This is a genomic window from Bifidobacterium simiarum (assembly GCF_002802905.1).
GTDB classification, from domain to species: Bacteria; Actinomycetota; Actinomycetes; order Actinomycetales; family Bifidobacteriaceae; genus Galliscardovia; species Galliscardovia simiarum.
Genome location: NZ_PEBK01000013.1, coordinates 1 through 57,671, shown reverse-complemented (window position 1 = coordinate 57,671; position 57,671 = coordinate 1). Strand labels below are relative to the sequence as shown.

The following is a 57,671-nucleotide window of genomic DNA, read 5'->3' as shown; positions in this document are numbered from 1 at the left end:
CGGCTCCACGCTCGAAGTGTTCCCGGCGGCATCCCTCGCGCCGTTCGCGGTGCAGCACCACATTCCGCTCACCATCATGAATATGGGAAGCACGCAGTATGACGGCATCGCCACGAGGCTGATCCGCGAACCGATTCAGGACGCCCTGCCGAAGCTGGTCGCCGAAACCATCGCCGCAGCCAAGGAAGACTGACCGTCAGACCTCACTCAGACATCACTGCGCTAGGATCACATCGATCAGATGGGTCCACTCCGCCACCAGATCGATGTGCTCGACGTCATGCAGCCACCGCAGCTGGAGACCGTCCATGGCGGCCAGCGCGTCCATCGCCACGCGCCGCGGATCGGCGACGCCGTCATGCTCGGCGGCGCTGACGTATTCGCGCAGCACCCACTGTTCGCGGTCACGGAAATAGTCGTAGGCGGGGTGCGCACCACTCAGCGCCTCGGCCTGCAGCACGGTGTAGAGTCGCACCATCTCCGGCTGATCCGCGTTGCGCTCGGCCGTGGCGATGGTCAGCTCGCGCAATCCCACGGGCATGGTCTCGGCGATCTCACCGGATTCGGGCAGCTCGATGCCAAGCCGGGAGTACAGAGCCCTGCGGTCCTCGCGATCGCGGTAGTCCAGCAGGGCGATCAGCAGCCCCTCCTTGGATTTGAAGTGGTAGAGCAGACCGGCTTCGGTCATGTGCTGTTCGATGGCGATCTCCCGCAGCCGAAGTCCCCAGAACCCGTGCTGGGCAATAAACCGGGCGGTGGTGTCGAGCATGCTTCTGCGCCGATCCAGAGCGGCCTGCGCCTTCTTCGTCATTCTCACCGTCGTCTCCGCCACCAGCCCCGTCCTCGCTTATCTCATCCGAGATTGTCTTATCCGTACGTACCCCGTCCACGATCGGTCCGGATCACGATCGGTCCGGATTGTCGCGGACCGTACGAACACCGACGATGGAGAAAGCCCTGTACGGGCGATTACGCGACGATACCGTAAAAAGCCATACAGGGCGGTGAGATCAGGGAGAACCGGCCCTCCACCTCAAGCACGCGAGCGCCCGGACGCACGAAATGCGAATAGTGGCGCAGCACGTAGTATTCGGGGTTGCGCGTGAAGGTCTTCGCCTCGGTGTCCACGGAGAACAGCGAGTTCTGGTGCCATCCCCAGGTGCTTTCGGTGCCGGCGAGCACCATGTTCCGGTAGGTGTAGCCCAGCGCGCCGTGGGTCAGGTAGTGGTTGACGAGGTGGAAGATGTATTCCGCGTACTCCCAGGAGTTGTCGCCATGCCGCATTCGGATTCGGTCTGCATGAGCTTGAGCTCCGGCCATGCCTTGTGCGTGCGTTCGATGCAGTCGCGGCCCTCCCACTGGTAGCCGACGCCGGTGAGGCGGACGCCGTTGATCGAGGCGACGCCGGTTTCGGGTGCCGGCTTGGTCTGCCAGCGGGTATCCTCGGTGGTTTCGATCCAAGTGACCATGGGATTGCTCCTGTTCTGTATATGGATGAGAGCCTGTATATGAATTGGATGTCTGAGGTTGGTTTTGGCGAGGTTGAGGATGCCGAGGTCCTTGGCCGCGTTCTCGGCGTTGGGCAGCACCTCGATGTTCAGCGCCTAGTCGACGGCGAAGAAGATGCCCATGCCGACCGTTCATGCGGACGTGACAGACCGCGTGTCAGACTGGAGTCATGAGCGATAGGGATATGAGCGGCGTGGAACGGCGACTGGACGCCAGCGACGAGATCGACATGACCGTGGCTCCCGTGGTGGAGTCCAGCGAGACGAAGTACACCGGCGCGATCTTCCACGTGGACGATCAGGTGATCCGACTGACCACGCATGACGGCGGGGCCGTGCGGATCCGCCGGCAGGTCATGCGACACGCCCCCTGCGTGGTGATGCTGGTCCACGACTGCGCCACCGACCGGTATCTGCTGGAACGCGAATACCGGGTGGGGCCGAACCTCTACGCCTTCGGCGTACCGGCCGGACTGATGGACGAGGGCGAGACCCCGGACGAGGCGGCACTGCGGGAGCTGCACGAGGAGACCGGCGTGGTCCCCGACACCGCGGCCGACGCGAACGGAACCGCGGACGCCGACCCCGCAGCGAACGCCGATCCCGCCATCGTCATCGACCATGTGGCGCAGTGCTACTCCTCGGAGGGCATGACCGACGAGCTGGCGAACATCATGGTGATCCATCTGAAGCACTGGCACACCGGGGAGCGACACTTCGACAAGGACGAGCACGTGGCCAGCGCCTGGGTGAGCTGGCGGGAGCTGAACGACGCCGGCATCGTCTCGTCCAACGCCACGATCGCCCTGAAGCACGAGGCCCTGCGCCGTCTGCTGAACCCGGAAAGTTCGGAAGGCTCGGCAGGTTCGGAGGAGGATCGGCAAAAAGGCCACAAGGAGGCCCGATCCTGAGGCCAAGTGGGGCGACAGGCCCGAATCCATGGGACATTTGCCGTAAAATCGCAGGTCCGGTGGCATAGTGCAATGAAGACTTTGCAATGAATACCCTACGAATATGTGCACAGGGGAAGCCCACTGCGTAGGATAGGAGAGATTGCGAGAAAGGGATGTACATGAGCGTTCTCGACCGTTTTGAGAAAAGCGTTGAAGGGGCCGTCAACGGCGTTTTCAGCAAATTCGGTTCCAAAGACCTTCAGCCAGTCGATCTCTCCAGCGCCCTTGAGCGCGAAATCGACTCACAGGCCATGCCCGTGGGACGCGACCGCACCGTGGCCCCCAACGAATACCGATTCACCCTTTCCACCCCCGATTTCGATCGCATCGAACAGTGGGGCAGCGAGACGCTGGCCAACGAACTGGCCGACAATCTCACCAAGTACGCCGAAAGCCAGCACTACGCCTTCGTCGGCCCGGTGGTCGTGATCTTCGAGGAGGATCTCGAACTGGCCAAGGGCGAGCTGCGACTGCGCTCCGAATCGGTGCAGGGCAACGCCGCTCCCGTCACCACGCAGAGCGAGACCAAGGACTGCCCGGTGCTGGAGATCAACGGTCGCCAGTACCTGCTCACCGCGCCGAAGACCGTGATCGGCCGCGGCTCCAACTGCGACATCGTGATCGACGACGCCGGCATCTCCCGCAGCCATCTCGAAATCGACATCACCGACAACGGCGTGATCGCGCGCGATCTGGGCTCCACCAACGGCACGTACGTGGAAGGCCATCAGGTACCTGCGGCGACCCTGATGGACGGCAACACCATCACCATCGGTCGCACGCGAATCCTGTACTGGGCCTCCTCCTCCGAGCCTCAGGAATAGTAGTAATCGCATTCTTACGAACGAGCCGCCATGACTGAACTGACCTTTGCCATTCTGAAGTACGGATTCCTTGCACTGCTCTGGGTGTTCGTGTGGCTTGCCGTACGCTCCCTGCATCAGGATGTGTCGTCGTTCAGCCCGAAGACGCCAAAGAAGCATCGTCGCAGGCGTCAGGCGGCCCGTCAGACCGCCAACAGCGCTCCGGCACCCGCCGCAAATCCCGCTCCCGCACCCGCCGCGCCGAGAACCTCCGCGTCCTCGGCCGGACAGGGCGTCGCCCAGCCCACCATTCTGGTGGTCATCGACGGTCCCCTTGCCGGCACCACCGTGCCGCTGACCAACAATCCGATCACTCTGGGACGAGCCGCCAGCAACACCGTGGTTCTCGACGACGAATTCGTCTCCTCGCATCACGCCCGCGTATTCGAGGATCCCGCGAGCGGACGCTGGGCCATCGAGGATCTCGGCAGCACCAACGGCACCGTGGTCAACGGACAGAAGCTCACCGGAGCGTCACTGCTACCGGCCCGCATGCCCGTGCGCATCGGCGCGACTACCTTCGAGCTGAGGTGACGCCATGGCTGAAACCCTAACGAACCAATCATCAAGCGCCCTGACGCTGTACTCCACCACCGTCTCCGACGTGGGATACGTCCGCAGCAACAATCAGGACTCCTCGTTCGCGGGCCGTCATCTGGCCGCGATCTGCGACGGCATGGGCGGTCATGCGGGCGGCGATACCGCCTCGACCATCGCGATCCGCTCGCTGGCCCATATCGAACATGACGACACCGTCGACGACATCGAAACCGTGGCGACCATGATGGAAAGCTCCGTGCTGGCCGCGCACGACGCCATCGTGGGCAAGGCCAAGCACGAACGCAGCCTGTCCGGCATGGGCACGACGGTGACGGCCGTCAGTCTGGTGCAGAACCATTGGATCCTCGCCCACATCGGCGATTCGCGCGCCTATCTGCTGCGCGGCGGGCGACTGATCCGCGTCACCAAGGACCACAGCTACGTCCAGCACCTCATCGACACCGGCCGCATCACCGAAACCGAGGCGAAGAACCATCCCCAGCGCAACGTGGTCATGCGCGTGCTGGGCGATTTCGACATCGATCCGCGCCCGGACATCTCGATCCGCGTCGCCATGCCCGGCGACCGCTGGCTGCTGTGCTCCGACGGTCTGTGCGGCGTGCTGGAGGACTCCACCCTGCAGGAGGTGCTGAGCACCATCACCGATCCGGAGGACTGCGCCCAGAAGCTGGTGGCGATGGCCCTGAAAGCGGGCAGCACCGACAACGTGACCGCCGTGATCGCCGACGCCACCGTGCCGCTCGACACTTCGCAGAACGCGCATACGCCCGTGCCGCTGGCCGGCGGCGCGGTGAGCTCGAGCCTGGAGAACCTCGCCGACATCATCGACGAGCCCGTGGCCACCGCCCCGGCCCTGGAGGCCGATGAGGGCAGCCCGGCGCAGCGTGCGGCGGCCCTCGCGCAGAAGGAGCATTCCGAGCCCGACGACGTGGCGGCCCCCAGGGTGGCGCAGCCGTCGTCCCAGCGCGAACAGGGTGTGGACGAGGAACTCACCATGCCCACCACCGGCGAGATCCCGGTGGTCCAGAAGAAGGACGGCAACCTCACCGCCGATCCGCACGATCCCGAAGTGGCCCGGGCCATCAAGACCCAGCAGCGGGAGCAGGTGGTCAAAGCCCGCAAGCATCACACCCGCAAGCGCGTGAGTATCATCACGATCATCGTGGTCGTCCTTGTGGCGCTGGCCGGCTGCGGCTTCGGCGCCTGGCGCTGGTCGCAATCGCAGTACTACCTCGGCGAGGCGAACGGCTCCGTCGCGATCTATCAGGGCGTGCCCACGAACCTGTTCGGACTGTCGCTGTCGCATCCGGTGGCACAGACCGACATCACCATCGACTCCCTGCCGAACAACTGGCGGGAACAGCTGAGCAACACGACGTATAGCTCCTATGACGCCGCGGAGAACCATGCCGCGGTGATCCGACAGCAGGTGGAGGATCTCAAGCTGGCGCAGAAGACACCAAGCGGACAGAAATTCGGCGGACAGGAACAGAGCGCATCGCCGTCGGCCTCGGCGACACCATCGTCGACCCCGTCGGCAACAGCCTCGGCAAAGGCCTCGGGGGCGGCGAACCAATGATCATCCGTCGTCTTCGTCAAGCCTCGCTGCTGATCCTCTCGGCCGCCATCGTACTGCTGGGCTTCTTCCAGATGTTCATGCGCGTGCAGAACGGCATCCCGACCCGGTACATCACCCTGCTCGCCGTCACCGGCCTGCTGTTCGCGGTGTTCTGGGGCGTGCTGTCCAAGCTGCAGCCGTATTCCGCGGAGACCATCCTTCCCTGCGTGCTGCTGCTGTGCGGCATCGGCATCCTGATGATCGCCCGCATCGACAACCAGCGCGTGCTGCTCGGCGCGAAATCCAGCAATCTTGCGCCCAATCAGCTGATATGGCTGTGCGTGGCGCTGGTGCTCTGTACCGTCCTCGTGGCGTTCCTGCGCGACTACCGCATCCTGCGCCGGTTCTCGTACGTGAGCATGGTCGTCGGTCTGGCGCTGCTGCTCTCCCCCATGATCCCCGGTCTCGGCATGGAGATCCAGGGCGCCCGAATCTGGATCGGCATCGGCTCGCACAGTCTGCAGCCGGCCGAATTCGCCAAGCTGTTCCTCGCGTTCTTCTTCGCGGCCTACCTGTTCGATCACCGTGACCAGCTGGCCGTCGGCGGCAAGAAGGTCATGGGCTTCCAGCTGCCGCGCATCAAGGACCTCGGCCCGATCCTCGTGGTGTGGGCCGTGTGCATGGGCGTGCTCGTCATGCAGCACGATCTGGGCACCTCGCTGATGTTCTTCGCCATGTTCGTCTCCATGTTGTACGTGGCCACCGGCCGCAAAAGCTGGATCGTCATCGGTCTCGCGGCCTTCGTGATCGGTGCGGTGCTGGCCGCGTCGCTGTTCTCCCATGTGGGCAACCGCGTCAACGCCTGGCTGCACCCGTTCGACTCCAAGGTGTATCTGGCCATCGGCGGATCCCAGCAGCTGGTGCAGGGCATCTTCGGTCTGGCCACCGGCGGTCTGATGGGCGTCGGACTCGGTCAGGGACACCCCACCTCCACGCCGCTGAGCTGGTCGGACTTCATCTACTCCTCGCTGGGCGAGGAACTCGGCATGACCGGTCTGTTCGCGATTCTGGCCCTGTATCTGATCATCATCAGCGCCGGCATGGTCACCGCCATGAAGATCAAGGACGGCTTTGGCAAGCTGCTCGCCTCCGGTCTGGTGTTCACCATGGCGTTCCAGGTGTTCACCGTGGTCGGCGGCATCACGCTGGTGATCCCGCTGACCGGTCTGACCCTGCCGTACATGGCGGCCGGCGGTTCCAGTCTGATCGCGAACTGCATCCTCGCCTCGCTGCTCATGGTGATCTCCAACGCCGCGAACAAGCCGGAGGAGGATCTGTCCAGCGACACCTTCCAGTACGAGGCGCTGATGGCGATCCGCGAAAAGGAGAAGCAGGCCACGCTGCAGGCGCAGCTGCAGTCCGAAGCGGACGCCGAGGCCCATGAGATGGAGGCTCAGGCGCGGGCGGCGCAGGAGCAGGCACAGGCCCGAACGGCACAGGCAGCACAGGCGGCACAGGAGCAGGCCCGTCAGGAGCAGGAACTCCGTCAGGCGCGCGAGGCCGAAACCATGGCCATCGTCACCGGTAGCGCAAACCGTACCGTCCCCGAACCGCCGGCGCCGCGAGGAGCGCACTCCCACGCCCGCCACAGCGCGTCGGAGGTCCATGCTGAAAAGGCCCGCGCGGCCCATGCAGCACAGTCGGCACAGCTCTGGGGCGACCCGGCCGAAGATGCGCAGGAAACCCAGATCGTCCGGCCTCAGTCTCAGATCCAGCAGCCCTACGAAACCCAACCCCACGACGGCTCCACCGAAGCGTTCCGTCAGGTCCAGTTGCGCACTTCGCATACGGCCCGTTCCGCCGGATCGCATACGGCCCGTACGGCCGAATCGCAGCCGCGCAGTGCCGAATCGCGCAGTGCCGGATCGCAGCCGCGCAGTGCCCGCAACACCACGACTCCGCCGGCACCCCAGACTCCGCCAGCACCGCGTTCCGCCGAAGGGAGGGCTGAATGAACAAGTCACTGCGTCAGCTCTTCACCATGGTGATCGCGCTGTTCACGATTCTCGGCCTTTCCACCACGATCATCATGGCGATCAAGGCGAATACGCTCAATGCCGATCCGCGCAACGTGCGTGCCCTGTATCACGAATACGGCAGCCCGCGCGGTTCGATCATCGCCTCCGACGGCACGGTGCTCGCCAAATCGGAGAAAAGCGACGACGCCTTCGCCTACCAGCGTTCCTACTCCAACGGTCCGGTATACGCGCCCGTCACCGGCTACTTCTCGGTGACCACCCGAGCCGACCGCGGCATCGAGGCCTCCCGCAACACCCTGCTGAACGGCGAGAACAGCCAGCTGTGGCTGGCGAAGTTCAAGGCACTGTTCACCGGGGCCGAAAACAAGGGCGCCACCATCGAGACCTCCATCGACCCGAAGCTGCAGAAGCTGGCCTATCAGCTCCTCGGCGACCAGCAGGGGGCCGTGGTGGCCATGGAACCCGACACCGGCCGCATTCTGGCCATGGTGAGCACGCCGAGCTATGACCCGAACTCGCTGGCCAGCCACAACACCACTCAGGTGAACAAGGCCTACTCCTCGCTGATCACCGACCAGAGCAATCCGATGCTCAACCGGGCCACCAGCGAGCTGTACCCGCCGGGATCCACGTTCAAGATCGTGGTCGCCGCCGCCGCGCTCGAAAGCGGCAAGTACGACACCAACACCTCGGTGCCGTCCGGCGCCTCGTACACGCTGCCCGGCACGGTGACCGCACTGACCAACACGTCGTCCGCGGCGAACGGCAGCAACGGCAAGATGCCGCTGCTCGACGCCTTCGCCTACTCCTCCAACACGGCGTTCGCCCAGCTCGGCGTCACCCTCGGTCAGGACACCGTGGCCGAGCAGGCCAAGAAGATGGGCTTCGGCACCTCGATCACCGTGGACGGCACGAGCTCCTCCGGCCTGACCATGAAGGCCACCGCCTCGAAGTTCCCCACCGCGACCTCGGCCGATCGTCTGGCACTGGCCTCGATCGGCCAGGGAGACACGCTGGAGACCCCGCTGCTCAACGCCATGATCGCCTCCGCGGTGGCGAACGACGGCACGATGATGCAGCCCACGCTGGTGGACCGCGTGCGCTCGAGCGACCTGACCGTGGTGAGCGAAAACGCCCCGTCGAAGTTCTCGCAAGCGTTCTCCAAGGAGACCGCATCGAAGCTCAACACGATGATGCAGGCGGTGATCACGAAGGAGGACCCCCAGCTGCAGATCGACGGCACCAAGGTGGCGGCGAAGACCGGCACCGCACAGATCGGCAACAACAGCGCCAACGATTCCTGGATCACCGGTTTCGCGCCCGCCGACGACCCCAAGATCGCCGTGGCCGTGGTGGTGCACAACGTCAACGCCTTCGGTTCCGAAGCGGCAGGACCTATTATGCAGCAGATCATGCAGGAGGCCTTGAAGCAATGAGACTGGTAGAGGGACAACTGATCCACCGGCGATACCGTCTGGACCAACGACTGGCTCAGGGCGGTATGGGCGAAGTGTGGAAGGGCTACGACATCGAGCTGGAACGCCCGGTGGCGATCAAGGCGCTGCGCGGCGATCTGCCCGACGAGGAGGCCAAGCTCAGGAGGCTTCGTACCGAGGCGCATAACTCCGCGAACCTCGCGCACCCGAACATCGCGGCGCTGTTCGAATACTACGAGCACGACCGCATCGGATTCCTGATCATGGAATACGTGCCGAACCAGTCGCTGGCCGAGATCTACAAGCAGCGCGCGCCGCTGGAGGCCACCGAGCTGCTGCCGATCCTGATCCAGACCGCCCGCGGCCTGTATGTGGCGCATTCGCATGGCGTGATCCACCGCGACGTGAAGCCGGCGAACATCATGGTGTCGGAATCCGGCGAGGTGAAGATCACCGACTTCGGCGTCTCGTACTCCACCAATCAGGCGCAGATCACGCAGGACGGCATGGTGGTGGGCACCGCCCAGTACATCTCCCCCGAGCAGGCTCAGGGCGAGCATGCCACGCCGCAGTCCGACATCTATTCGCTGGGCGTGGTGGCCTATGAGGGCTTGTGCGGCCACCGCCCGTTCACCGGCGCGACCCCGGTGGACATCGCGGCCGCCCATGTGAACGATCCGGTGCCGCCGCTGCCCGAGAACCTCGACTGGCAGCTGCGCGAATTCGTGATGACCATGCTGGCCAAGGAGCCGCAGGACCGTCCGGCAAACGCGCTGGTGGTCTCGCGCACCCTGGCGAAGATCGAACGTCGTCTGCTGGACCAGCAGACCCTGAAGGCGGCGGCGCTGAACAATCCGCACGGCGCCTCCACCCGCAAGATCGCCAGTCGGCCCCACCGCCCACTGCAGTTCTTCTCCGCGGCGGACTGGGCGTCGAAGATCAGGCCCGACGCCGCGCAGGGAACAGCCGGAGCAGCCGGAGCATCGAACGGTCCGGATCCCGTCTCCACGACGCCGGGGGATCCGGACGGACGATCCCAGACTCCGCCGGGCTATGCGCCGGCCGGCACCCAGCATGTGGCCGTCCCCTCCACGCCGGAGCAGCGGCGTGAGGCGAAGCTGATGGCCCAGCTGGAGGCGCTGGAGACGCAGGCCGAGCAGATCTCGCAGATGGGCCGGCACGACGGCGCCGACGGGAACGGCCTGCTGGCCACATCGGACATTCCGACCGTAAGCGTCGCGCCGGATCCCATGGTGGATACCCTGCCGGTCGCGGATCCGCTGGGCGGCAATCCTCCGGGAGGCAATCCCCCGGAGACCGAGCCGAAGGCGGGAGAGACGCCGAACGGCCCGGCACCTGAGGTCTCCGGCGGCGACGTATCCGGCGGCGACATAGGCGACATATCGGGCGGCAACGCATCGGGCGGCTCAGTCGAGCAGACCACGGACACGCCGCGAGCAGTAATCAACAACGACTTGAACAACAACGAGAGCACAGAGAGGGGAGGGTCCCGATGAGCATGTACATCCCTGCATCATTGGCCGGGGGCAGATACACCGTCGGCAACCTCGTCGGACATGGAGGCATGGCCGAGGTGCATGTCGGCACCGACACGCGTCTGGGCCGTACCGTCGCCATCAAAATCATGCGTGCGGATCTGGCCAGTGACCCGATCTTCATCGAACGGTTCCGCCGCGAGGCGCATTCGGTGGCTTCGCTGAACAATCCGAACATCGTCTCGATCTACGATTCCGGCGAAGAGGACATCAAGGACGATGCCGGCCGCGACGTCAGCGTGCCGTATCTGGTCATGGAGTACGTGCAGGGCCAGACGCTGCGCGACATCCTCAAGGCCAACGGCGCGCTCAGCCAGCGCGACGCCGAACAGGTGATGCTCGGCGTGCTCGGCGCCCTGGAGTACTCGCACCGCATGGGCATCATCCACCGTGACATCAAGCCCGGCAACATCATGATCAGTGATCAGGGTGTGGTCAAGGTGATGGACTTCGGCATCGCCCGCGCGCTCGACGACTCCTCCGCCACCATGACCCAGTCGCAGGGCGTGGTCGGCACCGCGCAGTACCTGAGCCCGGAGCAGGCCCGCGGCGAGAACGTGGACATGCGCTCCGACCTGTACTCGGCAGGCTGCGTGCTGTACGAAATGCTGACCGGCCGGCCACCGTTCACCGGCGACTCCGCCGTGGCCATCGCCTTCCAGCACGTTTCCGAGGTCGCCACTCCCCCGAGCGCGATCGTGCCCGGTCTGCCGAAGCTGTGGGATTCGATCTGCGCCAAGGCCATGGCCAAGGACCGTCAGAACCGCTACACCACAGCCACCGAGTTCCGCGGCGACATCCTCGCCCTGATGAACGGCGGCACCCCGGTGGCGGCCGCGTTCAACCCGCTGACCGATCTGGCCAACGCCAAGGGCCGCAAGGACATCGGCGCGACCCAGGTGCTGACGCCGCCGACCGCTACTCCGGGAGGCAACGGTAACGGCGGTGGTGAGACCGTGGCGTTCAACCCGCTGAACGATCCGCCGCAGACGCCGCCCACGTCCGGATCGGGGTCCCGTTCCGATCAGCGAGCGGCGGCGGCCAAGGCCAAGCGACGGAAGAAGGCCATCATCGGCACGATCATCGGCCTGCTCGTGGTGGCGGCCGTGGCTGCCGGCGCATGGTTCATGTTCAAGGGCGGTCAGGCCGACATGGGCACTGTGCCGACGATCAGCGAGGCGATGTCGAAGGAACTGGCCTGCGAAAAGGTCAAGGACGCTGGCTTCACCTGCCAGACCAAGGACGACGACAACTCCTCGAAGGAGAAGGGCACCTTCACCAAGCAGAGCCCGGCCGGCGGCGAAAAGGCCGAGAAGGGTACCGCGGTGACGCTGTGGTACTCCACCGGCCCCGGTCAGGTGGCCGTGCCGGATCTGAAGGGCGATACGCAGGAGGAAGCCAAGACCCAGCTTGAGAAGCTCGGCTTCACCGTGAGCAGCACCGCCACCACCGAGGACAGCGCCGACGTGGAGAAGGACCATGTGACCCGTACCAACCCGGCTTCCGGCACCACGCAGCCGAAGGGTACGACCATCATGATCTACATCTCCTCCGGCATGACCTCCGTGCCCGAAGGACTGGTCGGCACCGACGAAAGCGCGGCCACGAAGAAGCTCGAGGACGCCGGTCTTTCGGCCACGGTACAGCAGGAGAACTCCTCCTCGGTGCCCAGTGGTTCCGTGACCCGCACCGACCCCGGTGAGGGTATGAAGGTGGATCAGGGCTCCACGGTCACGCTGTACGTCTCCTCCGGCGCCGAGAAGACCTCCGTACCGAACGTGGTGGGCAAGACTCTTGCCGAGGCGAAGGCCGCACTGGGCGACTTCAGCGTGAAGGTGAGCGGATCCTCGGACGACAACGCCAAGGTGACCGCGCAGAGCCCGTCCAACGGTCAGGTCGACAAGGGTTCGACGATCACGCTGACGACGCAGGCTTCGTCGAGCAGCTCGCCCAGCCCGAGCTCCAGCAACAGCAGCTCCAGCAGCAGCGACAGCTCGAACAGCAGCAGCGACGACCAGTACGGCATCGTGGGCAAGACGCAGGCCGAGGCGAAGCAGATCCTCAACTCGAACAGCGTCACGTACACGATCAGCGGAACCGGCGACGACAACGCCAAGGTGAAGTCGGTCACGAAGAACGGCAACACCTTGGTGGTCACCGTGGAGTAGGCGATCGATTGATCGTAGAGTGATCGCCGCGCTCGGCTCACCGACAATGGCTGTGGGGCCCGGAGAGTGATTCTCCGGGCCCCACAGTCATATTGCGACGGGTGAAGGACCGTTTACATGCCCTCATCAGTCGGCGCAGCCGACAGCTTCAGCCGCAGGAACGGACGACCTAGCGGTCGCGCTCTTCCCACTCGCCTGTCGGCGAGTCTGAGTCCTAGAAACACCTCCGGTGTTTCTTTAACGGACTCAGCCCTAGGGGGAAGCCCCCTCTTCGCTCCAACCCGAAACCGAGTCGCCGGGCCGGAGACTGGGAGGTGTGGTGTCCGACCGTAGGCTTGGCCGAACGGCCTTGAGTGTGTCGGACGCCACACCTCCCAGTCGACCACATTGCACGACGGACTCAGGCTTCGCGGGACACCTTTGGCTTGAGTCCAACCGACTTCTCAACGGCGTTGGTCTGCCCGCAGACGGCCAGCCAGTTGGCCAGCAGACGGTAGCCGCCTTCGGTCATCACGGATTCGGGGTGGAACTGCACGGCGTACATCGGCTTGCCCTTGACGTGCAGGCCCTGCACGATGTGATCGTCCTTGGTCCAGGCGATCAGCTCCAGCGGGTCCTTCAATGATTCCGGTTCGACGGCCAGCGAATGGTAGCGGGTGGCGGTCATCGGATTCGGCACGCCTTCGAAGACGCCGTCGGCCACATGTTCGATCAGACTGGTCTTGCCGTGCATGATGGTCGGCGCGTGGCTGACGGTGGCGCCGTACACTTCGGCGAGCGCCTGCATGCCGAGGCAGACGCCGAACATCGGCTTGTTTTCCTTGGCGCACAGTCGGATCATATCTTCGCTGACGCCGGAGTCGGCGGGCGCGCCCGGTCCGGGGGAGATCAGCACGCCGTCGTAGTCGTCGAGCAGTCCGGGCTGGTCGGCGGTGATGGCGTCGTTGCGGACCACGGTGAGCGTGGCGCCCAGTGTTTCGAGGTATCCGACGATGGTGTAGACGAACGAATCGTAGTTATCGACGACCAGTATGCGTGCCGAATCAGTCATGGCCCCTCCCGTGAGCATTGCGTATCCCTCCGCCGCAATGCCCGGGATCGGCGGGTTTGCGACGGTTTGACGTTACAGCCTACTGTATGCCGGTTGCGTGACGCCGGACGCGTCTACTCCACGGACACGAGATGCACCGGCATCCCTACTCCACGGACACGAAGTTCGAGGTGACCTTGAGGTACGGGATGTTCGACGCGGCCCAGGGGAACGCCCATTCGAACAGGCAGCCGACGATGGTGACGGCCACGATCAGCATGAGTGCCCAGCGGATTGCGGCGGGACCGGGCTGCAGACGGTACATCCAGCCGTACAGGCTGCCGGAGGGGCGGCGGTGGCCGAGTCGGATGGCCCGCAGCGCCGGGTACCGCCATGCGAGCAGGGCGGAGCAGTAGACCACCACGTAGGCGATGGCGAGCGCCACGATGATGTTGACGAGGGAGGCGGCGATCCGTGATTCGAGCGAGGCGTCGGCGTTCTGCGTGAACTGCACGGATCCGGAGGCGCCGGTGGTGGCGAGTTCGCTGGGGATGCCGTCGGAGACCTTGGCCCAGTAGTCGAATTTGCCGTAGGAGATCCATCGGTGGGTGGCGGTGGTGTATCGCGGTTCGCAGGTGGTGAGCGTCACGTACCGTTCGGTAGGGGTGGCGCCGGGTTCGTTCGGTACGGCGGCGACGACTTCGGTGTGGTCCGGGGTGACGATTGTGTAGTCGGTGTAGCTGTAGACGTACCAGTAGTCCTTGGTACGGATGATGATCTTGTCGCCGGCTTGCAGGGTGTCGACGTGGGCGAGCGGTTCGCCGTATCCGGATCGGTGGCCGGCGATGGCCACGTTGCCGAGCTGTCCGGGCATCTGTGACTGGGGGTAGTGGCCCAGTCCGTGTCGGGAGAGCTGGTAGGCGTCGATGCCTTCGACCACATTGCGGTGCCAGGTCTGTCCGAATCGGGGCACATACAGCTGGGCGATCAGCTCACCGGTCTGGGCGGACTGCGGCTGGACGGGCGGGGCTGAGGTCTGTTTCGGGGCGATCCGGTAGCCGTTGCCGTTCTTGGCGGGGTCGACCCAGGAGGTGGCGTTGCGCTGGTCGGTCTGGGCGGCTTCGGCTTCCGCTCCCGTCCACCACAGCTGCCAGACGATGTACAGGGCGAGGACCGCGGCCATGGTGATCAGGATCTCCGCGATGATGCCCAGTGCGGTCGAGGCCGCCGATCCGCCGCGGGGGCGTCCGGCGACGCTTCTGCCTGCGCGTGTGGTCGTTCGAGTCATGATCGTCCTTCTTCTTCGCTCGTCTTACGCTCGTATGCCGTGGGCGGTGCCGTCGTCCCGTTACTTCTTCTCCGCCTGTTCGTCCGTCTTCGCGTATTTCAGCGTCTGCAGCGACGAGGTGGCTTCGGGGAACTTGAGCCGGTCCTTGCGTTCCACCTGCCAGCCCAGACCGATGGAGGCCACGTATTGCTGGTAGATCTGGATGGTGGGCGAATCGTCGAGCGCGGTGATCATACGTTCGGTCGGGCCGATCGCGGAAATGTGGTATGGGGGCGCGTACTGCTTGCCGTGCAGCAGCAGCACGTTGCCCACGCAGCGTACGGCGGTGTCGGAGAGCACGCGCTGGTTTTCGATCATCATGGATTCCGCGCCCCCAGCCCACAGGGCGTTGACGACGGCTTCGATGTCCTGCTGGTGGACCACGTAATCGTTGATGTCGGCGGTGGATCCGGAGTCGCCCACCTTCTGCTCCCACAGCGGGGAATCGTTGAGGATTACCGTGACGCCGGGCCCTTCGACCGCGGGCAGTTTGGTGCCCGATCCCGCCTCCTCGCCGGTGGGGGTCTTCGCGTCGGTGGTCAGGGCCTTGAGCGAATCGATCTTCGTACTCAGGGAGTTGATGTCGTTCTGCAGTTCGTCGACCCGGCGGGCGCGCTCGTTGATCAGCTGGGCGGTGTCGGAGGTGACGACCACCGTACGGTTCACGCGCACGTTGGTGCTGAACAGCACCCCGACCAGAGCGAGAATGACGAACACCGCGAGGCCGCCCCAGATGGACCGCTTCGCGACGTGCCTACCCCCGTGCTTTCCCATGTCCGCCTTACTATAGAATCCGTCTTTTCGACGGTTTCCACTCTAGTCACTACTATGACTAGTAGCTTACGGTAAAGGAGAGTCCCCTTATGGCTGAACAGGACGAGCTCAAGCTCGACGAAACCGACAAGACCGGTGCCGGAAAGACCGCGAACGACACCGCCGCGAAGGCCGATCAGGCCGGCGCCGACGATGACTTCGGCGTCTCGATGGACAAGGTGGAGGCGGTGCTGAACAGGGCCTCCGCCGACGATGCTTCGATGACCCCGCAGATGAAGAAGATGTTCGCCCGCCAGCAGGAGAACACCAAGCGTGTGGAGGAGTCCATCAAGGGTACGAAGTCGAATCCGGGTTGGTTCGTCCCGCTGTTCTGCGCCCTGCTGATCCTCGGTCTGGTGTGGGTCGTGGTGTTCTATCTGACGTCGAAGTGGCCGATCCCGGCCATCGGCCAGTGGAACCTGCTCGTCGGTTTCGGCATCATGCTCGTCGGATTCCTGATGACGATGTGGTGGCGGTAAATACGCGGTAGATACGCGAATGGCTCCCGACGGAGATCTCGTCGGGAGCCATTGTCGTATATGGGGAGATCCGTGTTGACCGGACCGTGTTGGCCGATCGGTGTTGATCGATATGTGCCGATCAGCCTGTGGTCACATGGTGAGGACGGGGATCATGGCCCATACGCTGACGGCCGCGATCACGATCAGCAGCGGGATGCCGTAGAACAGCGAGCGGAAGGTGAGGCTTTTGCCGCGGGTGATCGGGATGCTGCTGGTGAGCAGGGCCGCGTATGCGCCGCCGATGATGAAGCCGCCGACGTGTGCCTGCCATGCGATGCCGGGGTACAGGAACGGCATGGCGAAGTTGATCGCCATCCAGATCAGCATGGAGGTGATGTCGGCGCCGATGCGACGGTAGACGATCAGCAGGGCCGCGAACAGGCCGAACAATGCGCCCGATGCACCGTAGACCGAGGTCATCCAGCCGTTGCCGCCGAGGCCGCCGCCACCGACGATGCGGGCGTAGAGCAGCACCGCCGCGTTGCCGCCGATGCCGGACAGCAGGTACATGCCGAGGAAGCGCCAGTGGCCGAGCATGCGTTCGAGGACCGGTCCCACGGCCCACAGGGTGAGCATGTTGAACAGGATATGGAAGAGGCCCGGCTCGTGCATGAACATCGAGGTGATGAACGTCCACGGGGCGGCGTGCGCCCACGCCGGGGTGAACATGCCGTAGCTGAGGATGATGGCGAACAGCGAGGGGAAGAGGAGCTTGGTGAGGATCTCGACCAGCCACACGATCACGCAGATCACCATGATCGCCTGGCAGATGACCGGGCCGCCTACGCGCCATTGGTAGCGGATCCGGTGAGCGGTGCTCTGACCCAGAAGGTCGTGCGCGTTCGGGGAGTTGGGAAACAGACGGAAACTCATGGCTCCACTGTAACAGGAGCGTCAATTACACCATCGCCACATCGCAACGGCTAGGATGGTGGGTAAATGGTCTGAATGGGCAGACCGTAGCTTTTGTGAAAGGAGCCAATATGGAGAACAGGTCGTCGAACGGGTGGAAGTTCTTCGCGCTTCTGTTCGGTGGACTGCTGGCTGGTCTGGCCGCGCTGTACATCTACAAGCAGCAGAATCCGGAATACGATCCTTGGGAGGAGCCGTGGGAGAACAGCTCGTCCCCGGTTGATCTCGGCATCGCCAAGAAGCAGGCTTCCGAGGAGCCCGCCGACGACGCTCCCGAGGCCGACGCCGGCGAAGCCGCCGAAGCGCCCGCTCCCGAAGCCGCCTGAGAGGACTTCCCCCCACCGCCGTATAACGGCGTATACGAAAACCGGTACGCAGCCGCTTGGTTGCGTACCGGCTTTTTTGCTTTTGGGTGCCGGGCCGTTTATGCTCCCGCCGGCGGGAGCTGTCATGCACCGCATGACTGAGGGTGGTCAAGGCAGACAGCGTTCGACCACCCCCAGTCTGCCTTCGGTAGCCAGCCCCCGCTGGCGGGGGCCAAGTTCTTTTCCCCCTGAGGGCATAAAAAACTCCGCTCACCGAAGTGAGCGGAGCAAGCTAGCTGGGCTGATGATGCGTGTGTCCTCTAGGCGCAGGAGACGAAGGCGTACAAAGGTACGTCGAGCCTCCTGCAACGACGAGGACACTCCATCATCAGGCCAACGGACCAGTGTGCCAGATGCGTTCCAAATAATCTTCGATCGAACGATCGGAGCTGAAGTAACCGGTGTTGGCCACGTTGAGGATGGCCTTGCGGTTCCAGGCGTCCTGATCGCGGTAGAGGTCTTCGATCTGGTACTGGATGTCGGCGTAGGCGGTGAAGTCGGCGAGGGTCATGAAGTAGTCCTTGGTGAGCCAGTCGGCGACGAGCGGCGCGTAGGTGTTACGGTCGCCGTCGGAGAAGGTACCGGCGGAGATCATGTCGATGGCCATCTTGAGGCGGGGATCGGCTTCGTAGTACTTGGCCGGATCGTAGCCCTTCTCGTAGAGGTCTTCGACCTCGTCGACGGTGAGGCCGAAGAGGAAGAAGTTGTCGGCGCCGACTTTTTCGCGGATCTCGACGTTGGCGCCGTCGAGGGTGCCGACGGTGAGGGCGCCGTTGAGGGCGAACTTCATGTTGCCGGTGCCGGAGGCTTCCTTGCCGGCCTGGGAGATCTGTTCGTCAAGCTCGGTGGCGGGGATGAGGTGCTGGGCGAGACGGACGTTGTAGTTGGCGGGGAAGTGCACGGCCAGCTTGCCCTTGACGTCGGGGTCGTTGTTGACGACGCGGGCGACGTTGTTGATGAGCTGGATGGTGAGCTTGGCCATGTAGTAGCCCGGGGCTGCCTTGGCGCCGAAGAAGACGGTGCGGGGCAGGACGTCGTCCACGTTGATGGTGCCGTTCTTGATGGCGGCGTAGCGGGCGATGAGGGCGAGGATCTTCAGGGACTGGCGCTTGTACTCGTGGAGGCGCTTGACCATGGTGTTGAACATGGTGTCGGGGTTGGCCTCGAAGCCGTAGCGGTCCTTGGCGAAGTTGGCGAAGGCGACCTTGTTGGCGTGCTTGACTTCGGCGAACTTCTTGACGAACTCGGGGTCGTCGGCCAGGGGGACGAGGCCCTGAAGCAGGTCGAGGTCGCTCAGCCACTTGTCGGTGCCGAGGCCTTCGGTGATGAGGGCCGAGAGGCGCGGGTTGGCGAGGCGGATGAAGCGACGCGGGGTGACGCCGTTGGTGACGTTGGTGAACTTCTTCGGGAAGAGGTCGGAGAAGTCACGGAGGGTGACGTCCTTGAGCAGCTGGGAGTGCAGCTCGGCGACGCCGTTGACGTGAGAGCCGCCGGCGGTGGCCAGGTAGGCCATGCGCACCTGCGGGTCGTTGCCTTCGGTGACGATGCGCATGCGGTTGATGCGCTCCTTGTCGCGGGTGAGGCCCTTGAGCTCCTCGAGGAAGTGGTCGTTGATCTCGTTGATGATTTCGAGGTGACGCGGCAGCAGTTCGCCGATGAGGCGGGCCGGCCAGACTTCCAGGGCTTCTGGCAGCAGCGTGTGGCAAGTGTAGTTGAAGGTCTTGGTGGTGATGTCCCAGGCGGTATCCCAGTCGTAGCCGTATTCGTCGATGAGGACGCGCATGAGCTCGGGGATGCCGATGACCGGGTGGGTGTCGTTGAGCTGGAACGTGATCTTGTTCGGGAAGGTGGTCAGATCCGGCTTGTCCTGACCCGGGTAGAACACGCGGATGGCGTCGTGGATGGACGCGGCCACGAAGAAGTACTGCTGCTCGAGGCGCAGCTGCTTGCCCTGCGGGGTGGAGTCTTCCGGGTAGAGGATCTTGGAGATGTTCTCGGCCTCGACCTGCGGCTTGACGGCGTTGAGGTAGTCGCTCTTGTTGAAGGTGAGCAGATCGAACTCGTCGTAGGACTTGGCGCTCCACAGGCGCAGCGTGTTCACGCGGCCGGACTGGTATCCGGGGACCATGTAGTCGACGGGGACGGCGCGCACGGACCATGCCGGCTTCCACACCTTCTTGCCGTTCTCTTCGACGACTTCGCCGCCGAAGCTGACCTTCTGGGAGCGGTTGTAGTCGATGTGGCCCCACGGCTCCTCGTTGGCGAGCCAGTAGTCGGGGCGCTCGACCTGCTTGCCTTCGGCGTCGAACTCCTGCTTGAAGATGCCGTACTTGTACTGAATGCCATAGCCGAAGGCGGGCACACCCAGCGAGGCGAGGGAGTCGATGAAGCAGGCGGCGAGACGGCCGAGACCGCCGTTGCCGAGGCCCGGCTCGTATTCGGAGTCGACAACCAGCTGCGGATCGTGGCCGAGGGCCTTGACCGCGTCGTCGAATTCGTTGAGCATGCCGAGATTCAGCAGGGCGTTGCGCAGCTGCTTGCCCATGAGGAATTCGGCGGACAGGTAGCCCACGGCCTTGGTGTTGCCATTGACCATGTCCTTCTGCGTGGTGGCCCAGGAATCCACGAGGTGTCGGCGGACCGCCAGAGATGCGGCGACGTAGATGTCGGCGTCGGTGGCCTGCTCGACGGTCACTCCCTGAGCGTACTTCAGCTGTTCCTTGATTTCATCGGTGAACTGTTCGGTAGTCACCGGGGACTTCGGTGCGGTTTGCTCGGTCATAAGCACTCTTTCTCGTGAGATTATCTCCCGCTAGACATTATGCGTCCCGAAAGGCGACTCTGCCTAGCTTCCGGATGAATTCTGGATTACGGTTTCATCCTTCTGAGACCAACAATACCCAATAGTACACCTAGAACGTGCAAATCGTAGTTTTTTCAGTGGCGCAAACGCTGGCGCAAACCGTCCGCCCGGCGTGTTCCCGTCGGAGCCGGCGCAAACCGTCGGCCTCTTTCGGCGTCCGCCCCACATGACCACGGCGATCGGACGGCGTCGCCGGCGCCCACCGGATCGAACGGGAACATCACGTCAAGGGGCGTGCGGGAAATTGTGCGAAGATGTGGCGTATGGCATCGATATTGAAAAAGGACCTGCCCGAAGGCAAACGGGCTCTGGACCAGTGGAAGGCCACCGCGCTGCAGGCTGCCGACGGCAAGGTCAGCGGCGGCAATGCTGGCAACAATGCCGGCGGCCACGCCGATGACGCCGCATCCCCGGACGCGCTGCCCCGCCGGGTCTGGGCGATGGCCGTCCGGTATTCGCTGTTCCTCATGGAGCACAAGGCCCCCGGCGAGGGCGTGGAAGTACGCGTGGCCCCGTGGGGAGCGATCAAGATCCTTGACGGACCGGCCTCCGATCCGCATAATCTCACCCCGCCCGACGTGATCGAACTGGAACCGGACGTGTGGCTGAATCTGGTCTGCGGACTGACCACATGGGCCGAGGAAAAAGCCGCCGGACACATCACCGCCGTCGGCGAGCGCGACGATCTGTCTGATCTGCTGCCATTGGTGTGATCAGGTATGTGATCGGCTGATCGCGTGACCGGCGATCTTCCCACAACGACGTCAGCCCGTCGCAATGCGCGGCGGGCTGACTGACGTATCGTTGTCTTCTACTCGGAGTCTTCTACTCAGACTTGGCTGCGGAAGACTTCTTCTTCGCCGCGGTCTTACGGGGCGCGGTCTTACCGGCAGTCGTCTTAGCTGTCGTCTTGCCTGCCGCGGTCTTACCAGAAGCAGACGAACGCCTGACGGTCTTCTTCGCCGGCTTGGCCGCCTCGGTCTCATCCGTGGATTCGGCGGAATGATCCTCGTCGGACTTCGCCGCAACGGACGGCGCCGGCTTCGGCATCGGCTTCTTCAACGCGCTCGGCATCGGCATCGGAATCGGCTTGCGCCTCACCGGCGCCTTCACCACCGGCTGCTCCTCGGCCTTCTTCGCCGCCTCCGCAGCCCACTGCGCGTACTCGTCAAGATCTTCACTGGATGCAGTATCGGCCATCGAAGTCGCATGATCATCACCATGCAACCGGGATTCGATAGAAGCAAACGGATCAGCTGCGGAAGGAGTCACCTCATCCTGACTCGACAGTTCCTTGGCAAGCTCATCGTAATCGGTATCAGTAGTGAGGTACTTGAGCTTACGGGCAATTCGCGTCTGCTTAGCCTTCTGACGTCCGCGGCCCATCTGACCCCCTTCGCCAGTTCATTGTGCCTATGGCAACTCGTGTGCTAATTCATCACATAAGAGAGTACCACTTATTAAGTGTTGTCGGCTCGCGCTTTTACGATTAGAGCGTTATTTTTCAATACCTCAACATAAATGGGTTGGTGCGTGATGGCTGAAGAACAGCAGTTGACGGCAGCAGGAAACGAAATGAGCGCGAGCTTCCTCGCGGCGAAAAAGCGCTCGGACGCCACGCTGGCCAAGCTCGAAGCCGATCCCAGCAAATTCACCATGCTCACCGGCGACCGTCCGACCGGACGCCTCCACCTCGGCCACTACTTCGGCTCCATCAAGGAGCGCGTCGCCATGCAGAACCGCGGCGTCAACACCAACATCATCATCGCGGACTACCAGGTCATCACCGACCGCGACACCACCGAGCACATCGAAGACAACGTGCTCAACCTCGTCCTCGACTACATGGCCGCCGGCATCGACCCCAAGAAGACCATGATCTTCACCCACTCCGCCGTCCCGGCCGAAAACCAGCTGCTGCTGCCGTTCCTCTCGCTCGTCACCGAAGCCGAACTGCACCGCAACCCCACCGTGAAGTCCGAAATGGAAGCCTCCGGCCACGCCCTGACCGGCCTGCTGCTCACCTACCCCGTGCACCAGGCCTGCGACATCCTGTTCTGCAAGGCCAACGTCGTGCCGATCGGCAAGGACAACCTGCCGCACATCGAAATCACCCGCACCATCGCCCGCCGCTTCAACGAGCGCTTTGCCAAGAAGCACCACGTGTTCCCCGAGCCGGCCGCCATCCTCTCCGATGCACCGGAAATCCCCGGCCTCGACGGACGCAAGATGAGCAAGTCCTACGGCAACTCCATCATGCTCGGCGCCACCGCCGAAGAAACCGCCAAGCTCATCAAGAAGAGCCCCACCGACTCCGAGCGCCGCATCACCTTCGACCCGGTCAACCGTCCCCAGGTCTCCGCCCTCCTCACCACCGCCGGCCTCGTCACCGGCCGCGATCCGCAGGAGATCGCCGAAGAGATCGGCGACTCCGGAGCCGGCGCCCTCAAGAAGCTCGTCACCGAATCCGTCAACGAATTCCTCGCCCCGCACCGCGAGCGCCGCGCCGAACTCGCCAAGGACATGGACTACATCCGCGACGTGCTCCACGACGGCAACAAGCGCGCCAACGCCATCGCGGAGGAGACGCTGGATGAAGTGCGCTCCGCCATGGGCATGAAGTACTGAGTTTTGTGGTAACGGAGCGTTATCCGCGTTGCGGAGAGTTCGACGTACCTTTGTACGCCTTCGTCTTCCGCGCCTTGACGACACACGCGTTACCACAAAACTCGGATTAGAGGTGAGGGCCCACGTCTACAAGGGTTCGACGTATGCCAATACGCCTTCACCTCCTGCGCCTTGAAGCCACACGCATTCCACAACAATCACGCCACAAGGTAATGGAGCGTCGTCGGCGTTACGGAAGACTCGACGCACCTTGATACGCCTTCGTCTTCCGCGCCTTGATACCGCACGCGTTGCCACAAAACTCGGATTAGGACGATAGGACAACGCGAAGCGCACATTGCTGTGCAGACATAACGGCATTGGGCTTCCCCCTCTGGGGGAAGCTGTCGGCGGGAGCCGACTGATGAGGGCAGAAAAGCAAGCGCCCTTGCCGATACTTGAGAAAAACCGAGTTGTGAGGCTTTGGTTTGCTCGAATGGCATATTCGAGCAAATTCAGAGTTTGAAAACGTTGAAATTCCAACACCGTCGAAATCGCCTAGATCGGGTTTCGAAAACACAAGCCTCACAACTCGACTTTTCGGCTCCGTCAGTCGTGCAATGCCGGAGTCTCGCAACGGTAGTCGCGCCAATCAGGCAACGCGGTGCCGTTGCGCACGGCCTTCTGGATGTCGCCGTAGTAATGCAGCTTGCGCAGAATATGCGCGTACGCCTCATCAAGGGCCTTCCGCTGCTCCTCCAACGCGTCACGGCGCTCCCCCAGCAATGCCATGATCTCGTCGATATGACCGGGCTCATCGTCCTCATAGTCGAAGAACCGCCGCAGCTCATCGATGCTCATGCCGGCGTGCTTGAAGCAGCAGATCGTGCGCATGCGGTTGATATGGCACTGCCGGTAGACGCGCTGACCCTTCGCATCCCGTCCGACGTCGGTGAGAATGCCGGCGTCCTCGTAATACCGCAATGCGGAAGTCTGCATGTGGAACATCGTCGCCACTTCGCGGATGGTGTAAGTGCGGTCGTCCCGGTCGTCGGGCGATTCAGAGGTCACTGCCGACTCTGCTTCCGCTGTCGATTCCTCACTGCGCAACAATTCCGCCGTCGCTGCTGCCGCTACCGTCATGACGATCATCGTTCCTTCCGCTCCCCGGAGCCATCGACATTGTTCGATTTGCATTCAAGCTTACTTGAAGTGCGAGCATGGGGGCAGCACGATGCGTTGGGCACCGGATGGGCATCAGAAGCGGATGACCGCCGGAAGCCCGGGGCACCGCCCGAATCAGTCCGCTATCGATCCGATGAAGGAGCATCATGTTCGAACCGACGATCCCTTATATCCCCTCCCCCACCCGCTACGACGACATGGTCTATAACCGCTGCGGCAATTCCGGACTGAAGCTGCCGGCGCTGTCGCTGGGCTTCTGGCATAACTTCGGCGATATCACGCCGTACGAGCATATGAAGCAGCTGGTGTTCACGGCGTTCGACCACGGAATCACGCATTTCGATCTGGCGAACAACTACGGGCCGGAGCCGGGCGCGGCGGAGAAGAACTGCGGTCGTCTGCTGCACCAGTATTTCGGCGCGCATCGCGACGAGCTGATCATCAGCACGAAGGCCGGCTATGAGATGTGGCAGGGACCGTACGGCGATTGGGGCAGCCGCAAGTACCTGCTGGCAAGCCTCGATCAGAGCCTGCAGCGTCTGGGTCTGGATTACGTGGACATCTTCTACCATCACCGTCCGGATCCGGAGACGCCGCTGGAGGAGACGATGGGCGCGCTGGCGACGGCGGTGCACAGCGGCAAGGCGCTGTACGTGGGACTGTCCAACTATGATGGCCCGACGATGGAAAAGGCGGCGGCGATCCTGAAGGAACTGCATGTGCCGTTCATCATCAATCAGAACCGTCTGAACATCTTCGACCGCAAGCCGGCGGAGAACGGTCTGCTGGATTCGGCGCTGAAGCTCGGCAAGGGCGTGATCACGTTCAGCCCGCTGGCGCAGGGTCTGCTGACGAACCGGTATCTCAACGGGGTGCCGGAGGACAGCCGCATCAAGGCGGACGGACGGTTCCTCCACGCGGATGCGCTGACCCCGGAGCGTCTGGAGCAGATTCGCGCGCTGAACGATCTGGCGGCCGAGCGCGGGCAGACGCTGGCCGAGATGTCGGTGGCGTGGCTGCTGCATCATCCGGCAGTGACGACGGTGCTGATCGGCGCTTCGAAGCCGCAGCAGATCCTCGACAACATCGGCGCGCTGAAGAACACCGATTTCTCGGAGGATGAGCTGCGCCGCATCGACGAGATCGCGCTGGGGAAGTAGTCCGCGCGGCACGGGCTGGCATGAGGTAGGGCTGGCACAGTCTGGCATGGAACGCCATGATTGCTGTATATCGCGTTCCGTGTCTGATAGGACCGGCACGGAACGCGATAATCATGCCGAGCGATGTTCTCTGCCACGGAATCACGACAGGGAACGCATTCTTCGCGGCATTCTCGATTCCGTGACAGAAAACAACGGTATTAGAGTGAGCAGATCATTGGAAAATCAAGGATCGAGCCAATTCAACGACCGATTGATCTGCCACGGAATCAAGATTTGGCCATGGATGCCATTCCGTGACGGAAAATCGTGGCACGGAATGGCGGATATTGGCGCGGGCAGCGTTCCGTGCCGTCTTGTTATTTGCCGCTGCGTCACCGGACCGATCGCATCGTATCAGTCCGTATTCGACGTGTTCCTCGCAGTCTGCCCCTCATCAGTCTCGCTACGCTCGACAGCTTCCCCCGAGGGGGAAGCCCCAAACCCCAAGATGAAAATCGCCAAGCGCACAAGACGCACGAACGAAGGCGCTGAGGCGTCAAGCGGACAGTCCAGTGGGCTGTCCGTAGCCGATGCGAGCAGTCTCCACAGACTGCGAGGGCGCGTAGCGCAGGTACGTCGAAGCTCGAAGCAAATAGCTCAACCGTCGTAGGAAAATCGTGAGGCGATGGGTGCGGCGGCAAGGCGCACCGAAGGAAGGCGTACAAAGGTACGTCGACTGAGGAGCAACGCCGCCGACGCTCCATCAAAGAACTCAAGATGAAAATCAGGGGATGACGCGTGTGACCTCAAGGCGCGGAACATGAAGGCGTACGAAGGTACGTCGAATGTTCCGCAACGCGGAGAACGCTCCGTCATACCCTGATTTTCAGAAAATCCCATGATGCGTGTGTCATCAAGGCGCGGAAGGCGAAGGCGTATAAGAATACGTCGAGTCTTCCGCAACGCAGAGGACACTCCATCATGGGATTTTGGAAATGATTTGAATGATGCGTGCGGTAACGAGGCGCGCGAACGAAGGCGTACAAAGGTACGTCGAAGTTCGCAGCAACGAAGTTAACGCTCCATCATTCAAATCATTCAGATGTCGTAGCGCCAGGAGCGGTCTGTCACTACTCGCGCCATGGCCAGTCCGATGGGCAGGCAGATGATGACCATGAAGGCGCGGAAGGCCCAGTCGAGGGCGCTGAGGGTGTTGAACTGGCCGAGGTAGAACATGGCGCGGTACATGTAAAGGCCGGGGACCATGATGACGATGGAGGGGACGGTGAGGCAGATGCGGGGGTAGCCGAGGTGCGGGGGGAGGATGCCGCGGCGGACGGAGGTGCGCCAGGCGGCGGCGAGGAGTCCGGCGAGGAAGGCGCCGATGAAGGTGGCGGCTTCGGGGGGCACGTTCAGCAGATCGGTGATTTCGAGGCGGAGGGTGTCGGTGACGGCGCCGATGGAGGCGGCGACGAGGCACATGCGCTGGGGGGAGTTGAACATGACGGAGAAGCCCCAGACGCCGATGAAGGCGAAGACGAAGCGCAGGGCGCCGGTCAGCCAGGGGTCGAGCCCTTGGGGTTCGAAGCCTTGGGGGTTGAGCATGACGATGCGGGCGACGGCCCAGCCGGCGAGGGTGGCCATGAGGATGATGGAGACGGCGTAGGTGAGCCGTTGGATGCCGGAGGGGAAGTCGATTTTGGCGATGTCGAGGCCGCCGGTGATGAGGGGGAATCCGGGGATGACGAAGAGCATGGCGCCGATGTAGGCGGTGTCGTGCGCGAGGGCGATGGGATCGTAGAGGCCGATGAGTCGCAGAGTGCCGGTGCAGGCGAGCGCGGCGACGAAGACGGCGACGAAGGTGACGAAGAACTGGTTGAGGTGTTTGGCGAAGAGTTTGCGTCGCAGCCAGTGGCCGATGCCGGCGCCGACGAAGGCGCCCGCCATGTCGTAGAGGCCGCCGCCGAGGAGGAAGACGAAGGATGCGCAGGCGATGGCGGAGGCGAGGCCTGCAAAGGCGGCCGAGTAGAGGGGTTTGCGGTGCTCGATGAGGTCGAGTCGTTTGTGGGCTTCCCGGACGGTGATGGGCTTGAAGTTGGGATCGGAGGCGTTGGGGGCGAGACGGCCGACGTGGTCGAAGTGCTGGGCGTACTGGCCTTTGGGGGGCTGATGGTTGCGCTGCTTCGCGGCCTTGACCGGCTTAGCGGCCTTGCCGGCCTTGCCGGCCTCGGGAGCCTCAGCGACCTTGTCGGCCGCGGCGGCTTCCTCGGTGCGCATCTGCCGCACGACGGGATCGTCGGCGTCGATTTCGCGCTGCCGGTTGATCTCCGCGACGCGTTCGCTCTGGCTGGATGCCCGGGTGGTCTGCATGGGGGTGCCGTCGGGAAGATCGGCCTGTTCGGCCTTCCTGCGCTTTTCGGCTTCCTTGAGTTCCTTGGCGGCCTTGGCGGAGAGCTGGGACACGTCTCGGGCGTCGAGGTTCTCCACGAGCTTGTCGGAGACTTCGAGGCCGCGGTTGTGGTAGACGGCGGAGTGGCCGAGGTTGACGCTGAACCAGTCGGCGAAGTGTTCGAGCAGCCAGATGCGCTCGGTGTTGACACCGGTGGTGGGCAGGTCGATCACTTCGGTGACGCGGTCCTTGCCGTCGGTGCAGGAGGCTTCGATATCGGTGAGGTTGACGTCGGCGCGGACGTGCACGCCGAGCGGATAGGCGATGCGGTGCATCATCTGCCGCACGCGGAAGCTTCCGGTGCCGGCGCCGAGGTCGAGCATGCCGACGCGGACGATCACGCTGGTTTTCGCGGCGATGCCGGCTTCCACGATGGGCTTGTCGAGGTCGCGCTCGATGTCTTCCATGTCGAGCGGAATGGAGTGCGTATGGTATTTGGTGACTTTCTCCACGCCTTCGGGAATTGCGTCGACGTGGGGCTTGTTCGCGTTGTTCTTCTTCCCAAAAATCACAGCTCCATGTTTACTCGGGCCTGTCCGGCGAATTCAACGAGGCTGCAAACCGATGCCACTATGTGAACACAACAATGAGATACCGAGTCGCACAGATTGCGGCGACACCATGATTGGCACGGTCATATCGCCGGGTGTCCACGGACCAGACACCGAACCGACATGATTTTTCCCTGATTTTCCAAGGCAAAATCGAACATCACGAAAACTGTTGGTAATAAAACGCCGAATCACCGCCCTAAAATGGTGGGGCGTCTGTTCACCGGCTTTGGGTTTGGAACGGTCGGCAGCAATAACTGCGGAGGAGCCGCAGAAAGCCGATAGACGAACAACCGGTGAGGGGCAAAAGGAGGTCTGGATGACATCAACAGACGAAACAATCAAAGCAGCCGACGCCGGCATCGTGAGCACCGGCACCGGCACGAAGGTTGCGGAGGAGCAGGGACTCCCCAGCGATCTTCGTTTGGACATGGACCTGTTCCTACGTCTACTGCGCACCGCTCTGAAGGAATACGACGAGGATCTGCTCGAGAAGTTCGACAGCCTGCTGGATTACGCCAATGAGGCGACCAGCGAGGAGTTCGGCGGCACCGGTCTTGGCTACCGTGACCCCGATCCCGAACAGGCCGGCTTCGAAAAGGCCGTGAAGCTCATCGATTCGGTTTCCGTCGCCGACGCCACGCTGCTGGCTCGTGCGTTCGCCACCTACTTCCATCTGGCGAATCTTTCTGAGGAGAACTACCGCGTCAACGTGCTGCACGCCCGCGAAAAGCAGGTGCCGCTCGACTCGCCCACCGATCCGATCAACGAGATGACCGGCGCGTATCAGCGCATGATCAAGGAGTGCGGACCGGCTCGTGCCAAGGAGCTGCTGGAGAAGCTGGAGTTCCATCCGGTGTTCACCGCGCACCCGACCGAGGCTCGCCGCAAGGCCATCGAAGGCAAGATCCGCCGCATCGCCGATCTGCTGGCCGAACGTCCGCGTCTGGGCGGTTCCGATCTGGCCGAGAACGAGCGCATGATGCTCAACGAGATCGACGCGATGTTCCGCACGTCGCCGATCGCGCTGAAGAAGCCGACCCCCGTGGAAGAGGCCGATACCATCATCGACATCTTCGACAACACGCTTTTTGACACCGTCCCGAAGGTCTACCGCCGTTTCGACGACTGGGTGCTGGGAGACAAGGCCGGCAAGGTCGCCCCGATCTGCCCCGCGTTCTTCCACCCGGGCAGCTGGATCGGCTCCGACCGCGACGGCAACCCGAATGTCACCGCACGCGTCAGCCGCCAGGTGGCCCGCAAGTTCTCCGATCATGTGATCGCCAAGCTTGAGGAGGCCACTCGTGAGGTGGGCCGCAACCTGACGCTGGAATCCAAGGACACCAAGCCGTGCGCCGGCCTGCTGAGCCTGTGGAGCCACCAGCGTGAGATGAGCGAGCGTCTGACCGAGAAGGCCGAGCTGATCTCCACCAAGGAGCCGCACCGCGCGGTGATGCTGGTGATCGCCGACCGTCTGCGCGCGACCATCGACCGCGACACCGATCTGATGTACCACTCCTGCGAGGACTACATCGCCGATCTGAAGACGGTGCAGAAGTCGCTGGCCGACGCCGGCGCCCCGCGTTCCGCGTACGGCCCGCTGCAGACCCTGATCTGGCAGGCCGAGACCTTCGGCTTCCACATGGTCGAGATGGAGTTCCGTCAGCACTCCGTCGTGCACTCCCGCGCTCTGGAGGACATCCGCGAGCACGGTCTGCACGGTGAGCGCGGCGAACTGCAGCCGATGACCCGCGAGGTGCTCGACACCTTCCGCGCCCTCGGTTCGATCCAGCGTCGCAATGGCAAGAAGGCCGCCCGCCGCTACATCATCTCGTTCACCAAGTCCGCCCAGAACATCAAGGACGTGTACGAGCTGAACCGTCTGGCGTTCGCGCATCCCGAGGATGTGCCGACCATCGACGTGATCCCGCTGTTCGAGCAGCTTGAGGATCTGCAGAACTGCGTGGACGTGCTCGACGCCATGCTCAAGATCCCCGAGGTGCAGGCCCGCCTGAAGGCCACCGGCCGCAAGCTCGAGGTCATGCTCGGCTACTCCGACTCCTCGAAGGACGCCGGTCCGACCACCGCAACGCTGGCCCTGCATTCCGCCGAGGCCCGCATCGTGAAGTGGGCGGAGGCCAACGACATCGATCTGACGCTGTTCCACGGTCGTGGCGGCGCGGTCGGTCGTGGTGGCGGCCCCGCCAACCGTGCGGTGCTCGCCCAGCCGAGGGGCTCCGTGAACTGCCGCTTCAAGCTCACCGAGCAGGGCGAGGTCATCTTCGCCCGCTACGGCAACCCGACGCTGGCCGTGCGCCACATCGAGTCCGTGGCTTCGGCGACGCTGCTGCAGTCCGCTCCGAGCGTTGAGAAGACCAACACCGAGATGACCGCGAAGTATGCCGACATGACCCGTCAGCTCGACGACGCCTCGCATGAGCGCTTCCTCGATCTGCTGAGCACGCCGGACTTCGCCCCGTGGTTCTCGATCGTCACCCCGCTGACCGAGGTCGGTCTGCTGCCGATCGGCTCCCGCCCGGCGAAGCGTGGTCTGGGCGCCAAGTCGCTCGACGATCTGCGTACGATCCCGTGGGTGTTCTCCTGGGCTCAGGCGCGAATCAACCTCGCCGCCTGGTACGGTCTCGGCACCGCCTGCGAGAAGTTCGGCGATCTCGAGACGCTGCGCAAGGCGTACGAGGAGTGGCCGCTGTTCTCGACGTTCATCGACAACATCGAGATGTCACTGGCCAAGACCGACGAGCGCATCGCCAAGCTGTATCTGGCGCTGGGAGACCGCGAGGATCTCAACACCAAGGTGCTCGAGGAGATGGAGCTCACCCGCAAGTGGGTGCTGAAGATCGTGGCCGACGAGTGGCCGCTGCAGCACCGTCACGTGCTCGGTCAGGCCATCCGCATCCGCTCGCCGTACGTGAACGCCCTGTCGGTGCTTCAGGTGCGTGCGCTGCGTTCGGTCCGTCGTCGCGACGAGAAGAACGAGCTGAGCAAGTCTCAGACCGCGGACTTCATCTATCTGATCCTCTGCACGGTTTCCGGCGTCGCCGCAGGCCTGCAGAACACGGGCTGATTTTCGACCGGCTCCCGCATATTCCGGAAGGCCCCGATCCGAATGGTTCATCACCTGCGGATCGGGGCCTTCCCCGTTTCGGGACGCGCGGGGATATGACGTCAGGGATATGCTGAGGACGATATATGCCGCATATGCGGCATCGACAAGGCGAAGGAGCTGGCCATGACGTTGGACGCACGGACCCGGGCGGATGGTGCCTGGAGTCGACTGGTCGAAGGCAACCGTCGGTTTTCGGAAGGAGAGGCGGAGCATCCGTGGCAGGATCGGGAGACCCGCGAACGGCTGATCGAGGAGCAGACGCCGGACGCCGCGGTACTTAGCTGTTCGGATTCGCGCGTGCCCCCGGAGATCATCTTCGATCAGGGTCTCGGCGATCTGTTCACGATCCGCACGGCCGGCGAGGTGGTGGATGACGCGGTGCTCGAATCACTGGAGTATGCGGTCCAGCACCTTCACGTCTGCCTGATCGTGGTGATGGGCCATCAGAACTGCGGTGCCGTGGCCGCGGCGATGAAGGTGATCCAGGGCGACGAAAACACCGAGGACGAAGGATTCCGATCGATTCTGATGCGCGAGGTGGGAGCCTCGGTCCGTCTGGCGTTCGACTCCGATCTCGACACCGCCGAGGATGTGGAGCGCATTCATGTGGCGCAGACGCTGGAGGCGCTGGTCATGGATTCCGCGGTGATCCGCAATGCCGTGCGGGCCGGCGAGGTGTCGCTGGTGGGCGCACGCTACCGGCTCGACACGGGCAAGGTGGAGGTGCTCTCCTTCTGAGGTCTGCGAGGCCTGCGTGGCCTGCGGAATCCCGCTTCGTATGAATCCCCGCTCCCGCCGGCGGGAGCTGTCTCGCACAGCGAGACTGAGGGTGGTCAAACGCAGACCGCGCTCGACCTCCTCCAGTCAGCGAAGCTGACAGCCCCCTCCAGAGGGGGCGGAGGGGGCGGAGGGGGCGGAAGTGGTCAGGCGGCGAGCAGGTCGAGCATCTGCGGGATGTTCTTCTTGCCGAACTCCACCTTCTGCGATCCGTCGGCGTGATCGACGACGATGCACGGCACGCTCATCACGCCGTACTGGTCCTTGAGCTCCGGGAAGTGCGAGACATCGTACGCTTCGGCCCGCACGTTCGGGTTGAGCGAGGCGACGCGCTGCGCGGACAGCACGGTCTCCGGGCACATCGTGCAGGTGAGCGACACCAGCAGCGTCACGTTCACCGGCTCGTCGATGGCCGCGATCCGCGCCTTGAAATCGTCGCCCAGCGGCTGACCGGGGCCGGCCGCGTTGTAGATGCCCAGCACGAACGAGTTGAATTCGTGGCCGCTCGGCACGCCGTGGAAGGCCAGTCCGGTGAATCGCAGGCCGCCGTCCGCCGCAGCGGCACCGTCGGCACCCGCAGCGTCATCTGCAGCGGCGTAGATGCGCACGCACGGACGGGCGTGGGGCAGCACCGCGGCGGGGTCGAACACCGCACGACCGTTGGCGTCGAGGTCGACGCCGGTCGTCCCCTCCCCCGCACCGGCACTGTCCGTGCCAGAACCGTCCGCACCGGAATCCGGCAGTCCGACCATACTGGTCAGCTTGCCGTCGGAAAGCTTCACCATCTCGCCGACGAACGCCTCGAGTTCGGTCGACAGCGGCGTATCGTCCAGTTCCAGGGCCAGCGTGACCGGCCGGGTCATCTTGGAGAACACCATCTTCAGCTGGGCCTTGATCGCGTCCGAGAACAGTTCGCCCGGCTTGGCGGCGGCCTTGGACGCGGACGCGGCGTCGGCGCTGCGCTTGGCCGGCGCGGGAGCGGGAGTCGTCCCCGCCTGCGCGGCGGCCGCGGTCTTGGCCTCGGCCCGATCGTACGCGGTGTCGGTCGGTCGCGGCGGGATCAGTCCGGTCTTCGCCGACAGATCGGAGGCGTACCGTTCCAGTTCGACCGCGGCGATCGCGCCGTCGGCCGTGGCGGTGACCACCTGACGCAGGTTCTTCACCCGCAGGTCGCCGGCCGCGTACACGCCCGGCACCGAAGTCTCCAGATATCCGTGCGTCACCACGTATCCGTGATCGTCCAGATCCACGATGCCCTTCACCAGACCGGTGGCGGGCACGTACCCGGCGAACACGAACACGCCGAACGTGCCTTCGTCCTGAGGCTTCCACGTCTCGGTCTCGCCGGTGGCCACGGATCGGATCGTGGCCTCGCGCAGACCGCCCTGACCGGCGGTCACGCCGTCGAGCACGGTCTGGTAGCGGATCTCGATCTTCGGGTTGCGCTTCGCCTCATCGGCCACGGAGGCGTCGCAGGTGAAGTCCTCCTCGCGGATCAGCATGGTCACCTTGCTGGCGTACTTGGTGAGGAACACGCTTTCCTCGGCGGCCGCGAATCCGCCGCCGATCACCAGTACCTCCTTGCCGGTGAAGAATTCGCCGTCACAGGTGGCGCAGTAGGCCACGCCGCGGCCCGCATACTCGGCCTCGCCGGCAAATCCCAGCTTGCGCGGGGCGGCACCGGTGGCGATCAGAATGCCGAAGGCGTGCAGATCGCCGCGCGTGGTGTGCACGGTCTTCACGTCGCCCGACACGTCGAGTCCGGTGGCTTCGGCGCTGAGGAATTCCGCGCCGAAATCCTGCGCCTGCTGCCGCATCGTCGCGGTGAGCGCCTTGCCGGTGGTGGTGCCGACGCCCGGATAGTTCACCACCTCGTTGGTGATGGTGATCTGCCCGCCGAAATCGTCCTTTTCGAGGATCAGCACGCGGTATCGCGCGCGGGCGAGGTACAGGCCGGCGGTGAGGCCGGCGGGACCGCCGCCGATCACGACGACGTCGTACAGATTCTTGGTATCAACATTCGAGGTGTCGAGTTTTGTGGTTTCACCATTGGTTTTGCTGTCAGTATTGCCGCTCATTCGCTTCTCCTGTAAGGATGAAGGTCCACAAGTCTGCCGAGGATCCGGAAATTAAACCACAAAACTCGGGTGGTGGCCTTGCCTATGTGGTTTTCCGCACCGGTTTTGTGCCGAATTCATGCCGGCAGACCGTCTGATATAGAAAATCTCCCGCTGTGCCATGCAGTTTGGCGGCGTTCAGCGGGAGTGGTGGTCATGGGATCAGTGGGATCGATGGGATCGGCGCACGTTCATGAACGATTGATCATGAACGGCCGATCCGCGCGATCCGTCGATCGGAACCGATCGGATCAGAGCTGGCCGACGAGGTCGAGGCTCGGCTCGATGGTCTCCTCGCCGGGCTGCCACTTGGACGGGCAGACCTGATCACCGTGCTCGTAGACGAACTGGGAGGCCTGCACGCGGCGCAGCAGCTCGTCGGCGTTACGACCGACGTTGGAGGAGATGACCTCGTAGGCCACGACCTTGCCTTCGGGGTTCAGGATGAACGTGCCGCGCTCGGCCAGACCGTCGGCCTCGTTGTAGGTGTCGAGGTCCTTGGCCAGCTGAGCGGTGGGATCGGCCAGCATCGGGTAGGCGATCTTCGCGATCTTCTCGTTGGCGTCGTGCCAGGCCTTGTGCACGAAGTGGGTGTCGCAGGAGACGGAGTAGATCTCACAGCCGGCCTTCTGGAACTCCGGGTAGGCGGCGGCCAGATCCTCCAGCTCGGTGGGGCAGACGAAGGTGAAGTCGGCCGGGTAGAAGAAAAGCACCGACCAGTGGCCGAGAAGGTCGGCCTTGGTGACCTCGTGGAATTCGTTGTTCTGGAAGGCCTGGGCCTTGAAATCGCAGATTTCGTGCTGCAGCATCGTCATGATGGTTCCTTTCCTGCCGGACATCCGCCGTGGCGCATGGCACGCGGGACTGACGGCGATCGATCCTCTACTCCGCCGGAGCCGGCTTGCTCGTACTTGCCATCATAGACCACCGTGTCGGCCGGTCGTCCGAGGATACGCGTCGGGCCGCTGTGACGTTTCTCACATGCCAGACAATGTTCATTATTCGTTCAGATCTCACGGGCCGGTGCGGGGGCGGACTGGTCTGCGAACGCTTCCTTGGTCAGGCCATTGATTACATTGAAGACATGTCACTTGGCTTGAATATCCTCCTGATTTTCGTGTTTCTCATCATCGGCGCCATGTTCTCCGGCACCGAACTGGCACTGGTGAGTCTGCGCGGCTCGCAGATCGAGCAGATGGAACAGGAGGACGCCCGCGGCGCGCGAGTGGCGAAAATCGCCCGCGACCCGAACACGTTCCTGTCCACCGTGCAGATCGGCGTGACCCTCTCCGGCTTCCTTTCCGCCTCGTTCGGCGCCTCCTCGATCGCCCCGTTCCTCATCCCGCTGGTCGAAAGCTGGGGCGTGCCGACGTTCGTGGCCAATCCGCTTATCACCATCGGTCTGACGCTGGTGATCTCCTACTGCTCGATTGTGATCTCGGAAATGGTGCCGAAGCGCATCGCCATGCAGAAGACGGAGGCAATCGCCCGCGCGGTGGTGCCGGCGATCGACGTGTTCGCCACGATCTGCCGCCCGATCATCTGGCTGATCGGCAAGAACACCAACGGCATCGTGCGCATTCTCGGCTTCGACCCGAACGAGACCGAAAGCGAGGTGAGCGACGATGAGCTGCGCGTGCTGGTCTCCTCCAACACGAACCTCAGCAAGGACGAGCGCGTGATCCTCGACGACGTGTTCGACGCCTCGGAGACGATCGTGGCGGAGGTGATGCGCCCGCGCGCCGACGTGGTGTTCATCGACGGCGACATGCCGATCCGTGAGGCCGCCGATTTCGTGCGCGACAAGCCGTATTCGCGCTACCCGGTGATCGGCAAAGACTTCGACGACGTGCTCGGCTTCGTGCATGTGCGCGACCTGCTCGACATCCGCAATACGCAGGCGAAGACCGTGGCCGACGTGACCCGCGAGGGCATTTCGCTGCCCGGCACCTCGAAGCTGCTGCCGAGCCTGTCGCTGCTGCGACGCCGCGGCATTCACCTGGCCATCGTGATCGACGAATACGGCGGCACCGACGGCATCGTGACCCTGGAGGACATGACCGAGGAGCTGGTGGGCGATATCCGCGACGAATACGATCTGCCCAGCGAGGCGGGCGGGCGCAAGCCCGGATCGGCGTTCGTCGGCGGCGTGGCCCGCATCGACGGCGGCATGACCATCGAGGACTTCGACGAGCTCACCGGCATCGAGCTGGAGGATGGTCCGTACGAGACCGTGGCGGGCTACTTCCTCGCCAAGACCGGCGAGATGGGCAAGGTGGGCGCCGTGCTGCACTCCGACGACGGCTATGACATGGTGATCACCGAAGTGGACGGCCGCCGCATCCAGACCATCGAAGTGCGCAAGAGCGGCGCGAATCCGCCGGCGGAGGGCGACGCCGAGGACGAGAGCGGCGCGGACGGTGGCGTCGCCGGCGTTGCCGAGGATGATACGGCCGAGCGGAAGTAGGCAGTACGCCCGGGAGGACGCTGGCTCCGTCACGGAATCCGATTCGACTGATTCCGCATGTTCCGTGCCATGATTTCACGTCACGGAACGCCGGAATCGCCGCAATCACCATTCCCTGACACGACAACACCCATATATCACACGAGGACCGTTGCAATGCCAACGGTCCTCGTTTTTGTATAGATGCGCATCGTGCCACGGAACGCGAACAACACCATATTCGGCATTCCCTGCCACAAGGACCGACATAACCAAGACAGGACAGCTAGGACAATACGACACCTGTCGACACTAGGACAACGACTAAGACAAAGGTTAAGACAAAGACAGATAAGACACTATGTCTTAGTCTCATATAGGACGACGTCGTATGTCCTACCATATCTGCGCGCGACATAACGTGCCAACACCTGAGGAGTGCGTACGAGCCACCCAGCAATCTCTGCTATTGCGGGGAACTACCGTCCCCATCACGGTCTCATCCCGGAAGCGGGAAAGGGTCCCAAACGGACATCGTACGACATGTCCAACCCGGACAAATATCACGAAGACACAAGCAGTCAAGACAACGTCACTGTCTTAATTGTCCTACATTCGACTACGACAACAGTCAGACAACGTCACGCACCCATGTACATCCACGGACACGCTGTCTATGCGCGACGCTGCCTATCCATCAGTTCGATCTTGGCGGCCAGCAGCTGTTCCAGCAACGACGCCGATTCCTTCAGACCGGCCAGCGAAGCCTCCATCCGACCGATCTCGGCGCGCTTGCGGGCAAGACGGCTCTTCAGAGCATCAATCTCGGCGGCGGTGACCGTCGCCCCGGAACTGACGGCATTCGTGGAACTGGCGGAAGTCGCGGGATCTACGGACGTGGATTCCACGGTCACGGATTCCGCGGTCCGATCCTCCGCACCCTGCACGGCGGAACGTTCCGGGGATTCCGGCGATGACGGGGAGACCGTCCGTCCGCGCCTGCCCTGACGCAGCCGGTCAACATCCTCCGCAGCCACCACCCAATGGCCTTTGTCGTCCTTCTGGGCGGCCAGCTTCCCCCGGAGAATTCTCTTGCTCAGGGCCGCCTGCGAGATTCCGGTCATCCGGGACAGCTCGCTCAACGTGTACATGTCGGACATATCAGCTCCTTGCGTCTTCCACGTCTTAGAGTAGGGGACTTGCCGACGACGCGTCAAAACCCGAATCGTAACGCCGGGCGGTCTGTCGAGCGTGAAAGGGAAAATGGAACCATCGTCTGTATGACGACCGATTGATGATCAACTGATGATCAACCACACCAACACAGAAAGTGTGACTATCATGACTCTGAAATTCACCGTTCCCGGACTCAGCGAGGAACAGGCCGAAAAGACCATCGCCATTCTGCAGAACCGTCTCAGCCAGGAGCAGGAGGCGGCCCTCGTGCTCAAGCACGCCCACTGGAACGTGCAGGGCCCGAACTTCATCGCCGTGCACGAGATGCTCGACCCGCAGGTCGAGGTCGTGCTCGCGCAGGCCGACGAAACCGCCGAGCGCATCGCCACGCTGGGCGGCTCCCCCGACGGCACCCCGGACGCCATCGTGCGTAACCGCTCTTGGAAGGGGCTGGATCTCAAGGGTCGCGCCTCCACCGAGGACTACATCAACGCGCTGATCGACTACTACGATGTGTTCATCACCGACGACCGCAAGGCCATCGCGGAACTGGATGAGCTCGATGTCGTCAGCTCCAACATCATTCAGGACCATGTGCAGGCGCTGGAGCTGTTCCAGTGGTTCCTGCGCAGCCACATCGCGTAGCGAATCGCGTAACGATTAGTGGCCACAGTGGCCACCGGCCCCAAAATCGAGTTGTGAGGCTTTGCCTGGCGAAAGAGCGCTATTCCCGACTCGTCGCGGTCTTGGAACCATTGCAATTCCGCGGATGTTGAATCAAGAGAATACGGCTCTTCCAAAACAAAGCCTCACAACTCGGTTTTTCTATGGCATAACGCTATGACATACGGTTCAATTCTCGACGCAGACGCCGCCAATCCGGCAGATATCGGTCCATGCGACGCTGGAATCCAGCACCGTGGCCGCGTTCCCACAGGTGGGTGAGCTCGTGCACCAGCACATACTCCAGATACTGCGGCGGCAGATACGCCAGTTCGAGGTTCAGGCGGATCCGGCCGGTCGCAGGCGTGCACGATCCCCATCGGGAGGTCATGCGCCGCAATGAGATGTTCGTCGGGGCGCGACCGACGATCGGCGTCCAATGCGCCAGCAGATCGGGCAATCGACGGTTGAGCAACGCCTTCGCCTCGCTTTTGCGATCCTCGCTCCACGGCTGCCCCACCCTCGTTGCGGGCTCATTCTGGGCTTGGACAAGACGTGCCCGCATCCGCTCGATCCACGGACGTCGGGACGCCACGAACCGTACGACCGATTCCAGCCCGATCCGTGCCGGAGCGGTGACCTCCACACGCCCGTCCGGCGGTTTGACGCGTAGATACATGTTCTTCACCGTCTTGCGCGTCACCTTCACCCGGAGCCCCTGCACTTCCAGAATCTCCACTGAGATCGTCCTGCTGACCATGGTTACCCGCCTCTGATTACCCGCCTAATGCACTGGCGGCCCAATGCGCCGACTGCCTAATGCGCTGCCTGCCTAATGCGTTGACTGCCCGCTCCTTGCCCGCCGAACGCGCGGTAAGGTGCGCGGAACATGCGAGATACGGAGATACGAAAAAGCCCCGCAGTTCGCGGGGCCTTGCTCGTGTCCGGGATGGGAGTTGAACCCACACGCCTGTATAAAATAGGCACTAGCACCTCAAGCTAGCGCGTCTACCATTCCGCCACCCGGACAGGTGTCGTCTGACGACAAAGGACGACTGTACCACATTCCCGCGAATCCTCAAAAACATCTTCCACATCCCGGTCGCCAACCACATGTCGGATATTTCATATCGCATGATCGTTATCATGATTGACCACAACACGCCATATGTCACTTGTGATATATGCTTTGTGTTATATTAGCGTTATGAAGCCCACCACTACGGAGCAGTAGGATGGGGTTCGACGCCGCACGCGCCACACCAAAGCGCACGCCCGTCAACCAGCGTCACACAATGACCATAGCCAAGGAACCGCACCGACGCCGCCAACCCGGCAACGAACCATCGAAGGACCGACTCATGCTGAAACTGGACTATCTGCTGCTCGGCGTTCTCGCCCTGAAGCCCCAGACCGGATACGGCCTGAAGAAGTACTTCGACACCTTCGGACGGTTTCAGCGATCCAACACCCAGATGAGTCAGATCTATCGCACCCTGAGCCGCATGGAAAGCGACAACTGGGTGAGCTCCCGACTCCTCGATGGAGACAACCCCCGAAAAGCCCGCGAATACTCGATCACCGAAAGCGGATTCACCGTATTTATGGACTGGCTCGCCAGCCCATATGAACCACCATCGCGTTTTCAGGACCCCGACTTCGAAGTCCGTATCGCCTTTGGAGGATTCCTTTCCATAGACCAGATGATCTCCCTGCTCGACACGGAAATCACGGTCCGAGAAAGCCAAGTCCGCAAATATCGCAACCGCGACAGGTCTCTGCCCACCGACAACACGGATTGCGATCAGGAGCTCAAGACCATACTTGCCGAATGGAGCCATCAGACCAACAGCGAGGAAATGGACCATCACATTCGGCAAGTCAAGGCACTGAAAGCCGAACTGATCGCCCTGCAGAAGCGTCGCGAGGAATAACCCAACCGAACACCACTCATCCTCCAACACCCCCTATATTCGGCACGGCGACCCTATTCGCCCAATATAGGAGCATTCCCCCGATCGGCCGCCGGCATACCGGCAGACGCAACCGACTAATCAGCCTTACCCGACTACACCCAAAAAGCAGCCCGACTGCGCCCAAAACTCATCAAACTCCACCCAACAACAGAAAGGAACCCTCAATGAAGAGAGCTATCATCCTGATGTACGACAGCCTGAATCGGCATATGCTACCCCCTTACGGAGATACGGTGGTGAACGCACCGAACTTCGCTCGCCTTGCCGCCAAAGCCGTGACCTTCGACAACTTCTATGCAGGCTCCATGCCCTGCATCCCCGCCCGACGCGAACTGCATACCGGCCGCTACAACTTCATGCACCGTTCCTGGGGTCCACTGGAGCCATTCGATGATTCCATGCCTCAGATCCTCAAGGACCACGGCATCTACACCCATCTGGTCTCCGATCATCCTCACTACTGGGAGGATGGCGGCGCCACCTTCCACACCCGCTACTCCTCATGGGAGTTCTTCCGTGGGCAGGAAGGCGACCCGTGGAAAGCCAACATCGGCCTGTTCCGCCAGCAGGAGGACGGCCCGAATAACGGCATTCCGATCGTCAAGCATGACGCCGTAAACCGCACCTACATGCCTACCGAAGCCGACCACGCGCAGACCCGTACCGTCGACGCGGGCATGGAGTTCCTGGAGACGAACGTCAACGAGGACAACTGGATGCTCCAGCTGGAGCTGTTCGACCCCCATGAGCCGTTCTTCGTGCCGCAGGCGTATCGCGATCTGTACGGACAGGAGCCCAATGACGACCAAATGGACTGGCCTCCGTACGAAAAGGTGAATGAATCCAAGGAATTGGTGGAAAGCGTCCGACTGCAGTACGCCGCACTGGTCTCGATGTGTGATCATTCGCTCGGCCGAGTGCTCGACTTCATGGACGAGCACGACATGTGGAAGGACACTCTCCTCTTCGTCAACACCGATCACGGCTTCCTGCTCGGCGAGCACGGCTGGTGGGCCAAGTCGGTACAGCCATGGTTCAACGAGCTGGTGCATTTGCCGTTGTTCATGTGGGATCCTCGCACCGGCGAGCATGACACTCGTCGCGGCACTCTCGCCCAGACCATCGACATCGCCCCGACCATGCTTCGATACTTCGGTCTTGAGCCCACGAAGGACATGGAAGGTCACGATCTGGCGCAGTCGGTCAAGTCGGAGCCGGAGTCGGAAGCGAGCGCAAGCGATGACGCATCGAACGACATCCACCAACTCCATGAAGGAGCCCTGTTCGGCATCCACGGCGGACATGTGAACGTGACCGACGGACGGTACGTGTACATGCGCGCGGCCAAGGACCCCTCGAACCTGCCTCTGGACGAGTTCACGCTTATGCCCACGCACATGCGCATGCGGTTCAGCCCTCAGGAACTGGCGAACTGGGAGCCGGCGGAACCGTTCAGCTTCACCAAGGACACCCGCGTGATGCGCATTCCGACGCAGAGCATCTGGATGAATCCATGGCGTTACGGCACGCTGTTGTACGATCTGGAAACCGACCCCGGCCAGCATCATCCCATCGATGATCCGAAGGTCGAACTGCGGATGCTAAGGCTGATGGCGAAGCTCATGCACGAAGGCGACGCGCCGGAGAGCCTGTTCCAGCGTCTGGGCATTCCGTTCGAAGGAGAGATCGGCGAAGAGCATCTGCTGGTTCGAGAGCAGGCCGAACGTGCCGAGGAGATCGCCGAACCGATTCCTCTTGACATCAACAAGGAGCCGTTGGTGCATAAGCCGCTTGCGGAGCTGGAGGACGATCTGGTCACCCGCCCGATCATCGAGCACTACATCCCCTCGTGGACCCACACCGAGCTGGTTGCCGTACCTCCACAGCTGAGTCTGCTTGATCTGGTCAAGACCGCAATTATCCCCGTTGACGTCCTTCAGGCCATTTGCGAAGACGTCAGGAACGCCAGCGGGAAGTAACCCCTCCGACAGCCGACACCGGGGAGCGGGGACCGACTGCCAATCACACCCCACTCCCCCTATTTGCCACATATCAGAAAGGTCATTCTCATGGTAGAGGACGTGACATCCAAGACACAAGGCCCTGCCGCCAATGTTGCCGGCACTGCGGGAGAGGCGAAGGTGCCCCACCGCTGGCGCAATCTCGCCACCCTTACCGGCGTGATGGTGGTAGACAACACGGAGGCGAGCGCCACCAACTCGATCTTCCCCGCCATCGCCAGCTCGCTGCACCTCGACAGTGGCCACCTCGGTATCATGACCGCCGCGGGCAAGGTGCTGTCCGCTCCGTTCGGCCCGATCTGGGTGAAGATCTCCGACAAAATCGGCCGTAAGGCCACACTGGTGCTCACCGGTCTTTGCGGTGCGGTGTTCGGCGCGATGGCCGGCTTTGCGAACGGCTGGACGATGCTGCTGATCTCGGTGGCGCTGATGAGCGCTTCGGTGATCGGCGCGCAGCCGATCGTCAACGCGGTGATCGCCGACAGCTTCGACGACAAGGAGCGCGGCAAGGCGTCCGGCATCCTGTACGGCTGCATCAATGGTCTGGCCGCACTGGTCGGCCCGCTGCTCGCCCAGTTCACCGGAATTGACTCCAATGGCTGGCGGTATGCGATGTGGACACTGTCCGGCATCATGGTGCTGGCCTCGTTCATTGTGATCTTCGCGTTCAAGGATCCGGGCGTGGGCGCTTCGGACATTCAGGTCTCCGGCGCGAGCGCCAAGTCCGTGGATGAGAAGCCGACGATGAAGGAGATCCTTGGCCTGTTCAAGATCCCGTCCTATGACATCATGATGATCTCCCGGTTCCTGTCCGGCCATCTGCTGATTCCGATCTTCGGCATCCAGTTCCTGGTGGTGGAACGCGGGTTCACCAACGCGGTCGCCTCGATGGTGCTGCTGCCGTTCGGCATCGGTGCGATCATCGGCAATGTGGGCGGCGGATGGATCGTCAAATGGCTGGACGTGCATTTCCAGCATTATGGACGTATCGTGTTCATTCAGTTCGCCCAGCTGTTCTTCGCTCTCGGCGCGTTCCTCGGCACCCAGTTCTCGTATGACGGCATCACGATCTACGGCGTCTTCTGGTTCCTCATGGGTCTTTCGCAGGGCTTGAATCCGCCGGTCAACCGACCCATCGTCGCCTCGGTGGTCCATCCGCGCCTGCGCGGTCAGGCGTACGCGATCTGGTTGACCATCTTCGAGACCATCGCCTGGGCGATCTTCTCGGTGGCCTGCGGTCAGCTCGCCGACTTCTGGAGCATCCAGAAGGTGTTCCTGTACATCACCGTCGGCCTGCTGGTGCTGAACGCGATCCTGCTGGCCGGTCTGTACAAGACGTATCCGAAGGACGTACGCCGTGTGGAGATGGCGCTGGAGGCCGAGCGCGCATAGCATCTCCGGTCGGCGGCGATCGGCCCCTATCGATCACCGCCGACCGTCCACCATGGCACGACAACACCTCGGCATGGAGATTGGAGTTTCCCGATGAAGCGATTCCCAGGCAGTGTCTACGACCACGGTTCCGAGCCGGACCCCCGGTTTACGCTGGCCAACGAGCGAACGTTTCTGGCATGGTGTCGCACGTCGTTGGCTCTGATCTCCATCGCCGTGGCACTCGACAATCTTTCGGTGCGCATCGACCCGACCGTCAAGCTCGCCGTGGTGATCACGGTGATGCTGATGGGCATCGCGCTGCCAGCCGCCGCATGGCGTGACTGGGCGCATAACGAACGGGCGATGCGTGTCTCTTCGCCACTGCCCAGCTCTCTGGCACAACTGCTGCTGGCCGTCGGTGTCACCGTCTGCTCCGTGGCCGTACTGATTGGCATGGTGATGGCATGGTAGGGAATGACGGGGTTCGCCGCGGCGACGTGGTCGACAAGGGCCTGCAGATCGAGCGGACCAGACTGTCTTGGAAACGCACCGTGCTCAATATGACCGTCTTCTCGATTCTGGCATTGCGCATTCTGCCGATGTGCTATGCGACATGGGGGCTGATCGTCGGTGTGATCGGCGTGGCGATCACCGCAATCGCCTGCATGGAATACCGCCGCAGATCCTCGTTCTACACGGTCTGGTTCGTTCACGTGGACGCAATCCGCAAAACCGCGTCAAAACCCGATGATGATCCAGTACGGGCGATCACCCTGCCCACCCGGGAACGTCTCGGATCGGATGGGAGTGGACTGCTGGCCATCGCAGCGGGAATCAGTATCTGCTCCGTCATCTGTCTACTGCTTGCACTGTTCGTACCGTCGGCCGGTCCGTCGGTCATCTCATCGCTCGTTTCAGCGTTCGCACCCAACTGACCGCCCCCTACCCAGACTTTTGCCCAGTCTTACCGATTCACCACAGCCACCGAAAACCATCTCATCACCATCGTCCACCCCGATCTGAAAGGATCACATCATGCTCGCCGCCGACCGTCGCAACATCCCCTTCTCCGCCGTGTGCAAGCCGGCCGGCGCAGCCTGCAACATCAACTGCGAATACTGCTTCTTCCTCTCCAAGGATCTGCTGTTCGACGAGCGCGGCCAGCGTATGAGCGACGAAACGCTGGAGACGTACATCCGCGAATACCTGTCCGCCCAGCTGGACGGGCCCGTGGAGGCGCCTTGGCAGGGCGGCGAGCCCACGCTGCGCGGGGTCGAGTTCTTCGAACGCACATCCGAACTGATCCGCCGATACGCACGCCCGGGGCAGCGTGTGCGACAGTCGATCCAGACCAACGCCACGCTGATCAACGAACGATGGTGCGAACTGCTTCGTCGGGAGAATTTCCTTGTTGGCGTGAGTATTGACGGCCCGAAGGAAATCCATGACCGATACCGGGTGAACAAGGCCGGCCGGGGAACCTTCGATCTGACGGAACGCGGATGGCGACTGCTGAAACAGTACGGCGTGGAGACGAGTCTGCTATGCACGGTGAACAGCAACAACGCCAAGCATCCGACGGAGGTCTATCGATTCTTCCGCGACGACCTCGGAGCTGATTTCATCCAGTTCATTCCGATCGTGGAGCGTGTGCCGCGGCAATACCGTCGGGAGGCCGAACACGGGTGGATCAAGACCAGCGGTGAGCGGATCCTCTACCGACAGCAGGGCGACGAGGTCACATCCCGTACCGTACGCCCCGACGACTACGGCACGTTCATGACCACCATCTTCGACGAATGGGCCACGCATGACGTAGGGCGCGTGTACATTCAGCAGGTCGATTCGATGCTGGCGAACTACTTCGGACGACCTACGCTGTGCACCCATTCGCGCACCTGCGGTGATGCCTTAGCCGTGCTGCACAACGGCGACGTATACAGCTGCGATCATTTCGTGGAGCCGGGGTATCGGTTGGGCAATATCACCGATCCCGGGGTCGGATTCGCGGATCTGGTGGGGTCGGCACAGCAGCAGGCGTTCGGCTCACGCAAATCCGGGACGCTGCCCCAGCGATGCCTGAGCTGCCCGATGCGGTGGGCATGCAACGGAGGATGCCCGAAGGACCGTTTGACGCACGTCGAAGGAGAACGATTCCCGGTGAACTATCTGTGCCGCGGATTCTATCGGTTCTTCAGCCACGCGACCCCGTACATCGTGAGGATGGCGAAAGAGATGATGATAGGTCGGAGCCCTGAGGCGATGATGCAGGGCGCGCGAGAGATGATGGCGGCGGAGCGGAATGCGGCTGCGGCAAGGGACTCGGTCGCGGTGAAGGAGACGACCGTAGTGCCGGACGCAAGCGTGGCGCAGGGCGCGAAGATCTCCCAGGATGTGCTGGAATCGGCAAGCTGAGGCGGACCGGCGTCGGAAACGAAATCCGCGGAAATAAGCGCGACACGCCGACAATAGACAGATTCAAGGTCGTTCGCTATTATATCTACTTGTGCGATTTCAAGACCGCACCAAAGGATCGGGCCCGTAGCTCAGGTGGTTAGAGCGCATCCCTGATAAGGATGAGGTCGGAGGTTCAAGTCCTCCCGGGCCCACGATGAAGAAAGAAGCGGCTTACAGGCCGCTCTTTTTTTCTCATCACATCGATTCGGTTCGACTCGTCAGAGCCGGTACAATGAATGGTGTTCGGGGCTATAGCGCAGTTGGTAGCGCATCTGCTTTGCAAGCAGAGGGTCGCCGGTTCGAACCCGGCTAGCTCCACTACTGAAACCCTTGGAATTGCAACGATTCCGAGGGTTTTCGTTTTATCTGCCAAAAGGCAAATCTAGGCCGTTTTAGGCCCTTTTATCGCGTAATGTGACGCATATATGGCGCGTATGTGGCGCATATGAGGTGCACGGGGGGTGCACGAAGAATGCCCTATTACACGTATGTTGCACGAAAATCACCGAAAATCAGGACGAGGACTGTTCCACAGGAATCCCGACGTACAAGGCGGATCCGAAAACTAACGGTGCACAGACGGTGCAAGAGACGCACGAAGATCCAGCACACAGACCGCACAGAGCAGGAACATCATCCAACGAAGACCGATCGCCGGTCGGACACTTCACAATCAGCGTCGTCCGCACACTTATCGCACACCGCACTCAGGCAATCACCAGAAAAACCGACAGGGACTCCAAGCCAAACACATCGTTACGCCAAGCAACACCGGGTTATATAGGACATGTCAACGGAAAGCACGGCAAGGCCCCGGAAAAGCCGAACCGCGCGGAACGCAGGCCAGACCGACGGACGCCAACGCGACCGCAACGCCAGTCCCCAGGTCCGATAACTGAACCTCTCTTCTTCTCTCTTCCTCTCACAAGCCCCGGCGGACCGCAACGCCGGGGCTTTTCTTATCCACCGGAGCACCGTGCCCGCACGCTCCGGACACCGATAACCCCACGCCGGACGAATCGTTCCAGATTGAATGTCTCTCCGCGACCGAAGGCATTCCCCTGATGCGTTACTTCATACATTTTTTCGCCTGAACATGATCATTCCCCTTCACCATTGAAATCACAACGTTTCAACGATCAGACCGTCACGATTCCTAGGGTATAGATCTTGGATTTATACACGATTCCTAGACCATAAGTATGGTGATTTATACACGATTCCTAGACCATAAGACCGTCCGAGGAATACAGCTCCAGCACACCGCACTCAGGCATTCATCAGAGAAACCGGCCAAGACTCCAAGCCAAACGCATCGTTGCGCCAAGGAACAGCGGGTTATATAAGACATGTCAACGGAAAGCACGGCAAGGCCCCGGAAAAGCCGAACCGCGCGGAACGCAGGCCAGACCAGCGGCATCAACTCCGCAAGGTCCGATAACTGAACCTCTCTTCTTCTCTCTTCCTCTCACAAGCCCCGGCGGACCGCAACGCCGGGGCTTTTCTCTTGCCCCCACACCAGACGAAACCACTCCCCCAGACGCCACACCGGCGGCCATACGAATAATCCCCATAGTCATCCACAGACGGGCATAACTATGGGGATTATTCAGATTATTCAACACTCACCCAGCACCCTACTTCGACAGGCTGCGGATCTTCCTCAGCGCACCGCGACCGATCGCATGGGCCGTGCCGGCACCCTGTCCGCGCACGCCGATCACCACGATCACCACCATCAGCAGGCACAGCAGACCGCTGACGCGCAGCACCCACTGGATGCCGAAGATGTTCGCCAGCGCCGCCGTCTCGGCCCCTCCGCCGAGCGCGGCATGGCGCATGGCGGTGAATGTCTCCATAAGGATCACCAGCACCGGCGCGCCCATCGCGCCCGCGATCTGACGGGCCGTGTTCGTCACCGCGGAACCGGCGGAAACCTCGTCCTCCTCCAGGCAGTTGAGCGACCAGGTGGTGATCGGCATCAGCACGAATCCCATGCCGATCTGACGGACGAACTGGCAGATCGAAACCCACCAGATCCATGACGTCGCCGAAATCAGGCTCATGCCGAACGTGCCGATCGTAAGCACCGAACTGCCGAGGATCGCCACCGGCCGTGCACCGAACCGATCAAGCATCTTGCCGCCGAAGAACTGCGCGATCGCCATGCCCAGCGCGCCGGGCAGCATGATCAGACCGCTCATCGTGGCCGAATAGCCGCGGTCGTTCTGAATGTACAGCGGCATGACCACGAGGATCGAGCTGAAGGCGAAGAACGCGATCGACGCCGTGCAGGTGCCGACGGTGAATCCGCGGTTGGCGAGCACATGCAGGTTCAGCAGCGGCTCCTTGGTGCCGGTACCGGCCTCACGAGCCCGCTGGCGGCGTACCTGCCGCATGACGAACCAGATGATGCCCAGCACGCCGATCAGCATCGGCAGACCGGTCATCGGGTGGATCAGCGGGAAGCTCTGGATGTTGGTGAAGCCGAACATCAGTCCGCCGAATCCGAAGATGGAGAGGACGACCGAGAAGAAGTCGGCCTGCGCGTTCGGATCGTTTTCGCCGAAGTTGCGCAGTCCCACGACGGCCGCGATGACGCTGACCACGCCAATGATGGTGAGGGTGAGGAACATCGATCGCCATCCGCTCAGATCGGTCTGCAGACCGCCGAGCGTGGGGCCGATCGCCGGTGCGACGCTCATCGCCAGACCGACCGTGCCCATAGCCATGCCGCGCCGGTCGAGCGGGTAGATGGAGAACACCGTGATTTGCAGGACCGGCCACATCACGCCCGTGCCGATGGCTTCGAGCAGACGTCCGGCAAGCACCAGCACGAAGTTGGGAGCGAGCCACGAGAGGGCCGAGCCGGCGGTGAAGACCAGCATCGAGGTGATGACGATCTGCCTGGTGGAGAAGCGGCGGGTCATGAATGCGGTGAGCGGCACCATCACGCCCATCACCAGCTGGAAGACCGAGGTAAGCCATTGACCGATGGTCACGGAGATGTGGAATTCGTCGACGATGGCCGGCAGCGCGGAGCTGAGCTGCAGCTGGGTGAAGTTGCCGACGAACGTGATGAAGGTGAGGATCGTCAGCGAGATGAACGCGGGCCGGCTGAGTTTGCCGTTCACGTAGGCTTCGCTGCGGACCAGGGTTTTGGTTTTTGGGCCGACCGGCCTGTGTTTGGCGGGTGCCGGGTTATCCCCAGACTTGTTCGGGTTGTTCACCGGGGTTGTGGATTGCGAGGACCGTTCCTCGTCGTTCTGATCGTCGTATCGTTTATCGGACCGTGATTCCGCCATGCTTCACCTGTTTCATTACTCATCCTCTGCCGCAGCGAATATGCCAGATTCCGCCGAATCGTCTTGGCGGCCCTTGGTAGCCCTTGGTGGCAGTCGCCACGTGTTTCCTTGGCCGGCTTGGTCGTCATCGGTCGGCGCCCATTTCGTATGATCTGGTGTTCGCAGTCGGTCACCGTTTGACCGACGAATGCACTCTATACCTTTTCCCCGATTTACGCCTTCAGCGGTGTCACGCTGCGGGCATGCAGACCTCTCGCACCAGACCCTAGGGAATTCGATCGGCCTCCGGGGGAGCTATCTCCATTCTGAGAGCACTTTCACAGGCCTTGCAGACACCTAACTGCATTCTGCGGGTCATTCAGACGCGATATCCGAAGTATCATCGTTGATATTGCAACGCTCATACTGTGCATATCGTCATGAGTCCGCCCCACAAAATGGAGATAGGTGTTTGCAGGACCCCAAAATCTGCCCTCAAAATGGAGATAGGTCACGAGCGACGGAAGAAATCGCGCGCGAACCGGCTTAACGGCAGGTGAACATTGCCGCCGGCCTCTGTACTTCCCGAGATTCGTCTTCTAGATTTGAGCATGAACCGTTCCGATGAGATGTGGGGCATCGGACGTTTATCAAAGGAGATCACTATGACACAGAAGGTTGCATTCGTCACCGGTGGCGCACAGGGCATCGGCAAGGCCATCGTCACCCGCCTGTCATCGGATGGATTCGCCATCGCCGTGGCCGATCTGAATCTGGACGGCGCGCAGAAAGTGGCCGACGAGCTTAACGCCAAGGGCGGCAAGGCCATTGCGGTGAAGGTGAACGTGGCCGATCGCGATGATTACTTCCGCGCGGTGGACGAGGCCGTTGAGAAGCTAGGCACGCTGGACGTGCTGGTGAACAACGCCGGTCTCGGCCCCACCACTCCGATCGATACGATCACCCCGGAACAGTTCGACAAGGTGTACCACGTGAACGTGGCCGGCGACATCTGGGGTATTCAGGCCGCGATCAAGCACTTCCGCGCCAAGAAGACCGACGACGAGATCAAGGGCAAGATCATCAACGCCACGTCGCAGGCCGGCGTGGTCGGCAACCCAAATCTCGCGCTGTACTCGGGCACGAAGTTCGCCGTGCGCGGCATCACGCAGGTGACGGCCCGCGATCTCGCCCCGGAGGGCATTACGGTGAACGCCTACGCGCCCGGCATCGTGAAGACTCCGATGATGTTCGACATCGCCCATCAGGTAGGCAAAAACGCCGGTAAGAGCGACGAGTGGGGCATGCAGACCTTCTCGAAGGACATCGCGCTGGGGCGCCTTTCCGAGCCCGAGGACGTGGCCGCGGCCGTGTCGTTCCTGGCGGGACCGGATTCCGACTACATCACCGGACAGACCATCGAAGTCGATGGCGGCATGCAATTCCACTGATCGACCGACCGGGCCAACCGTCCCGTCCGTCCGGCTGATCAGTTGGCCACACGATTGACCAGACCAACGAGCCAAATCGGCACGGCTCCAGACAGACGAACCCAACGATCACACGCAATAAGCCTTCGCCACACAACACGGCGAAGGCTTATTGCGTTGTGGCGAGCGCGGGAAGAGCGGTACGAACTGACACGCTTGAAAGCAGATCGTAACCTCGCCGTTAACACAGCACTTTATGATCATCCCGCAATCAGGTACACAAAAAGTTTGAGTTCCACAATATTGATTGAAGAATTCAACAAAATATAGAGAGTCGTGACAAAATGTTTGATACGATAATCCCATAGATACAGTACTTGGTTTCAGCGGAGAAGCCGAAGGGAGGTGACATCAGTGGCTAACAACAACCAACACAACGCTCAGCCGGATACGACATTGACCATTGCCGAGGAACGAAAAGCCATCTTCAACGCATTGAAGCAACTGGCGGAACCATTGTCAAAGGTCATGCCGCAAACCGAAGTCGCCATTCACGACCTCAGCAAACTGCCGAATTCGATCGTAGCCATCAGCGGCAATGTAACCGGTCGAGAAGAAGGCTCCCCGGCCACCGATATGCTTCTCACCGAGGCAGCCAATGGCCGAGTACGCACGCAAATGAACTATCACACCAAGCTTCCCGATGGCCGCGAGCTACGCTCCACCACCATTGCCATACCCGACAGCAACGGTGACGTATTCGCGACACTCTGCATCAACAGCGAGGTCTCCGTCTGGCATCAGATCTCCGACATCGCAGAAATGATGGCAGGAGCCGCGCCGGAGCCCCAGCCCAAGGAAAACTTCGTGCAGAATGTCAACGAACTGGCGGACCTCATTCTCGACAAAGCCATCGAGGCACAGAACGTACCCGTCGAACTGATGAAGAAGGAGCACAAGCTCAGAGCCTTGCAAATCGCTCGGGACAATGGCATGTTCTTACTGCGAGATGCGGCGGACACCGTGGCGGAACGGCTTCACGTATCACGGTTCACCGTCTACAACTATCTCAAGGAGCTCGACGAAGCCGCCGAAACACAAGATCAATCGACTTCCTAGATTGACAGACGGGAGATGTCCTGCACACTGGACGCCGGTCATCTCCCAAATAGTCTGAATCACCCGTCTCATCACATCACATCCGAGACGTATCACGGCCTCAAGCCATAAACGGAACCCCTTTCCGCAACCGCTTTGTTGTCGTTTTTCGCAATCTTTTGCGCATACCCAGCGTCAGCCATACCCAAATTCCAACAGCATCGGAGGCAACAATGTCCCTGCTCACGCCCGCACAATACCGAAACGTCCATAGCATTCGATGGGACGAGGCCATCAAACAGTGCGGAGACGATGTCATCGCACTGTCCGTGGCCGATATGGACTTCGAAGCGCCGAAACCGATCGTAGAGGCCGTCACCAAGCGCGCAGCCATCGGCAACTACTGCTACACGTATCTCGACGACGACTACTACCGTTCAGTCGTCAACTGGCTGAACGTCCGTCATGACTGGAAGATACAGCCGGAAGAAATCGTGGCCGTGGGCCGCATGGTCGAATCCACTCCAGCAGTATTGAGAGAAACCGTAGGCGAAGGCGCCTGCGTCGTAGTGCCCTACCCCGCTTACTCCCCCACTCCTGCCGCCATCCGTGCCGCAGGATGCCACGTCATTCCTTGGAATCTCAAGCTCAACGGCAGCCATTACGAATACGATTTCGAATCGCTGCGTTTCCTGCTCAAAGACGCTGACGCGCTCGTCATCACCAATCCACACAACCCCACCGGCCGCGTATGGACCGAAGACGAATTGCGCAAGATTGCCCAGATTGCCCGCGAAACCAGAACCTTGGTCATTTCCGACGAATTCCACATGGATCTTCTGCATCCCGGACACCGGTTCTGCCCTTATCTCTCCTGTGTCGAGCCCGGAGACCAGGCCATGTCGTTCACCGCGCCGGGCAAGACCTTCAACATCGCCGGTCTTGAAACCGCGAACATCATCGTCCCCGATCCCATCTTGCGAGACAAGGTGCGCAAGGCCATTGATGACGCCGGCTGTCACAACCCGCGTTTCTTCGCGCAGGCCGCCACCATTGCCGGCTACGAGCATTCCGCGGAATGGCTTGATGAACTGCTGGCCTTGGTCGATCATCACGCGCAGCTGCTGGCTCAGACACTTGCCGAAATCAACGGCGCATCATTGATCCCGCCGGAAGGTACCTATCTCGCGTGGATCGATCTTCGAGGCACGGGGCTCGATGATGAGCAGCTGGAATCACACTTGCAAGAACACGGACTCATTCTCACGCCGGGTGTCGAATTCGGCAATGGCGGCAGCGGTTTCATGCGCATGAACCTTGCCGTCCCCACGCCTCTGTTCGAACAGGCGCTGAATCGACTGGAACAGGCCCTTGCCTAGTTCCGGTCGCCGTCATCATTAGTTTTTCTCAGTGTTCTCACTGTAGGGAGAAAGGAATAGCAATGGAAAAGAAGGAAGTCAAGAAGAGGGAGGTCAAGCAGCCTTCGCTGTTTGTGGCTTTGATCCCCATATTCTTCATGTGTATCTTCATGGGCGTCGGATATGTGGCCATGGGCCTGCCCTCCGAGCCGATGATGATCCTCACCGCAGTGGTTGCGGGCATCATCGCATGGCGTCTGGGCCATAGCTTCAACGACATGATCCACACCATTGCGGAGAAGATCGCCAGTGTCATGCCCGCCCTGCTGATCCTGATCACCGTGGGCGCACTGATCGGTTCGTGGATGTCCGGCGGCACCATTCCGATGCTGGTCTACTACGGTCTGAAGATCGTGTCCCCGCAGTACCTGTACATCACGGCCCTGCTCGTCACCGCCATCGTCTCCGTCTGCACCGGTACTTCCTGGGGCTCCATGGGTACCATCGGCGTGGCGTTCATGGGAGTGGCCCTCGGCATGGACGGCGTCAACCCAGCGATCGTCTGCGGTGCCGTGGTCTCCGGCGCCTACTTCGGCGACAAGCTCTCCCCTCTTTCCGGTGATACCAACCTCGCCGCCGCCATCACCCGCGTCGATCTGTTCAAGCACATGGCCCACCTGCTGTGGACCACGCTCTCCTCGCTGATCGTCGCCGCCATCGTCATGTTCTTCGCGGGCCAGACCGTCCACGTCTCCAGCGGATCCATTGCCAAGATCGAGCAGATCAACGGCACGCTCTCCTCGATCTACGACATGAACGTCATCATGCTGCTCATCCCGGTGCTCATCATTCTGGTGGGATCGATGCTGCGCAAGCCCACGATCCCCGTTATGCTGCTGTCGTCCGCCGTGGCCATGTTCAACACGGTTGTCATCCAGCATTTCTCCGTGGCGAGCGCCTTCAACGCCGTGGTCTCAGGTTTCGACACCACCACGTTCCTCGGTGAGAACTATGATCTCGGTCCCGCCGCCGAAGACATCTCCAGCCTGCTGAACCGTGGCGGCATGTCCGCCATGATGAGCACCCTGCTGATCGCGTTCTGTGCTCTGTCGTTCGCCGGCATTCTCTCCTGCTCCGGCGCACTGGATACCATCGTCAACAACCTGCTGAAGGTCGCCAAGAGCACCGGCTCGCTGATCGTGGTCACGCTGGTTACCGGCGTGCTGACCATCGCCACCACCTGCAACGGCCAGGTGTCTCTGGTACTGCCCGGCGAACTGCTGCGACCGGCTTATATCAAGCGCGGACTGCATCCATGCAACCTCTCTCGAAGCATCGAGGATTCCGGCACGATCTTCGAACCGATTCTGCCGTGGACCGCCGCCGGCGCCTACTGCGCTTCCACGCTGGGCGTTGCCACGCTGAGCTACATGCCTTGGGCCACCCTGTGTTGGACCGGCGTCATCTTCGCTACGATCTGGGGCTTCACCGGCATCGGTATCACCAAGCTCACCCCGGAAGAGCAGAAGGAAATGCTCGCCGAACTCGAAAAGGAAGAGCAGCAGAAGGAAATCTCCGCCTGATCTTTCCGGCAATCGCATCATCAGTGCTCCCTCTTCGGTTACGGGGAGGGAGCACTATATTGCTTATTTTGCTCATCATCAGCCAGTCTGATGAGTCACATCAGACATCGTTGGCTCAGTAATCACACACCACATACTCAAAGGAGACACTATGGCTGGACCGTATTCCGTTGTTCGCGAGGCGGGGGATCTGGTGTTCGTGTCGGGGCAGCTGCCGATCGACCCGGAGACGGGTGCCACGCCGGAAGGCATCGAGGCGCAGACTCTCGTGGCGCTGCGCAATCTCGAGGCCGCGGTGATCAGCGCCGGCCTGACCAAGGACGACATCGTGAAGACCACCGTGTTCATGACCGATTTCGCCGAATTCCCGGCCATGAACGCCGCATACGCCGGCTTCTTCGGCGAACCGTATCCTGCCCGCAGCGCCATGGAGGTCGGAGCCCTCGCCGCCGGTGCCGCCATCGAGATCGAAGCCATCGCACGTCGCTCCTGATCAGCGATCCCGATCCGCGCTCCCGATCTGAGCTCTCGGCCCGTAACACCACTCCGACTCGTATCAGGGCGGAAGACCGTGCATCATACGGTCTTCTGCCCTGTTTCGGTTCCGACCCCATCCATCAGTTCCGCCCGAATCCGCCCGAGCCCATCCGTATCCGTGACGCACCGCTCCCATCCGCCCACATCAGTTCCGCCCCGACTCTCCCCGAATCCGCCCGATGGACGCAACCGCCCCATCCCGGGGCATACGGCCTAGGATCGGGCTAATAGGCAAAACGCGGGCGTAACGCCGCGATAACGCACGATCAACGGATCGTAATCACCGAACCAGAGGGGGTGCGACGGTGAAGGTTTCGATCATCGGGGCAGGCAATACAGGACTCGCGCTGGCAGTGCATCTGCTGGCCAGCGGCCATGCGCCATTGGTGTATACGCGCAGTGAAGCCAAGGCTCGATTACTGACGGAACGGGGGCTGACCGTGACCGGCCGATTCTCCGATACGTCCGTAATCCCCGCGACCACCGATCTCAGCGAGGCCGCGCGATACGGCGAGGTGATCGTCATCTGCACCTGGGCCAACGCCCACCGAGAAGTGTTCGACCGGCTGTACGCCGCAGCGGAGGGACGGCCGCTGCACGTTCTGGTGCTCAACGGCAATTGGGGTGCCGTCGAGGCCTTCGCCGCCTGGCGTGCGACAACCGCAGCAGCCCGCACCACCGCAGCAAACCATATCCCCGAGTCAGACGAATCAGCCGGAACAGCAGACGGCAGCCAGACCGTCCCCGCCCGCACGATCGCAGCCACCACGATCGCGGCCCCCATGATCGCGAAGGTGGGCAGCATCACCGAGAGCACTGGCATGCCGTATGTGGCTCATCTGGAAGGAACCTGGTCGACGCAGACCCCGCCGATATTGCATGTCACGGCGGTGAAGACCACGATCACCGTAGCGTCGATAACCTCCACGTCGTCCGCGTCAAATGAAACGTCCGGTTCCCGGGATGGGAAAGATTCAGCCCCCGTCGATGATCTGATCACCGATCTGTATGATCAGGTGGAATACGCATCGTCGGTGTTCGAAACCTCGTTGTGCGCACCGAATCCGATTATCCACGCGCCGATGTGTCTGCTCAACATGACCCAGATTGAGCAGGGCAAGCCGTTCCACATGCTGACGGACGGATTCAGCGAGCACGCGGAGCGACTGATCGCCCATATCGACGGGGAACGTCATGCGCTGGCCGAGGCCCTCGACGTACCGTATATCCCGATCGTCAAGCAGCTCAACGGATTCTGGGATAGCGATTACCCCACACTGACCGAACTGTTCCGCAACAACCCCGTATACCGTGAAGTGATGGGCCCGGATTCGACCACGCACCGATTCATTCAGGAAGACATCCCCTATGGCATCGCCCCGCTGGTCTCATTGGGCCGACTGATCAACGTCCCCACCCCAACCTGTGCGGCACTGCTGACCCTGTACTCCGACTATTTCAACGTCCCGTATCAGGGACCGACGTTCGCAAACGACCTGATCGCGGCCCTGCGAGACCGCTGACGGGGGTTGGAGCCGTTTCGTCGCGGCTTCGCCATCGGGTCACCTCATCAGTCAGCCCTGCGGCTGCCAGCTTCCCCTCAAGGGGAAGCCCGTACCGGACGAAGCACGCCCCTGCGGGGCCTTCCCCCGGCGAGGGAAGGTGGCCGTCGAAGACGGCCGGATGAGGGGCCAGGAAAAACAAACCCCCGGAAACACGAAAACGCCCCGAGGCCTAAGCCATCGGGGCGTTCCCACACAAGAAATAAAGCGGCGGTGTGCTACTCTCCCACACCCTATCGAGTGCAGTACCATCGCCGTGCCAGGCCTTAGCTTCCGGG

The 57,671-nt window shown here is 62.1% G+C and carries 43 protein-coding genes, 3 tRNA genes and 3 pseudogenes (1 of these 49 running past the window's edge); 32 read left to right on the top strand and 17 right to left on the bottom strand.

The window, feature by feature from the left end:
- A protein-coding gene (locus CSQ87_RS10290; protein WP_100513784.1) for an SIR2 family NAD-dependent protein deacylase crosses the window boundary here: on the top strand, positions 1 to 193 show its end. 569 nt of this gene lie to the left of the window's left edge; 193 of the gene's 762 nt are visible here — the last part of the coding sequence; the start codon falls outside the window, past its left edge; the stop codon is at positions 191 to 193.
- 21 nt (positions 194 to 214) lie between these two features.
- On the opposite strand, the gene CSQ87_RS10285 is transcribed toward CSQ87_RS10290, so the two are convergent.
- From CSQ87_RS10285 to CSQ87_RS10820, 3 genes are all read right to left on the bottom strand, one after another.
- Positions 215 to 811, bottom strand: coding sequence for a TetR/AcrR family transcriptional regulator (locus tag CSQ87_RS10285; RefSeq protein WP_100513783.1), 597 nt, complete (start codon positions 809 to 811; stop codon positions 215 to 217).
- Between the two features lie 158 nt (positions 812 to 969).
- Entirely contained in the window at positions 970 to 1,284 is a 315-nt protein-coding gene (locus tag CSQ87_RS10280; RefSeq protein WP_100513782.1) for a hypothetical protein, read from the bottom strand.
- Positions 1,218 to 1,469 (bottom strand): hypothetical protein, encoded by a 252-nt coding sequence (locus tag CSQ87_RS10820; RefSeq protein WP_133122392.1) that lies wholly within the window; start codon positions 1,467 to 1,469, stop codon positions 1,218 to 1,220. Before CSQ87_RS10820 ends, CSQ87_RS10280 begins: the two co-directional genes overlap by 67 nt.
- Before the next feature lie 209 nt (positions 1,470 to 1,678).
- Here CSQ87_RS10820 and CSQ87_RS10270 point away from each other — a divergent pair, with 209 nt between their 5' ends.
- The 8 genes and pseudogenes from CSQ87_RS10270 to pknB all read left to right on the top strand — a co-directional run bounded on the left by CSQ87_RS10270 (position 1,679) and on the right by pknB (position 12,642).
- Positions 1,679 to 2,419 carry an NUDIX hydrolase gene (locus CSQ87_RS10270; RefSeq protein ID WP_100513780.1) on the top strand — a complete coding sequence of 247 codons (741 nt, stop codon included), beginning with the start codon at positions 1,679 to 1,681 and terminating at the stop codon, positions 2,417 to 2,419.
- Between the two features lie 161 nt (positions 2,420 to 2,580).
- Positions 2,581 to 3,285, top strand: coding sequence for an FhaA domain-containing protein (locus CSQ87_RS10265; protein WP_100513789.1), 705 nt, complete (start codon positions 2,581 to 2,583; stop codon positions 3,283 to 3,285).
- Positions 3,286 to 3,315: 30 nt separating this feature from the next.
- Positions 3,316 to 3,858, top strand: a complete 543-nt coding sequence (locus CSQ87_RS10260; protein WP_100513779.1) for an FHA domain-containing protein FhaB/FipA — start codon at positions 3,316 to 3,318, stop codon at positions 3,856 to 3,858.
- A 4-nt stretch (positions 3,859 to 3,862) separates the two neighbouring features.
- A complete protein-coding gene (locus CSQ87_RS10255; RefSeq protein ID WP_100513778.1) occupies positions 3,863 to 5,464 on the top strand; it encodes a PP2C family protein-serine/threonine phosphatase in 1,602 nt (533 codons plus the stop codon).
- A pseudogene (locus CSQ87_RS10250) lies at positions 5,461 to 6,963 on the top strand (FtsW/RodA/SpoVE family cell cycle protein); the annotation flags it as partial. The gene CSQ87_RS10255 and the pseudogene CSQ87_RS10250, both read left to right, overlap by 4 nt.
- 491 nt (positions 6,964 to 7,454) lie before the next feature.
- Entirely contained in the window at positions 7,455 to 8,918 is a 1,464-nt protein-coding gene (locus tag CSQ87_RS10245) for a peptidoglycan D,D-transpeptidase FtsI family protein (protein WP_100513776.1), read from the top strand.
- A pseudogene (locus tag CSQ87_RS10240) lies at positions 8,915 to 9,811 on the top strand (serine/threonine-protein kinase); the annotation flags it as partial. The gene CSQ87_RS10245 and the pseudogene CSQ87_RS10240, both read left to right, overlap by 4 nt.
- A gap of 620 nt (positions 9,812 to 10,431) precedes the next feature.
- Positions 10,432 to 12,642 (top strand): Stk1 family PASTA domain-containing Ser/Thr kinase, encoded by a 2,211-nt coding sequence (gene pknB, locus CSQ87_RS10235; protein ID WP_100513775.1) that lies wholly within the window; start codon positions 10,432 to 10,434, stop codon positions 12,640 to 12,642.
- 400 nt (positions 12,643 to 13,042) lie between these two features.
- Here the strand turns inward: pknB and CSQ87_RS10230 are convergent, their stop codons facing one another.
- From CSQ87_RS10230 to CSQ87_RS10220, 3 genes are all read right to left on the bottom strand, one after another.
- Entirely contained in the window at positions 13,043 to 13,693 is a 651-nt protein-coding gene (locus CSQ87_RS10230) for an anthranilate synthase component II (protein WP_100513788.1), read from the bottom strand.
- Positions 13,694 to 13,838: 145 nt separating this feature from the next.
- Positions 13,839 to 14,960: a class E sortase gene (locus CSQ87_RS10225; protein ID WP_100513774.1), complete on the bottom strand. Its 1,122-nt coding sequence runs from the start codon at positions 14,958 to 14,960 to the stop codon at positions 13,839 to 13,841.
- Positions 14,961 to 15,020: 60 nt separating this feature from the next.
- Complete coding sequence (locus tag CSQ87_RS10220; protein WP_100513773.1) at positions 15,021 to 15,773, bottom strand: DUF881 domain-containing protein; 753 nt, start codon at positions 15,771 to 15,773, stop codon at positions 15,021 to 15,023.
- A gap of 89 nt (positions 15,774 to 15,862) precedes the next feature.
- Between CSQ87_RS10220 and crgA the strand changes: the two genes are divergently transcribed.
- Positions 15,863 to 16,291 carry a cell division protein CrgA gene (gene crgA, locus CSQ87_RS10215; RefSeq protein ID WP_100513772.1) on the top strand — a complete coding sequence of 143 codons (429 nt, stop codon included), beginning with the start codon at positions 15,863 to 15,865 and terminating at the stop codon, positions 16,289 to 16,291.
- A 132-nt stretch (positions 16,292 to 16,423) separates the two neighbouring features.
- Here the strand turns inward: crgA and CSQ87_RS10210 are convergent, their stop codons facing one another.
- Positions 16,424 to 17,206, bottom strand: a complete 783-nt coding sequence (locus CSQ87_RS10210; RefSeq protein WP_100513771.1) for a rhomboid family intramembrane serine protease — start codon at positions 17,204 to 17,206, stop codon at positions 16,424 to 16,426.
- 110 nt (positions 17,207 to 17,316) lie between these two features.
- On the opposite strand from CSQ87_RS10210, the gene CSQ87_RS10205 reads away from it, so the two are divergent.
- Positions 17,317 to 17,571, top strand: a complete 255-nt coding sequence (locus CSQ87_RS10205) for a hypothetical protein (RefSeq protein ID WP_100513770.1) — start codon at positions 17,317 to 17,319, stop codon at positions 17,569 to 17,571.
- A 367-nt stretch (positions 17,572 to 17,938) separates the two neighbouring features.
- Here the strand turns inward: CSQ87_RS10205 and CSQ87_RS10200 are convergent, their stop codons facing one another.
- Entirely contained in the window at positions 17,939 to 20,392 is a 2,454-nt protein-coding gene (locus CSQ87_RS10200) for a glycogen/starch/alpha-glucan phosphorylase (RefSeq protein WP_100513769.1), read from the bottom strand.
- A gap of 344 nt (positions 20,393 to 20,736) precedes the next feature.
- Here CSQ87_RS10200 and CSQ87_RS10195 point away from each other — a divergent pair, with 344 nt between their 5' ends.
- Positions 20,737 to 21,186 carry a sterol carrier family protein gene (locus CSQ87_RS10195; RefSeq protein WP_100513768.1) on the top strand — a complete coding sequence of 150 codons (450 nt, stop codon included), beginning with the start codon at positions 20,737 to 20,739 and terminating at the stop codon, positions 21,184 to 21,186.
- 331 nt (positions 21,187 to 21,517) lie between these two features.
- Here CSQ87_RS10195 and CSQ87_RS11180 read toward each other — a convergent pair.
- Positions 21,518 to 21,859 (bottom strand): annotated as a pseudogene (locus tag CSQ87_RS11180) (DUF3073 domain-containing protein); the annotation flags it as partial.
- A gap of 150 nt (positions 21,860 to 22,009) precedes the next feature.
- On the opposite strand from CSQ87_RS11180, the gene trpS reads away from it, so the two are divergent.
- Positions 22,010 to 23,101: a tryptophan--tRNA ligase gene (gene trpS, locus CSQ87_RS10185; RefSeq protein WP_100513767.1), complete on the top strand. Its 1,092-nt coding sequence runs from the start codon at positions 22,010 to 22,012 to the stop codon at positions 23,099 to 23,101.
- A gap of 588 nt (positions 23,102 to 23,689) precedes the next feature.
- On the opposite strand, the gene CSQ87_RS10180 is transcribed toward trpS, so the two are convergent.
- Entirely contained in the window at positions 23,690 to 24,151 is a 462-nt protein-coding gene (locus CSQ87_RS10180) for a MerR family transcriptional regulator (RefSeq protein WP_279324849.1), read from the bottom strand.
- Between the two features lie 260 nt (positions 24,152 to 24,411).
- Here CSQ87_RS10180 and CSQ87_RS10175 point away from each other — a divergent pair, with 260 nt between their 5' ends.
- Positions 24,412 to 25,425 carry an aldo/keto reductase gene (locus CSQ87_RS10175; RefSeq protein WP_100513766.1) on the top strand — a complete coding sequence of 338 codons (1,014 nt, stop codon included), beginning with the start codon at positions 24,412 to 24,414 and terminating at the stop codon, positions 25,423 to 25,425.
- A 1,080-nt stretch (positions 25,426 to 26,505) separates the two neighbouring features.
- On the opposite strand, the gene CSQ87_RS10170 is transcribed toward CSQ87_RS10175, so the two are convergent.
- A complete protein-coding gene (locus tag CSQ87_RS10170) occupies positions 26,506 to 28,263 on the bottom strand; it encodes a threonine/serine exporter family protein (RefSeq protein ID WP_100513786.1) in 1,758 nt (585 codons plus the stop codon).
- A 463-nt stretch (positions 28,264 to 28,726) separates the two neighbouring features.
- Between CSQ87_RS10170 and CSQ87_RS10165 the strand changes: the two genes are divergently transcribed.
- A complete protein-coding gene (locus CSQ87_RS10165) occupies positions 28,727 to 31,492 on the top strand; it encodes a phosphoenolpyruvate carboxylase (RefSeq protein WP_100513765.1) in 2,766 nt (921 codons plus the stop codon).
- A gap of 165 nt (positions 31,493 to 31,657) precedes the next feature.
- Positions 31,658 to 32,272, top strand: a complete 615-nt coding sequence (locus CSQ87_RS10160; protein ID WP_100513764.1) for a carbonic anhydrase — start codon at positions 31,658 to 31,660, stop codon at positions 32,270 to 32,272.
- 185 nt (positions 32,273 to 32,457) lie between these two features.
- On the opposite strand, the gene CSQ87_RS10155 is transcribed toward CSQ87_RS10160, so the two are convergent.
- Positions 32,458 to 34,389 (bottom strand): FAD-dependent oxidoreductase, encoded by a 1,932-nt coding sequence (locus tag CSQ87_RS10155; RefSeq protein ID WP_100513763.1) that lies wholly within the window; start codon positions 34,387 to 34,389, stop codon positions 32,458 to 32,460.
- A 290-nt stretch (positions 34,390 to 34,679) separates the two neighbouring features.
- A complete protein-coding gene (ahpC, locus tag CSQ87_RS10150; protein WP_100513762.1) occupies positions 34,680 to 35,243 on the bottom strand; it encodes an alkyl hydroperoxide reductase subunit C in 564 nt (187 codons plus the stop codon).
- 269 nt (positions 35,244 to 35,512) lie between these two features.
- On the opposite strand from ahpC, the gene CSQ87_RS10145 reads away from it, so the two are divergent.
- Positions 35,513 to 36,895: a hemolysin family protein gene (locus tag CSQ87_RS10145; RefSeq protein ID WP_100513761.1), complete on the top strand. Its 1,383-nt coding sequence runs from the start codon at positions 35,513 to 35,515 to the stop codon at positions 36,893 to 36,895.
- A gap of 653 nt (positions 36,896 to 37,548) precedes the next feature.
- On the opposite strand, the gene CSQ87_RS10140 is transcribed toward CSQ87_RS10145, so the two are convergent.
- Positions 37,549 to 38,034, bottom strand: coding sequence for a helix-turn-helix domain-containing protein (locus CSQ87_RS10140; protein WP_100513760.1), 486 nt, complete (start codon positions 38,032 to 38,034; stop codon positions 37,549 to 37,551).
- A 181-nt stretch (positions 38,035 to 38,215) separates the two neighbouring features.
- Here CSQ87_RS10140 and CSQ87_RS10135 point away from each other — a divergent pair, with 181 nt between their 5' ends.
- Positions 38,216 to 38,695: a Dps family protein gene (locus tag CSQ87_RS10135; RefSeq protein ID WP_100513785.1), complete on the top strand. Its 480-nt coding sequence runs from the start codon at positions 38,216 to 38,218 to the stop codon at positions 38,693 to 38,695.
- Positions 38,696 to 38,888: 193 nt separating this feature from the next.
- Here the strand turns inward: CSQ87_RS10135 and CSQ87_RS10130 are convergent, their stop codons facing one another.
- On the bottom strand, positions 38,889 to 39,473 hold the full coding sequence (locus CSQ87_RS10130; protein WP_100513759.1) for a M48 family metallopeptidase: 585 nt from the start codon (positions 39,471 to 39,473) through the stop codon (positions 38,889 to 38,891).
- A 181-nt stretch (positions 39,474 to 39,654) separates the two neighbouring features.
- Positions 39,655 to 39,742, bottom strand: a tRNA-Leu gene (locus tag CSQ87_RS10125).
- Between the two features lie 206 nt (positions 39,743 to 39,948).
- On the opposite strand from CSQ87_RS10125, the gene CSQ87_RS10120 reads away from it, so the two are divergent.
- The 8 genes from CSQ87_RS10120 to CSQ87_RS10085 all read left to right on the top strand — a co-directional run bounded on the left by CSQ87_RS10120 (position 39,949) and on the right by CSQ87_RS10085 (position 46,859).
- Entirely contained in the window at positions 39,949 to 40,647 is a 699-nt protein-coding gene (locus tag CSQ87_RS10120) for a PadR family transcriptional regulator (protein WP_100513758.1), read from the top strand.
- A gap of 206 nt (positions 40,648 to 40,853) precedes the next feature.
- Positions 40,854 to 42,668, top strand: coding sequence for a sulfatase (locus CSQ87_RS10115; protein ID WP_100513757.1), 1,815 nt, complete (start codon positions 40,854 to 40,856; stop codon positions 42,666 to 42,668).
- A 90-nt stretch (positions 42,669 to 42,758) separates the two neighbouring features.
- Entirely contained in the window at positions 42,759 to 44,102 is a 1,344-nt protein-coding gene (locus tag CSQ87_RS10110; RefSeq protein WP_100513756.1) for an MFS transporter, read from the top strand.
- Positions 44,103 to 44,195: 93 nt separating this feature from the next.
- Positions 44,196 to 44,555, top strand: a complete 360-nt coding sequence (locus tag CSQ87_RS10105) for a YidH family protein (protein WP_100513755.1) — start codon at positions 44,196 to 44,198, stop codon at positions 44,553 to 44,555.
- Complete coding sequence (locus CSQ87_RS10100) at positions 44,549 to 45,019, top strand: DUF202 domain-containing protein (protein ID WP_100513754.1); 471 nt, start codon at positions 44,549 to 44,551, stop codon at positions 45,017 to 45,019. The genes CSQ87_RS10105 and CSQ87_RS10100 overlap by 7 nt, the downstream gene beginning before the upstream one ends.
- Positions 45,020 to 45,119: 100 nt before the next feature.
- Entirely contained in the window at positions 45,120 to 46,499 is a 1,380-nt protein-coding gene (locus CSQ87_RS10095; RefSeq protein ID WP_100513753.1) for an anaerobic sulfatase maturase, read from the top strand.
- A 120-nt stretch (positions 46,500 to 46,619) separates the two neighbouring features.
- Positions 46,620 to 46,693: transfer RNA gene (locus CSQ87_RS10090), tRNA-Ile, on the top strand.
- A gap of 93 nt (positions 46,694 to 46,786) precedes the next feature.
- Positions 46,787 to 46,859, top strand: a tRNA-Ala gene (locus CSQ87_RS10085).
- Between the two features lie 1,319 nt (positions 46,860 to 48,178).
- On the opposite strand, the gene CSQ87_RS10080 is transcribed toward CSQ87_RS10085, so the two are convergent.
- Positions 48,179 to 49,846, bottom strand: coding sequence for an MDR family MFS transporter (locus tag CSQ87_RS10080; protein ID WP_100513752.1), 1,668 nt, complete (start codon positions 49,844 to 49,846; stop codon positions 48,179 to 48,181).
- A 644-nt stretch (positions 49,847 to 50,490) separates the two neighbouring features.
- Here CSQ87_RS10080 and CSQ87_RS10075 point away from each other — a divergent pair.
- The 6 genes from CSQ87_RS10075 to CSQ87_RS10050 all read left to right on the top strand — a co-directional run bounded on the left by CSQ87_RS10075 (position 50,491) and on the right by CSQ87_RS10050 (position 57,354).
- A complete protein-coding gene (locus CSQ87_RS10075) occupies positions 50,491 to 51,276 on the top strand; it encodes a (S)-acetoin forming diacetyl reductase (protein WP_100513751.1) in 786 nt (261 codons plus the stop codon).
- 393 nt (positions 51,277 to 51,669) lie between these two features.
- Complete coding sequence (locus CSQ87_RS10070; RefSeq protein ID WP_100513750.1) at positions 51,670 to 52,374, top strand: helix-turn-helix transcriptional regulator; 705 nt, start codon at positions 51,670 to 51,672, stop codon at positions 52,372 to 52,374.
- Positions 52,375 to 52,586: 212 nt separating this feature from the next.
- A complete protein-coding gene (locus tag CSQ87_RS10065; RefSeq protein ID WP_100513749.1) occupies positions 52,587 to 53,732 on the top strand; it encodes a MalY/PatB family protein in 1,146 nt (381 codons plus the stop codon).
- Positions 53,733 to 53,794: 62 nt separating this feature from the next.
- Positions 53,795 to 55,294: a Na+/H+ antiporter NhaC gene (nhaC, locus tag CSQ87_RS10060; RefSeq protein ID WP_100513748.1), complete on the top strand. Its 1,500-nt coding sequence runs from the start codon at positions 53,795 to 53,797 to the stop codon at positions 55,292 to 55,294.
- Positions 55,295 to 55,445: 151 nt separating this feature from the next.
- A complete protein-coding gene (locus CSQ87_RS10055) occupies positions 55,446 to 55,787 on the top strand; it encodes a RidA family protein (RefSeq protein WP_100513747.1) in 342 nt (113 codons plus the stop codon).
- A gap of 349 nt (positions 55,788 to 56,136) precedes the next feature.
- On the top strand, positions 56,137 to 57,354 hold the full coding sequence (locus CSQ87_RS10050; protein ID WP_100513746.1) for an NAD/NADP octopine/nopaline dehydrogenase family protein: 1,218 nt from the start codon (positions 56,137 to 56,139) through the stop codon (positions 57,352 to 57,354).
- The last annotated feature ends 317 nt before the right edge of the window (positions 57,355 to 57,671 follow it).

Coding starts and splice junctions, on each gene's coding strand:
- CSQ87_RS10285 (WP_100513783.1), bottom strand. CDS start 811: ATGACGAAGAAGGCGCAGGCCGCTCTGGATCGGCGCAGAAGCATGCTC.
- CSQ87_RS10200 (WP_100513769.1), bottom strand. CDS start 20,392: ATGACCGAGCAAACCGCACCGAAGTCCCCGGTGACTACCGAACAGTTC.
- nhaC (WP_100513748.1), top strand. CDS start 53,795: ATGGAAAAGAAGGAAGTCAAGAAGAGGGAGGTCAAGCAGCCTTCGCTG.
- CSQ87_RS10255 (WP_100513778.1), top strand. CDS start 3,863: ATGGCTGAAACCCTAACGAACCAATCATCAAGCGCCCTGACGCTGTAC.
- CSQ87_RS10205 (WP_100513770.1), top strand. CDS start 17,317: ATGGAGAACAGGTCGTCGAACGGGTGGAAGTTCTTCGCGCTTCTGTTC.
- CSQ87_RS10270 (WP_100513780.1), top strand. CDS start 1,679: ATGAGCGATAGGGATATGAGCGGCGTGGAACGGCGACTGGACGCCAGC.
- ahpC (WP_100513762.1), bottom strand. CDS start 35,243: ATGACGATGCTGCAGCACGAAATCTGCGATTTCAAGGCCCAGGCCTTC.
- CSQ87_RS10155 (WP_100513763.1), bottom strand. CDS start 34,389: ATGAGCGGCAATACTGACAGCAAAACCAATGGTGAAACCACAAAACTC.
- CSQ87_RS10120 (WP_100513758.1), top strand. CDS start 39,949: ATGGGGTTCGACGCCGCACGCGCCACACCAAAGCGCACGCCCGTCAAC.
- CSQ87_RS10130 (WP_100513759.1), bottom strand. CDS start 39,473: ATGGTCAGCAGGACGATCTCAGTGGAGATTCTGGAAGTGCAGGGGCTC.
- CSQ87_RS10165 (WP_100513765.1), top strand. CDS start 28,727: ATGACATCAACAGACGAAACAATCAAAGCAGCCGACGCCGGCATCGTG.
- CSQ87_RS10230 (WP_100513788.1), bottom strand. CDS start 13,693: ATGACTGATTCGGCACGCATACTGGTCGTCGATAACTACGATTCGTTC.
- CSQ87_RS10225 (WP_100513774.1), bottom strand. CDS start 14,960: ATGACTCGAACGACCACACGCGCAGGCAGAAGCGTCGCCGGACGCCCC.
- CSQ87_RS10140 (WP_100513760.1), bottom strand. CDS start 38,034: ATGTCCGACATGTACACGTTGAGCGAGCTGTCCCGGATGACCGGAATC.
- CSQ87_RS10095 (WP_100513753.1), top strand. CDS start 45,120: ATGCTCGCCGCCGACCGTCGCAACATCCCCTTCTCCGCCGTGTGCAAG.
- CSQ87_RS10080 (WP_100513752.1), bottom strand. CDS start 49,846: ATGGCGGAATCACGGTCCGATAAACGATACGACGATCAGAACGACGAG.
- CSQ87_RS10220 (WP_100513773.1), bottom strand. CDS start 15,773: ATGGGAAAGCACGGGGGTAGGCACGTCGCGAAGCGGTCCATCTGGGGC.
- CSQ87_RS10055 (WP_100513747.1), top strand. CDS start 55,446: ATGGCTGGACCGTATTCCGTTGTTCGCGAGGCGGGGGATCTGGTGTTC.
- CSQ87_RS10245 (WP_100513776.1), top strand. CDS start 7,455: ATGAACAAGTCACTGCGTCAGCTCTTCACCATGGTGATCGCGCTGTTC.
- CSQ87_RS10110 (WP_100513756.1), top strand. CDS start 42,759: ATGGTAGAGGACGTGACATCCAAGACACAAGGCCCTGCCGCCAATGTT.
- CSQ87_RS10210 (WP_100513771.1), bottom strand. CDS start 17,206: ATGAGTTTCCGTCTGTTTCCCAACTCCCCGAACGCGCACGACCTTCTG.
- CSQ87_RS10260 (WP_100513779.1), top strand. CDS start 3,316: ATGACTGAACTGACCTTTGCCATTCTGAAGTACGGATTCCTTGCACTG.
- trpS (WP_100513767.1), top strand. CDS start 22,010: ATGGCTGAAGAACAGCAGTTGACGGCAGCAGGAAACGAAATGAGCGCG.
- CSQ87_RS10105 (WP_100513755.1), top strand. CDS start 44,196: ATGAAGCGATTCCCAGGCAGTGTCTACGACCACGGTTCCGAGCCGGAC.
- CSQ87_RS10135 (WP_100513785.1), top strand. CDS start 38,216: ATGACTCTGAAATTCACCGTTCCCGGACTCAGCGAGGAACAGGCCGAA.
- CSQ87_RS10075 (WP_100513751.1), top strand. CDS start 50,491: ATGACACAGAAGGTTGCATTCGTCACCGGTGGCGCACAGGGCATCGGC.
- CSQ87_RS10100 (WP_100513754.1), top strand. CDS start 44,549: ATGGTAGGGAATGACGGGGTTCGCCGCGGCGACGTGGTCGACAAGGGC.
- CSQ87_RS10175 (WP_100513766.1), top strand. CDS start 24,412: ATGTTCGAACCGACGATCCCTTATATCCCCTCCCCCACCCGCTACGAC.
- CSQ87_RS10160 (WP_100513764.1), top strand. CDS start 31,658: ATGACGTTGGACGCACGGACCCGGGCGGATGGTGCCTGGAGTCGACTG.
- CSQ87_RS10065 (WP_100513749.1), top strand. CDS start 52,587: ATGTCCCTGCTCACGCCCGCACAATACCGAAACGTCCATAGCATTCGA.
- CSQ87_RS10280 (WP_100513782.1), bottom strand. CDS start 1,284: ATGCGGCATGGCGACAACTCCTGGGAGTACGCGGAATACATCTTCCAC.
- CSQ87_RS10145 (WP_100513761.1), top strand. CDS start 35,513: ATGTCACTTGGCTTGAATATCCTCCTGATTTTCGTGTTTCTCATCATC.
- CSQ87_RS10195 (WP_100513768.1), top strand. CDS start 20,737: ATGGCATCGATATTGAAAAAGGACCTGCCCGAAGGCAAACGGGCTCTG.
- CSQ87_RS10820 (WP_133122392.1), bottom strand. CDS start 1,469: ATGGTCACTTGGATCGAAACCACCGAGGATACCCGCTGGCAGACCAAG.
- CSQ87_RS10170 (WP_100513786.1), bottom strand. CDS start 28,263: ATGGAAGACATCGAGCGCGACCTCGACAAGCCCATCGTGGAAGCCGGC.
- CSQ87_RS10115 (WP_100513757.1), top strand. CDS start 40,854: ATGAAGAGAGCTATCATCCTGATGTACGACAGCCTGAATCGGCATATG.
- pknB (WP_100513775.1), top strand. CDS start 10,432: ATGAGCATGTACATCCCTGCATCATTGGCCGGGGGCAGATACACCGTC.
- CSQ87_RS10265 (WP_100513789.1), top strand. CDS start 2,581: ATGAGCGTTCTCGACCGTTTTGAGAAAAGCGTTGAAGGGGCCGTCAAC.
- crgA (WP_100513772.1), top strand. CDS start 15,863: ATGGCTGAACAGGACGAGCTCAAGCTCGACGAAACCGACAAGACCGGT.